The following is a 57,671-nucleotide window of genomic DNA, read 5'->3' on the forward strand; positions in this document are numbered from 1 at the left end:
CGTGCTGTTCCAAAAGATCTTCAAGAAGCTTCGTACGGAATGGGAGCGACGAAATGGCAAACGATTCGCCGCGTCATTTTACCGGCAGCGATTCCTGGGATTTTGACAGGCGGGATTCTTGCTTTATCAAGGGCGGTAGGGGAAACAGCCCCACTCATTATGATTGGTGCCTTAACTTTTGTTGCCTTCATTCCAGAAAGCATTTGGTCCGGATTTACCGTCATGCCGATTCAAATATTCAACTGGACGAGTCGTCCGCAAGTCGCGTTCCATGATGTAGCAGCCGCTGGAATCATCGTTTTATTAGTGATGCTCGTTCTCATGAACTCGATCGCAATCATCATTCGAAATAAATTTTCTAAACGATATTAATGGAGGGATCAATTTGAGCATAACAATGGTAAAAGAACAACAAAACGAATCGACGAGAACTCCAAAGGACTTCGTATTCCAAGCGAAAGACTTTAATCTTTGGTACGGTGAGGACCATGCATTAAAAAATATTAATTTTGATATTGCAGAAAATCATGTTACCGCAATTATTGGACCGTCGGGCTGTGGAAAATCGACTTTCGTTAAGTCACTTAATCGGATGGTCGAGTTAATTCCGACTGTAAGGATGTCAGGTGAATTGCTTTATAGAGGAAGAAATATTTTAGATAATAAGTACGGTGTAGAAGAATTAAGAACAAAGGTGGGAATGGTTTTTCAAAAGCCGAATCCTTTTCCAAAATCAATCTATGAAAACGTCGTTTATGGTCCGCGCATTCATGGTATTCGCGATAAAAAGCTGCTTGATCAAATTGTGGAAACGAGCTTAAAAGGGGCAGCAATTTGGGACGAAGTAAAGGATCGATTACATGAAAATGCATACGGGTTATCAGGTGGGCAGCAGCAGCGTCTTTGCATTGCAAGATGTCTTGCGATTGAGCCGGATGTCATTTTAATGGATGAGCCTACTTCCGCTCTAGACCCAATTTCTACATTAAAAGTGGAAGAGCTTGTTCAAGAGTTAAAAGAAAAATATAGTATCGTTATTGTGACGCATAATATGCAGCAAGCTGCGCGTATTTCCGATAAAACAGCCTTTTTCCTTAGTGGTGAGTTAATTGAATATGATGAAACGTCTACAATGTTTTCCAATCCGACGGATAAAAGAACGGAAGATTATATTACTGGTCGATTTGGTTAAGGAGGAAGTTCGATGATTGTAAGAGGGCAATTTGAAGAACAATTGAAAGAGTTACATCAGCATCTCCTTACAATGGGAATGTTGGTTGAAGAAGCTGTGCACCATGCGGTGAAATCGCTCGTTGATAAAGATGAGGAGCTAGCCAATACGGTCGTAGCGAAGGATAAAGCGATCAATGATGTGGAGTTGGAAATCGAAAAAAGATGTTTGACTTTGATTGCCTTGCAGCAACCTGTTGGCAGTGATCTACGTAGAATTGCCACAACATTAAAGGTTTCCACTGATCTGGAAAGAATGGCCGATCATGCTGTCAGTATTGGTAAAACAACACTAAAATTAAAAAATGAAACATATGCAAAACCGCTTATTGACATTCCAAAAATGGGCGAACTTGTTAAGAAGATGGTGCACGATGTTCTTAGTGCGTATATCGATATGGATAAGGAAGCGGCAATCATGGTGGCGAAACAAGACGATGTGATCGATGCCTATTATAAAAGTATTTTCACTGAATTAATCGATCTCATGAAAAATGATCAAGCATCGATTAATCAGGCGACACATCTGCTGCTTGTCGCCCAGTTTTTAGAACGAATCGGCGATTATGTCACGAATATTTGTGAAAGCATCGTCTATATGTCGACAGGTAAAATGATTGAGCTAAATGATTAATTCGATATCGACTTTCGCCTTTTAGGAGGCGGAAGTCGATTTATTTTTCTCAGCGTGATACAATCGCGTAAATAACAAACGGTAGGTGAAAAAAATGGGCGTTCATCATTATTTTAAGAGCTTATCTGATTTGGAGAAAATTTATCGTTGTCCAGGCAAGTTTAAATTTCAGGAACATTCCGTTGCGAGCCATTCATTTAAGGTGACGAAAATCGCCCAGTTTCTTGGAACAGTCGAAGAGCAGGCAGGAAGTACAGTCGATTGGCGACTCCTATATGAAAAAGCATTAAATCACGATTATGCAGAGCTTTTCACCGGAGATATTAAAACGCCAGTGAAATACGCTTCAAAAGAATTAAAACGTCTATTTAATGAAGTAGAAGAAGAAATGACAAAGAAATTTATTGAAAAAGAATTCCCAAAGGAATTTCAGGCGGTTTATTTAGAGCGATTTAAAGAAGGAAAAGACGAAACGCTTGAAGGAATGATTTTATCGGTCGCAGATAAAATTGATTTGCTTTACGAATCATTTGGGGAAATTCAAAAGGAAAATCCGGAGCCGCTTTTCCAAGAAATATATGAAGAAGCATTAAGCACGATTTTGCTATTTAAAGAAATGAACTGTGTAACATATTTTCTTGAGCAGATTTTACCAGATATGCTGCGCGAACGATTCATTGAACAAAGTGAATTGGTCGCCATTACTGAAAAAATGGTTGAGGAAAGTCGCAAGGGCGAGTAAAGTAGATAGTAACGGAGCAATTTTGAGGAGTGTACCGATGTGATCGATAAAGTACTATCTGCGATATTTATGCCTGCGCTTATCATGCTATTTTTTACGAGAATCACATATAGTAAAGTGGTCGGTTTCCTTTTGACCGTATCATTAATTATCGTTTCAGCTTATAAAGGGTATATTCATCTTTGGTGGATGGTCGTCATAGAGGCGGCATCGCTTACGATTGGGCTTTATATTGTCAATCAGATAGAAAGAAAAAAGAAGAAAAAAAGCGTCGAATGAGCGGGAATCCGTGGACATGAGGCGTTTTTTTCGTTCCAATTGAACCTTTTACCTTCCCCAATAGTATAAACATGTAATGAAGTGTAAAGGAAGGTGGCATGAATGCCGATAACAGGTTGGGTGATTAGTAGCATTGTAGCAGCTGTGATTGGTTCGATATTTGTTTTAATTATCGTTCCAATGAATAAAAAAGTCGTACGTGATCGGTGGGGGAAAATCGATTTTGCGAATACGGATCTGTATTTCAAATGGACACGCTGGGACACGATTATTATTCTTTCAGCTGTTTATACAATTCTTAACATAACGGGCTTACTCGTTTTCCTTTTGCGTGGTGATACGATTCAAAGCCCGATCATTCAATATTTTATCCATCAAACATTCGTGTTTAGTTTGATTACCTTTATCTGGCTTATCTCAAAGCTTGTTTACGTATTTAAAGGGATCAAAGTGCGGTGGCCACATGAATTCAAAGAATAATCATGCATACATTACGGTAGATATGGATGGGAGCAAGGAGTCGATTGATGAGCTATATGATTTATACAAGGAGCAATTGTATCGATTCGTATACCGCTACTCAAATGATCGCCAATTCAGCATTGATATTGTTCAAGATACGTTTGAGAAGCTCATAAAGAAGAAGCATCAATACATTCCGGAAAAAGGCAGCTTTAAGACGTATCTTTTTCAAATTGCCTATAACACGATGATGACAAAAATGAAGAGACGACAAACGCTTCAAGCGCTTTTTCCCTTTTTAATTTCTTCGTCCGTTCCCACGATTGACTTGGAAGAAAAAATGGTTGTTCGTCAAGCGCTTCAATCTTTGCCAGAAGAACAAAGAGCCGTTGTACTACTCATTTATTATCATGATGTCACACAAAAAGAGGCAGCTGCGATACTGCGTATTCCACTTGGTACGGTAAAGTCACGATTGCATCACGCTTTAAAAAAATTAAAGCACGATTTAGAGGTGGATTTTAATGAAGGATGAAAACCTTAATAAAAAATTGCAGGAATTCGATGTTGATGTCCCGAACTTTCCTATGAGCAAATCGAAGGTCGATCGAATGGCTAATTGGTTATTTGCGGAGGCACCATTACCGAAAATAAATACGAGTGACAAGGGATTAATCGTCGTACAATTAACACCCATCATTCTAATCATTTGTACGATTTTGCCAATACTATTATGATAGAATGTGATGCAAATAGATCGTACCGACAAAAAATTGATAAGCAATAAAAAAATTAACAATGTAAGATGAAGAATCCTATCCACTCGGTATTTGATTGAATTGCAATTGAGCGGTAAGAGGAATAGGGAAAGAAAAAAATTTAGCCTTAATAAAAGGAGATCTCGAAATGTTAATGCCAAATTTGTCAGTTGAGAAAAAACGTGAAATGATCAGGGAAATACAAACGTTTTTCCTTGAAGAGAGAGGAGAAGAAATCGGTGAAATCGCCGCCGAAATTTGTTTTGAGTTTATAAAAGATCGACTCGGACCCGTCTTCTATAATATGGCGATTCATGATGCTAGAGACATAGTTGAACAAAGAATGCAAACACTTGAGGAAGATTTATATGCATTGGAGAAACAATGACGAATTAAATCTTTTTTATGGATGATAGCTTGGAAATTTTGTTTTTGCTTAGAAATCCCGTTAATGGCTTACAAATCTTCGCTATGGCTTAGAAATCCCGTTAACGGCTTACAAATCTTCGCAACGGCTTAGAAATCCCGTTAACGGCTTACAAATCTTCGCGACAGCTTAGAAATCCCATTAATAGCTTGCAAAATCCAGGCAATAGGCTAGAAATTTCATCAACGCCACACTAATCGTTTAGTTGGTAATAAAAACCACCGAAAATACGTTCGTTTTTCGGTGGTTTTTTACAATGGCATTGTGGTAAAATACGAGTATAGTTTGTTTGAGTTCGGGAATAAAGGTGAAGACTTACCTATATCGATGATAGAGCGAAATTATTAATAGGAGGCAATCGGCCTTGATAAATCAATTTGAAATTGTATCTAAATATAAACCTGCGGGTGATCAGCCAAAAGCGATCGAGCGTTTAGTACAAGGCGTGAAGGCCGGGGAAAAGTACCAAACACTTTTGGGGGCTACCGGTACGGGGAAGACGTTTACGGTTTCCAATGTAATCCAGGAAGTAAACAAACCAACCCTTGTTATTGCTCATAATAAAACATTGGCTGGTCAATTATATAGCGAATTTAAAGATTTCTTTCCAAATAACGCGGTTGAATATTTTGTTAGTTTCTATGATTATTATCAACCAGAGGCGTACGTCCCATCGACGGATACATTTATCGAAAAAGATTCGAGCGTTAATGATGAAATTAATCGACTACGGCATTCGGCCACATCCGCTTTGTTTGAGCGAAAAGATGTTGTCATCATTGCCAGTGTGTCGTGTATTTATGGGCTCGGTTCCCCGGAGGAATACCGAGAGCATGTTTTTTCGCTTAGAACAGGAATGGAGATTGAAAGAAATCAGCTTTTGCGTCGGCTCGTTGATCTTCAATATGCCCGCAATGATATTGAATTTACGAATGGTACGTTTCGCGTTCGCGGCGATGTTGTCGAAATCTTCCCGGTTGCACGCGAGGAACAATGCATTCGTATTGAATTTTTTGGTGATGAAATTGATAGAATCCGGGTGGTTGATGCGCTTACGGGAGAGATCATTGGTGAAAGGGAGCATGCGGCCATTTTCCCAGCCTCCCACTTCGTAACCCGCGAGGAGAAGTTAAAGGTTGCGATTGAAAATATCGAAAAAGAGCTGGAAGAACAATTACAATTTTTGAACGAGAATAATAAACTTCTTGAAGCACAGCGGCTTGAACAGAGAACACGTTATGATTTAGAAATGATGCGTGAGATGGGCTTTTGTTCAGGGATTGAAAACTATTCGCGTCATTTAACATTGCGGCCAGCGGGTGCGACTCCATACACATTGCTTGATTATTTTCCTGATGACTTCCAAATTGTGATCGATGAGTCGCATGTCACATTGCCGCAAATTCGCGGCATGTATAATGGGGACCAAGCGAGAAAACAAGTGCTCGTTGATCATGGCTTCCGATTGCCGTCAGCACTTGACAATCGACCATTACAGTTTGAGGAATTCCAGCAGCATATGAAGCAGGCAATCTTCGTTTCGGCGACGCCGGGGCCGTTCGAGCTTGAACATACACCAAAAATGGTCGAGCAAATTATCCGCCCAACCGGACTGCTTGATCCAACGATCGATGTTCGTCCAATCGAAGGACAGATCGATGATTTGCTCGCAGAAATTCGCGACAGAATGAGTAAAAATGAACGGGTCCTTATTACAACATTAACGAAAAAAATGTCTGAGGATTTAACGGATTATTTAAAAGACATCGGAATAAAAGTGCAGTATTTACATTCGGAAATAAAGACATTGGAACGAATTGAAATTATTCGGGAATTGCGTTTAGGGACATACGATGTATTAGTTGGAATAAACCTGCTTAGAGAAGGGCTCGATATTCCGGAAGTATCGCTTGTGACGATCTTGGATGCGGACAAGGAAGGCTTTCTTCGCTCAGAGCGCTCTTTAATCCAAACGATTGGAAGGGCAGCGCGGAACTCAAACGGTCATGTCATTATGTATGCTGATAAAATGACCGATTCAATGGAGAAGGCAATTAGTGAAACGCAGCGACGACGTACGATCCAAGAAGAATATAATCGTAAGCATGGCATTACGCCAACGACGATTCAAAAAGAGGTGCGCGATGTTATTCGTGCAACCGTTGCAGCCGAAGATCCAGCACCATATATGGAAAAAGCGAAAACATATACGAAGAAAGAAAAAGAAAAGCTGATAGCTTCAATGGAGATAGAAATGAAAGAGGCGGCAATAGCGCTTGATTTTGAACGTGCCGCAGAGCTTCGCGATGCAATTTTGGAGTTAAAAGCGGAAGGATGAACGAAACATGGCACTAGATAAAATTATTGTCCAAGGGGCAAGAGCCCATAATTTAAAAAACGTTGATGTGACGATTCCAAGAGATAAACTTGTCGTAATTACAGGGCTATCAGGGTCAGGGAAGTCGTCACTAGCATTCGATACGATTTATGCGGAAGGACAGCGCAGATATGTGGAATCATTGTCGGCGTATGCCCGCCAATTTCTCGGACAAATGGATAAGCCTGATGTGGATGCGATTGAAGGCTTATCACCAGCGATTTCTATCGATCAAAAAACGACGAGTAGAAACCCGCGCTCAACTGTTGGAACTGTAACCGAAATTTATGATTATTTACGCTTACTATACGCCCGAGTTGGAAAACCGATTTGCCCGATTCATGGCATTGAAATCACATCACAAACAATTGAACAAATGGTCGATCGGATTATGGTTTACCCGGAAAGAACGAGGCTTCAAGTTCTAGCGCCAATCGTTTCTGGAAGAAAGGGCGCACATGTAAAAGTATTGGAAGAAATTAAGAAACAAGGCTTTGTTCGGGTTCGTGTCGATGGTGAAACACTTGATCTTAGTGAAGACATTGAACTCGAAAAAAATAAAAAACATTCGATCGAAGTGATTGTTGACCGAATTGTTGTAAAGGCAGGCGGGGAAGCAAGGCTGGCAGATTCATTAGAAACAGCGCTTAAGCTTGGCGAAGGTAAGGTCATTATCGATGTCATCGGCGAAGAAGAATTATTGTTTAGTCAAAATCATGCTTGTCCTGAATGTGGCTTTTCAATTGAAAAATTAGAACCGCGCATGTTTTCCTTTAATAGTCCATTTGGTGCTTGTCCGGATTGTGATGGACTCGGTTCCAAGTTGGAAGTCGATGTTGAGCTTGTCATTCCTGATCGATCACTTACACTAGCGGAAGATGCGATCGTGCCGTGGATTCCTGTTAGTTCGCAATATTATCCGGAGCTTTTAAAAACGGTTTGCAAGCATTTTTGTATTCCGATGGACGTCCCAGTGGAAAAACTATCAAAAGAACAATTACAAACAATTTTATATGGAAAGAGCGGCGAAATCATTCGCTTCCGTTATACGAATGATTTTGGGCAAGTACGGGAGACGAAAATTCAATTTGAAGGAGTCGTTCGCAATGTCGAGCGCCGCTATCATGAAACGAGCTCAGATTATATTCGTGAGCAAATGGAAAAATATATGGCTGAGCAACCTTGTCCACGTTGTAAAGGTCATCGATTAAAAGAAGAAAGTTTAGCAGTTAAAATAGAAAACCGACATATTAGCCAGATTACCGAACTATCCATTAAGGAAGCGGCACAATTTTTCACAGCTCTTCATTTATCCGAAAAAGACATGCAAATTGCAAAATTGATTTTACGTGAGATTGATGAGCGACTTGGCTTTCTTGTCAATGTCGGACTTGATTATTTAACGTTAAGCCGTGCGGCGGGAACATTGTCTGGCGGTGAAGCACAGCGTATCCGATTGGCAACACAAATCGGCTCGCGTTTGACAGGAGTGCTTTACATTTTGGATGAACCTTCAATCGGTCTGCATCAGCGTGATAATGATCGTCTGATCGGAACATTGAAAAATATGCGCGATATCGGTAATACACTGATTGTTGTTGAGCATGACGAAGATACAATGCTTGCCGCCGATCACTTAATTGATATCGGGCCGGGTGCAGGAGTGCACGGTGGGGAAATCATTGCTGATGGAACACCAGAAGAAGTAGCTAATAATCCCCATTCACTTACAGGGCAATATTTATCAGGGAAAAAGTTCATTCCGCTTCCATTGGAACGACGTAAGCCTGATGGGCGTTATCTTGAAATTAAAGGGGCGAAAGAAAATAATTTAAAAAACATTAATGTGAAAATTCCACTCGGTGTCTTTATTGCCGTGACGGGTGTTTCTGGTTCTGGAAAAAGTACGTTAATCAATGAAATTTTACACAAAACGCTTGCACAGAAGCTTCATAAAGCAAAGGCAAAGCCTGGGGCACATAAAGAAATTAAAGGGATCGAGCATTTGGAGAAAGTGATCGACATTGATCAATCGCCGATCGGCCGAACACCTAGATCGAATCCGGCTACGTATACAGGAGTTTTTGATGATATTCGTGATGTTTATGCGGCTACGAATGAGGCTAAAGTAAGAGGGTATAAGAAAGGGCGCTTTAGTTTTAACGTCAAAGGCGGTCGCTGTGAAGCTTGCCGCGGCGATGGGATCATTAAAATTGAAATGCATTTTTTACCTGATGTGTACGTACCTTGTGAAGTATGTCACGGGAAAAGGTATAACCGGGAAACACTTGAAGTAAAATATAAAGGAAAAAATATTGCTGATGTTCTTGAAATGACAATTGAAGATGGATTGGAGTTTTTTGAAAACATCCCAAAAATTAAGCGTAAGCTCCAAACGATTGCAGATGTCGGACTCGGATATATGAAACTCGGCCAGCCGGCAACAACCTTGTCCGGCGGTGAAGCACAGCGTGTCAAGCTTGCATCAGAATTACATCGCAGATCAAATGGCCGTTCACTTTATATTTTGGATGAGCCGACAACGGGTCTGCATGTTGACGATATCGCGAGACTGCTTACTGTTTTGCAAAGGCTCGTAGACAATGGCGATACGGTTCTCATTATCGAACATAATCTCGATGTCATTAAAACTGCCGATTATTTAATCGATATCGGACCAGAAGGAGGCGATAAAGGTGGAACAATTGTTGCAAAAGGTACACCAGAAAAAATCGCCGAAAGCCCGGACTCATTTACTGGGAAATATTTAAAGCCAATTATGGAAAGAGATCGAATGCGGATGAAAGAACGAACGTCCGAACTTGAACGGTTGGAAGAAGTGGAACTTGTAAAGCGTTAAGCTCCGCTTTTTTTCCACAGTTGATTGGAATGGTAGGCTTGCGGAAGGCAAGCCTATAAGTGCAATGTAATAATTATGTTTAACATAGCGATTGTTAAAAAAATGAAACGTATGGCAGCTCTCATCCGTATACGTAGATAGATACGAAAAGGAGGATGCGAAAATGAGTGAAGAGAGAAAGAAAATTTTAAATTTGGTTCAAGAAGGAAAATTATCTGCACAAGAAGCGATTATCTTGCTTGAGGCATTGGATGAAAAGCCACAGAAAGAAAGTAAAGGTCATTTTGAGCAATCTGCAAGTGATCAAGGCGAACAAACGGATAAAAAAACAACGACATCCACAGGGCAAACGGAAGATACGAAAAATGATGACTCCTTTTATTCGCAGCTCGAAAATGCAGGTGAACGAATTTTTGATTTTGTAAACAATGCGCTTAATAAAATTAAGCATATTGATTGGCAGTTTAATCAATCGGTCGATATTCCCCATACGTTTGAACAAATCGGTTCTGATATTGAACAAATCGATATTGACATCGCAAATGGGCCTGTTCGAATCGCAACATGGGATCAAGAGGAAGTTCGAGTTGAATGCCAGGCAAAAGTATATCGCTCAGAAGATCGTGAAGACGCGCGCAAATATTTTCTAGAGAATACGATTTTCTCAAGTAATAATGGACTTCTTTGCTTCGCAACTCAATCGAAGTGGATGCGTGTAGAGACAGTAATATACGTTCCTAAAAAGCAATATAATAAGATTTCTATAAAAATATTTAATGGGGGACTTACAGGTGAAAAGATCGATTGTGACTTTTTAACTGTAAAAACGACGAATGGGAAAGTGGAGCTGACTCATTTTATCGGTGACAAATTCCACTTAGAGACGGTGAATGGGCAAATTACATTGAAGGAATCGAAGGCAGATCAACTTGAAGCGGAAACGGTAAACGGATCACTTGATGTGATTGGGGCTTATCAAAATGTAGAGCTGCAATCGTTCAATGGAAATATTCAATGTTCACTTCCGAAAATGGGAACGAAGACCGTTCACGCCAAAGCAGTGACAGGCAATATCCAGTTATATTTACCAGAGGTTGCAACCATAGATGGCGATGTCCGTTCTAATCTTGGTAATTATAAATTAGAGCTTGATGGGATTAATGTGCTTCATGAAAAGAAAGAGATGATTCAAAAACAAGTACAGTTTAAGCGAGCTGGCAGTGATGAACGTGTCATTCATGTACTTGCTGACACGAAAACTGGCTCTATTCATGTGAAGCAAGCCCCATCATCTGGAGAGTAAGCGATGAAGTGGTTGTTAGGAATTTTAATTAATGCCCTATTATTTATCGCTTTTGCGGGTTATTTCGAAGGTGTTCACGTTTCGAGCTTTGGAGCTGCGTTAGCAGCAAGCCTTGTTTTATCGATCTTAAATATGCTTGTAAGGCCGATTCTCATTATTTTAACTTTGCCTGCCACGCTTTTGACACTTGGGTTCTTCCTCTTTGTCATTAATGCGATCACTTTATTAATGACCGATTCAATTATGGGAAGTATGTTTGAAATCGATGGATTCGGTCTTGCGTTATTATTAGCGATCATTATGTCAATTGTCAATGTCATTATTCAAAAGGTTGTAATGGAGAAGAAAAATTAATGACCCGAACAGTGAAAAATACTGTCCGGGTTTTTTCAAGTGCAAAAAGAATTAATTCGAAAGGTAGGTTTCTATTCCGTTAAGTGCTAAAATAGAAAAATGAGAGTTTGCCGAGCGTAAACTGGTACAATACTGTTTGACGAGGAGTGGAAATGATGGCGAAAGTCCGTACTGAAGATATGATTAAACAATTCGATTTAGAGTTGATAAGTGGAGAAGAAGGAATACATAGACCGATAACGACAAGTGATATTTCACGGCCAGGATTAGAAATCTCTGGTTTCTTTAATTATTATCCAGCAGAGCGGGTTCAACTGCTAGGCAGATCAGAAACGAGTTTTATTGAGCAACTTACAACTGAAGAAAGAGCGGAGCGGATGGAGCTTTTATGTAATGCGGCGACGCCTGGCATCGTCATTACAAGAGGCCTTGATGTTCCAAATGAATTAATAGAGGCATCTGAGCGTCATTCTGTACCGGTCATGCGTACGAATATGAAATCAACCCGTTTTTCAAGTCGATTAACGAATTATTTAGAAGGTGAACTCGCTCCAACGACGGCTGTCCACGGTGTTCTCGTTGACATATACGGAATCGGTGTGTTAATTACAGGACAAAGCGGTGTTGGAAAAAGTGAAACCGCACTTGCACTTATTAAACGTGGTCATCAACTTGTTGCCGATGATTGCGTAGAAATTAGTCAAGTAGATGATGACTTGCTTATTGGAACAGCACCTGAATTGCTCGAACATTTATTAGAAATTCGCGGATTAGGCATTATCAATGTGATGACCTTATTTGGTGCAGGTGCAGTAAGACCGAGTAAAAAAATTACATTGACCATTAATCTAGAGTTATGGGACCAAAATAAACATTATGATCGCGTCGGACTTGACGAGGAAAAAATGAAGATTATCGATACAGAGATTACGAGGTTAACGGTTCCTGTTCGTCCAGGTAGAAACCTTGCCGTTATCATCGAAGTTGCTGCAATGAATTACCGCTTGAAAAAAATGGGAGTCAATGCAGCCGAGCAATTTACAGAAAGATTGAATCAGGTGATCCTAGACGGAAGTCTGAACGATATGTAATAAGAAGGAGTTGTTAAGACGATGAAATCCGAATTCGATCCGATTAACCCCGTAGCCATTTGGTTAGGGCCGATTCCCGTCCATTGGTATGGGATTATTATCGGTGTTGGCATTGCATTATCGCTTTATATCGCGATTCGTGAAAGCGATCGACTTGGCTTGGAAAAGGATTTATTTGCTGACTTAATGATTTGGGCCATTCCGATCGCCATCATTTCGGCACGTATTTACTATGTCATTTTTCAATGGGATTATTACTCACAAAATCCCGGGCAAATTATCCAAATTTGGGAAGGCGGCATTGCCATTCATGGGGCATTAATCGGTGCTGTATTGACGGCGATTGTTTTTGCAAGAAAAAAAGGAGTCTCTTTTTGGAAGTTAGCAGATATTGCTGCTCCAAGCATCATTCTTGGCCAGGCGATCGGACGTTGGGGGAATTTCATTAACCAGGAAGCGCATGGCGGAGAGGTATCAAGGGCATTTCTAGAAAATTTGCATCTTCCAACCTTTATTATCGATCAAATGTACATAGAGGGTGCATATTATCATCCGACCTTTTTATACGAATCGATTTGGAATCTGCTTGGCTTTATATTATTAATTTTCTTAAGAAAAGTGAACTTGCGACGCGGAGAGTTATTTTTAAGCTATGTCATCTGGTATTCGATTGGTCGTTTCTTTATCGAAGGATTACGAACCGATAGTTTAATGTTGACGAGCAGCTTGCGAATAGCTCAGGTTATTTCCCTCATTCTCATCTTCGGCGCTTTAGCTCTTTGGTTCTACCGCAAGAAGACGGGACTCGCATCAAAGAAATATGACGAATAATTTGTTTTAGAGGAGTTAGGCATTATGTGGAAAGCATCATTGAAAAACGGGGCGATTACAGGATTAAAAACAACATGGACGTTGGGCAAAATTATTTTCCCTGTTACTTTGATTGTTGTCATGCTTCAGCATACCCCGATATTACCTTGGATCATCGCGCGAATTGAACCGTATATGGGCTTCATTGGGCTGTCAGGAGATGCGGCAATTCCATTAGTTCTTGGCATGTTCCTTAATCTATATGCAGCGATTGCTGGGGTATTATCAGTTGAATTAACGGTAAAAGAAGTATTTATCATTGCGATGATGCTGTCATTTTCCCATGCCTTGCTTATCGAATCGGCTGTGGCGATGAAAGTAGGCGTTAAAATCTGGATTGTGTTAACCATACGCCTAAGCCTAGCGCTCATTTCAGCACTCATTATCCATCTAGTTTGGAATGGTGGGCAAGAAATGGCCCAATATGGCATGCTGACGATGGAAACGAAACAAGCGACTGATATTTTATCGATCGCAACTATCGGGTTACAAAAAGCGTCGCTTGGGGTTTTTCAGCTTGCGATGATCGTTATTCCGCTTATGGTCGGCATTCAATTATTAAAGGATTATCAATGGCTAGGGGCTTTTTCACGAATGATGGCTCCTTTTACAAAACTGCTTGGTATGAAAGAAAATACATCGACAACAATGGCCGCCGGCTTAATATTCGGTTTATCGTACGGGGCTGGGGTAATGCTCCAAGCAGTTAAAGAGGATGGCGTAAGTAAAAAGGACATTACACTCGCATTTGTCTTTCTTGTTACATGCCATGCTGTTATTGAAGATACACTTATTTTTCTACCTCTAGGAATACCGGTACTGCCACTCCTTATCATTCGCCTGATTACCGCGATCGCGTTGACGATAGGAGTTGCAACTGTCTGGAAAAAGCTTGAAGCAAAAGAAGAAGGGAAGGCAGCATAATGGAAAAGAAGATTACTACTTTATTATTTGATCTGGATGGCACAATTGTGGACACGAATGAGTTGATTATTTCATCTTACTTACACACATTGGAAAAATATTATCCCGGTAAATATTTGCGTGAGGACGTATTACCATTTATGGGGCCACCACTTGTAGAGGTGTTCGCAAATATGGACGTGAACAAAGCAGAAGAGATGGTTGGGGTATATCGAAAATACAATCTTGAACAACATGATTTACTTGTCACAGAATTTGAAGGTGCGTATGAAACGATCCGCACACTACATGAGCAGGGGTATAAACTTGCAATCGTATCAACGAAAATGAGGGATTCAGTACTAAAGGGGCTTGCGTTAACAAAGCTTGATCAATTTTTCGACGTTGTTATTAGCATCGATGAGGTAGAAAATGCAAAGCCGGATCCGGAACCATTGGAAAAAGCATTGAAAGCACTAGGATCAACACCAGAAGAAGCAATCATGATTGGTGATAATCATCATGATATTGTTGGTGGTAAAAATGCTGGTACATATACATGTGGTGTTTCTTGGTCATTGAAAGGTCGAGAATATTTAAAAAAGTATGAGCCCGATTTTATTATCGATCATATGACTGATCTCCTTGATATCGTTGGAGTTCACGTAAAATGAGAAAAACAGAGCGCTTTCCTGTACAAGGGGCGAACTCCCTTTGGCACGTGTATAAAACGGTTCCGTTTTGGAAAGTTGTTCGTAATTTTATCGTTATCCAAGCGGCGCGCTACACACCCTTTTTAGGTTTGAAAAATTGGATGTATCGCACCTTTTTGAGAATGAACATTGGTGAGCAAACATCTTTTGCCTTAATGGTTATGCTTGATATTATGTATCCGGAAAAAATTTCAGTCGGGCGCAATTCCGTCATTGGTTATAATACAACGATCCTCGCCCATGAGTATCTAATTAAAGAATATCGGCTTGGTCCCGTTGAAATTGGCGATGAAGTGATGATCGGAGCAAACTCAACCATTCTTCCAGGTATAACGATCGGCAATCATGCGATTGTTTCTGCTGGAACACTTGTACATAAGGACGTGCCTGAAGGAGCATTCGTCGGCGGCAACCCGATGAAAATCATCTACACGAAAGAAGAATTAGCGGAACGATGGAAAGACGATCCGATATATGGAAGATAACCTGATCGAAAAATGATCGGGTTATTTTTTTAGCGATCATTAACCACTTGTGGGTTTAGGAGTAAATATTAATTTCATGCGTACAAATGTAGGTAATCATAGAAGAAGAAAAGAAGTAAAGCAATGGGAAGCATACCCCATTTTAATCAATATCAATGTCATATTCTTTATGATGAGATTCAATCACTTTGTTTTTTTCTAATAAATGGCCCATGGCGGTAGTAAATAATGATACTAGTATTGCGCATATTACTATTGCATAAAATCCTGCTCCAATTCCAATTCCTACACCACCTGCGAAAAGGATCATTGCAGCCGATGTTAGACCCTTCACCTTTAGACCGTCCTTTAAAATCATTCCAGCGCCAAGAAATCCCAAACCTGAAACGATTTGGGCTGCTAATCGCATTGGATCCATCATTTTCCCGCTATCATTAGCGCTTAAAGTTTCAGCACTATGTATTGAAATTAATGTTATCAGTGTACAAGCAACACAAACATATGTATATGTTTTTATACCAGCAGGCTTGCTTTTAAAAGCCCTATCTAATCCAATCAAAAATCCTAAAATCGCGCTTACACAAATACGAATATACATTTCTCCAAAATTCAGAATGTAATTTTCATAGATAAAGGTTAACCAAAGCATGTATAATCCTCCTGATCAAAATAAAGTGTTCCCAAATCCTTGTAAGCGATTGAATTCCACTGGTTGAGCTATCTAATCTTTGGTCATTATATTATCACTTAAAATTGGAACGTGTCAAATATAATTTAAAAGAACATTAAAATTATGGTAATTCATCATGAATCATATAGAGTATCAAGACAATATTAAAAAAGGTTATGGTATTTATCTTTTTTTTTATTAAAATAAGGTTATACATATTTGTCTATATGAGTTGAAATAAACAACATACATAAAATGCCGAAAGTAAGTCTAGGAACAAAATGAATTTTTCGAACGATCGAAATGAAAAATTTGAGGAGGGTTGGTATGAGTAAACCAACATTTAAAGATATAGCTAGGGAAGCTGGTGTATCTCATGGTACTGTTTCAAATGTTTTAAATGGTAAAGGAAATGTTAGTGTAAAAAGAATTCAAATGGTAGAGGAGGCGGCAAAGAGATTAGGCTATAAGATAAATTATACAGCGAAGACTTTGCGCTCTGGTTCAACAAACTCTGTTGCGATTATACTTCCAAGTATAAAAATTGAGGAATACGCCCTTATCTATGAAGGTTTGGATCAAACATTAACAAAACTAGGTTATCGCACCCACTTATATTCGACATACGATTTGGCGCATAATGAAAATCTTATTTTAAAAGAAATTGCTGCCGAACGAGTTACGGGTGTTGTCACTATTTCTTGTTTGGATAATGCCAATCGTTATTATCAAGAATTAAATATCCCGAAAGAACATATTTTATTTGTTAATAGAAAAGTCGAAAATGCAGCAAAGTTTATATCATTCGATTATTCAGCAGCAGGTGCTGAAGTGAATCAATATTTGCGCACAAAAGATTATCAATCAATTGGAGTATTTACAGATGAAATTCGATTTTCAAATATAAAGCAATTTATGGATCGTCTATTGAAGGGATTCGATCAGAAGGATGTAAAGCATGTTCATGCCAATTTAAATCAATCGTATAGTAAAGCTTTTGAATTTTTTGATGAAGAATCATTTGATATCATTATTGCAACAAGCCTTAGTAAAGCGAATATGTTAAAAAAGGCAAATTTATGGGGTTCTACGAAGCAAATGCCGAAAATTCTTTGCATTGGTCCAACGCAATCCGATGCTAACGATCGTATGACGTATTACCAATTAAACTATCATTTAATGGGGAGTGAAATAGCAGATCTATTAATTAATCAAGTTAAAAATAAAGATGCAATAGATGATGTGACTGTTTTTAAGAATAATGGAATAAGTAACTTAAATCATGATATTAAGCAAAAGGCAAAAAGTTATTTGCAAATCTTAACAATCCCTAGTCCAACGACAGATGCAATAAGTAGAATATTACCATACTTTGAAAAAAAGACAGGAATCAAGGTAAACCTAACGATAAAACCTTATGAGGAAATTTACCACATATTATCTGAGACTAAAAAATATAATCAGTACGACATCATTCGAATGGATATGGCATGGTTATCTTGGTTTGGAAAAGATGTATACCAGCCACTTAACAAACTAGATAATAAACTCGATCAGATTTTAGATAATTATCCGAGTTATATTAAGAATAGTTATTCTGATATTGATGGAATAACTTTTGCTATGCCATTTGATCCGAGTGTTCAAATGTTATTTTATCGTAAAGATCTATTCGAGGATCAAAAAGTTAAACGAATATACTTTGAGAAATACAAAAAGGAATTGTCTCCACCTAAAGACTTTGAAGATTATAGTGAATTATTAAAGTTTTTTTCAAGTGCCTATCTTGAATACGACTCCATTAAGTATGGTACAAGCGCTATTCTCGGAAGGTCGGAAATAATCGCTTCAGAATTTTTAACTCGTTATTATGCGGAAAAAGGTAAGTTAATAGATAAAAATGGGGAAATTCAACTAGATTCTAAAAAGGCAGCAAAAGCACTTATCAACTATTTAGAAATGGTGGAGATCTCCCAAAAGTTAGACGCTACCTGGTGGGGAGAGGCTGTAAATAGTTTTGCGAGGGGAGAAACAGCCATGGTTATCGGCTTTGCAAACCATGTTTCAAAAATTGCCCATAGTGATATTGGCACATTGATTGGTTTCTCGACAGTACCAGGAAATAAACCACTTTTAGGCGGTGGAGTTGTCGGAATAACAAAGGAAAGTAACAAAAAAGAAGAGGCAGTCAGCTTCATCAATTGGTTCAATGACACAGTAACAGCAGAACAAATTACATTGTTAGGCGGTACTTCTCCGAATCAAATGGTCTATCAAAATCAAACGATACGTATGCTTTATCCGTGGCTTGAAGGTTTGAACAAAGCAAATATTGATGGGATAAGGGATACGAAAAATAAAAACGGTAAAAGATTAAATACAAGAAGTATTGAACAAATCATTGGGAAATCAATTAAAGAAATATTGATTAATCAGGTGGAGATTGAAAAGGGAATTGAGCAACTTAATAAACGCTTAGCATTTTCAAAAGGATCATTAATGAAAAATTAATAAAAATCCGTAGCCAAAAAAATAAAGCTACGGATTTTTTGATTTTTTAAAAGATGTTGACAGCTAAATTAACTCTGAATATAATGAAGAAGAAAAATGACACGTTCCAAAAATCGAAAAAGAGGTGAATAATAGATCATAATTTAAGCAGAAAAATAGTCCAAATGCACAGTGAATTGGATAGATATTTAAAAATTACAATAAACGGGGAGTGAATGATATGAATCTAAAAAGACTGTTATTAATTGTTATTGGCATAATCGTATCGAGTGTAATAATGGGGTGTGGTAAAGAATCAAATGGGGATTCAGATTCGAAGAAGCAAAAATCATTAATTGTATATTCAAATTCTGTAACTGATGGTAGAGGAGATTGGCTAAAGGAACAGGCGAAAGAGGCTGGCTTTAATATAGAAATTGTAGATATTGGTGGATCGGATTTATACAACCGCCTACTAGCCGAGAAAAATAATCCAATTGCCCATGTTTCATTCGGATTGTCGCAAATGGATTGGAATTCTCTCAAAAAGGAAAACGCTTTAAAGGAGTATGAGCCAGAGTGGTTAAATGAACTGCCAGATAATTTAGTTGACCCAGAACATTTTTATCATCCAATTGTAGAACAAAGAATTGTCATGCTTTATAACAAAGACACGTATACCGAAGCAACGGCCCCTAAAGATTGGCCGGATTTATGGGAAAAGGAAGAATTCTATGGTAAATATCATGTTCCTAGTTCCTTAGGTGGAGGGACAAACCGTGCAGTTATTTATAATATTTTAACTCGCTATTTGGATGAAAATGGAGAATTAGGTGTGTCTGATGAAGGATGGGAAGCTGTAAAAAAATATGTTCAAAATGGATATATGACACCTGATAGTGAAGATCGTAATGCGAACTTAGCTGATGGGACAGTTCCGATTTCATTTTACTTTTCTTCTGGGATCCCTGGCATAGAGGAGGAGTTTTCTTTTGAAGCTGGAATTGTTTCACCAAGTATTGGTGTCCCTTCTACAATTGAACAAGTTGGTATTATGAATCATGGGGATGATTTTGATTATACTTTAGCTCAGGACTTCGTTGATTGGTTCGGGTCAGCTGAGGTGCAAGGTAAATGGGCTCAGGAGTTTGGTTCTATACCTGTTAATAAAAGTGCAATTGACCAGGCAACAGATCGTATGAAAGAAATTGTAGAATTTACAACTGTTCAAGAAATTGATTACGAAATTGTTAGTAAATATATTGATGGGTGGATGGAAAAAATCGAGTTGGAAATTTTCTAATTCGGTAGATTCCTTCGTAATCGCCACTTTATAAAATGAAGTGGCGATTACAGTCTGTTTTTTTATTAGGAGGCATTATGATGATTCATTTTAACAATATACAAATAAAATATAATGATTTTATCGCCATTCATGATTTAAACCTTGAGATTCGCAAAGGAGAATTTTTTACTTTATTAGGGCCGTCTGGTTGCGGAAAAACGACCACTTTAAGATCGTTGGTTGGATTTGCTCAACCTTCAAAAGGAAGCATTGTTGTAGATGACCAGGATATTACACATGTCCCCATAGAAAAGCGCCAAATTGGGATGGTATTTCAAAGCTATGCATTGTTCCCAACTATGTCTGTTTATGAAAATATTGCATTTGGATTAAAAGTGAAGAAAGAAAGTAAAGAAAATATAGAGAAGAGAGTACAGGAATTAGCTGAAATTGTCGATTTAACTCAAGAACAATTGCATAAGAATGTATCGGAGTTATCGGGTGGACAGCAACAAAGGGTAGCGATTGCAAGGGCGTTAGCATTAAAACCAAAAATATTAGTTTTAGATGAGCCGCTATCTAATCTGGATGCAAAATTGCGTAAACAATTAAGAAAGGAGTTAAAGAAATTACAAAAAGAATTTGGAATTACGTCCATTTATGTCACTCATGACCAAGAAGAAGCGTTAACATTATCTGATCGAATTGCTGTTTTTAATCATGGGTATGTAGAGCAAGTAGGAACACCGGAGGAGATTTATAATCAGTCCAAAACAGAATTTGTTTGTAATTTCATCGGGGATTCCAATCATTTGTCAAAAACAATTATTGAGGAGGTAATTCGTCAAACGGGAGCTGAATTAGATTCAAATTTAAAATCCTATATTCGAACAGAAAAAGTAAAAACGGTTATTTCTAATGATGAAAAGCATCTGGCTAAGTTAAAAGGAAAAGTAATTGGAAAAGAATTTTATGGAACATTTATACAATATAGAGTTCGTGTAATTGACTCAGAAATTATTTATTTTGAAAAAAATGATGGAAGTATAGTTTATCAAAATGGGGATGATTTAACACTTTATATTAATCATAATAATATACTCCAGTATGAGGAGGACAAGTAGTGTTAAAGGTTAAAAATAGTTTTAAGAAAATAAAGGCTGTTAATCCTCTTTATATATTATCATTTGCCGTAGTAATATGGTTCATTATTTCATTTTTAATCATCCCAAATGTAAACATCCTTACTACCACTTTTTTCACAGATAAAGGTTTTTCCTTTGATGCAATTGAAAAAATACTGAATTCTAAAAGAGCAATGAGCAGTTTGAAAAATAGCTTTATTTTAGCTTTCTCTATCGCTATTACTTCAAATATAGTAGGTATATTTTTAGTCTTATGCACGGATTATTTTGCTATTAAAGGTGCAAAGATCTTAAGGCTTGGCTATTCTACAACCTTGGTGTTTGGCGGCATCGTCTTGGCCAATGGTTATTTATTTCTTTATGGGAAAAGCGGGTTTCTTACAAATGTATTGACAAATATTTTTCCTGATTTTAATGAAAGTTGGTTTGTCGGATATCCGGCTGTGCTTTTCATGATGACTTTTGCTTGTACCTCCTTGCATATGATTTTTCTACGAGGAGCAATAAGTAATTTAGATTATCAAACAATTGAAGCGGCAAAAAATATGGGTGCTTCCCAATTTTATATTATTCGCAAGATTATCGTCCCATCCTTACTGCCTGTCTTGTTTACATTAACGATCCTGTTATTCCAAACAGGATTAGGAGCATTATCAGCGCCATTAATGGTTGGCGGAAAGGACTTTCAAACAATTAGTCCGATGATTTTAACTTTTGCGCAGCGACCAAGTTCCAGGGATCTAGCTGCATTGTTATCGATTATTTTAGGGGCTATTCAATTGATTCTTCTCCTGATAATCATGCGTGTAGAGCGAAAAACGAATTATATTACAGGCTCAAAGGTAAAAACAAAACTTAAAAAACAAAAAATTAATAACCCGATCGGGAACGCAATTATGCACATTTTGGCGTGGGGATTATTCGCCATCTATACAATACCAGTCATTTTGATCTTAATTTTTTCATTTACAGACACGTATAGCATAAGTACAGGAACACTTTCATTAAGTAGTTTTACTTTAGATCATTACATTGCTATTTTGACTGATTCGAAGGCGTATCGCCCATTCTTAACGAGTGTTATTTACGCAGGTTTAGCATCCTTTATCGTTGTTGTATCAATGTTATTTATTGCAAGGGTGATTCAAAAATATAGAAATAAACTTACAGCAACCTTGGAATTATCTCTTTATATTCCATGGATTTTACCGGGCTTATTATTTGCGCTTGGATTAATTCTTACATACGATAAGCCGAATTGGTATATGTTCAATTATGTCCTTACAGGAACAACCATCATTATGTTGATTGCCTATATAATTGTAAATATTCCCTTTACGATGAGAGTCATAAAATCAGCATATTTTGCATTTGATGAAAGCTTGGAGGATGCAGCAAAAAACTTGGGAGCGGGTGGTTTATACACATACATTCGTGTCATCCTACCAATCGTACTTCCAGCAGCGCTTGCCGTATTTGCTTTAAACTTTAATGGGCATTTGTCTGATTATGATTTATCGGTATTTTTATATCACCCACTTTACCAACCGTTAGGGGTTGTAATTTTTAACGCAGCGGATGAAACGGCCTCGATTGATGCGAAGGCGATCAGCATGGTCTACTCCGTTATTCTAATGGGGATTAATGCCTTAGTACTTTATCTCGTATATGGAAGAGGTAATAAAATAAACACAGGACTTTAGAAGGCTTACGATAATTTATATTTAATTGATCATAAGAAATGAATAGAAGGCGAGAAGACAGAATGATGAATAAAGAGAAATATGTTGAAATAAACGAAGTATTAAATCAAAAATTAGCAAATGAACCATTTTTAATTGTATCCCATCGCGGAGCTGCGAATGGAAATATCGTTGAAAATACGATCCCATCTACAATCGCTGCCTATCAATCTGGTTCTGACATTGTTGAAATTGATGTCATTAAATCGGTAGATTCTCAATTCTATGTTTTTCACGATGGCAATGAGAAACGTTTATTGAATGAAACGAGAAATATTAAAGAGCTTAGCTCGCACGAAATAGATGCGTTAAACTATTATAATTCAAACTATAAACAGATAAATTATAAGGTAGAGAAATTAGAGGCTGTTTTAAATAAACTTGAAAAAAATCAACTAATTAATATTGACCGTTCATGGGATGACTGGGAGACATTACTTCCATACCTTGACCAATTTCAATTAGAGCAACAAATCCTTTTAAAATCACCAGTGGATAAGGAATATTTAGATGCGTTAGAAGTGCATGAAACAAAATATATGTATTTCCCAATTGTAAAAACTATGGAGGAACTAGAGATTGTGCAAACGTATTCCAACATTAATCTTGTTGGTGTTGAGCTTATTGCTGAAAATCAAAATTCTCCCCTTTTTCAAGACGATTTAATTGAGCAGTTAAGGGAGCAAAACTTATTTGTCTTTGCTAACGCTATTCGCTTAGATGACGAAACAATATTGTTTGGTGAATTAGATGATGATTTATCAATCGTAAAAGGTCCAGAATATGGATGGGGAAAGATTATTGAAAAAGGATGTAATGTTATCCAGACAGACTGGACGAGTTTATTAAATGACTATCGTATGAATCTAAAACAAAAATAAAAGAATATGGAAAAGTGCACCAATCCTACCCTCCTATAGTCCAAATGAATATAGGAGGGTGATTTCGTTTTAGCAGGATCCGTTGATTGCAGCGGAAATCAATATTAAAATAAATCCTCGCATTAAAAGGAAATTTTTATTGCCTTCAAAAGATACTGGTAGTTGTTTTCAAAGCTACAAACTAGCTATTGATTATGGTATACTACAAAAAGTGACAAAGGATGACAGCGACGGAGGAATTCGATGTATAAAAACTCTAAAACTCCATATGAGAGAGCGAAAATTTTTCCGTTTGTACCTACGGGAGAATATTATTTTCATAGAGGAATTAAAGCGTACGACCGCTTTGACATACAAAAGGCTAAAAAATATTTAACAAGGGCATGGGAATTGGAGCCATTCGAACCAATGATTGCTTGTCAATTAGCGCTTGTTTTGACGGAATCAGCTGAATACGTGGAATCGAATAAGCTGCTCTATACAGTGCTTGAAGATCTAGATAAACATATGACGGAATGTCATTATTTTTTAGCGAATAATTTTGCGCATCTTGGATTATTTTCAGAAGCGTATAAGCACGCCCGCCTATACCTTGATTTGGATAAAACAGGGGAATTTTCTGAGGATGTCGAGGATTTGCTTGAAGTGATCGGGATCGAAGAAGATGACAATATTGAAGAATTGGAAGAGCAGGAGGAAATGGCCGCACAGCAAGAAACGGCCCGCATGTTACTTGAGTCAGGAAAATTCGCGAAAGCAATCGAGTTACTTGAAAAAACAATTGAGCATTATCCAGAATTTTGGCCCGCATATAATAATCTTGCGCTGGCTTATTTTTATGAGAGCGAAGCGGAAAAAGCGGCAGATATTTTAGAAAAAATTCTTAATGAAAATCCAGGAAACTTACACGCACTTTGTAATTTAGCCGTGTTTCTTTATTATGAACGACAAGGTGAGGAGCTCGATAAGTTAATGACGGCTCTTGAAAAAGTTCACCCGCTGTTGGTTGAGCATCGTTATAAATTAGGGGCGACATTTGCTTTTACAAAAAGATACGAGCATGCTTATTACTGGCTCCGTCAATTGCAAAAAAATGGCTATGAAGGCGATGAAGGATTTTATTATTGGCTTGCAAAAGCTGCTTATTTTACCGGGCATTTGCAAGTGGCTGATCGTGCTTGGAAAGAGCTAGCATTCATTAATCCTGAAAAGGGTGAAGTGGAGCCATGGTCTGAGGGGGAGCCCAAAAATCATAATGATGGATTCATTTGGAAAATGATGCGAAGCAGTCGAATGGAAGAGAGATTATATAGTATTTTTCTCATCAGTATTTCCGATCGCAAAGAGGAGCTTCTTACGAATGAGCGTTGTAAGTCATTAGACGAATTTACATTAACGGAGAAGCTGTACATCAAACATATCCTTTTGAGCGATGAGCAAGATGTTCCACATCAGGTCGTAGGAAAAAGTCATGAAGTCGCTCTAAAGCTACATGAACGTTTTCAAATGGATGAAAGGCAAGCACGAGACGTTTTACTAACATGGTTTTCCATTTATATTAGTATGATCAAATCGGATGAAGATCTTATTAATGTATTAGCAATTGCAGCAGCAACAGAATATATTTGGTTGCGTGGGAATAATAAACGTAAAACCCAAACAGAATTAGCGAATGATTATGGGCTTTCAGCATCTACGATTAGAAAATACATTCAATTATTGCAAAACCATTCGTAAATGAGCATATATTTGGACGTCTTAGCGCTTGTTTAATACACTATATATAAATAAATGATTGATCGCGGTGTAATTTACACCGCTTTATTTTTAAAGGAGTGTAGCGAGGATGACAGAGGAAAAAATTTATGACGTCATAATCGTTGGTGCAGGGCCAGCGGGAATGACAGCAGCTGTTTATGCATCAAGGGCTAACTTATCCACATTAATGATCGAGCGTGGGATGCCAGGAGGACAAATGGCAAACACTGCAGACGTAGAAAATTATCCTGGATTTGACCATATTTTAGGCCCCGATTTATCGACGAAAATGTTCGAGCATGCGAAAAAATTTGGTGCGGAATATGCATACGGGGATATTCAAGATGTTGTTGATGGGGAACAATATAAAACGATCATCGCTGGGTCTAAGCAATATAAAGCACGCGCCCTTATTATTACAACAGGTGCGGAATATCGTAAAATCGGTATCCCTGGTGAAGATGAATTAACCGGACGGGGCGTTTCTTACTGTGCTGTTTGTGACGGAGCCTTCTTTAAACAAAAAGAACTCGTTGTCATCGGCGGCGGAGATTCAGCAGTCGAAGAAGGCGTATTCTTAACGAGATTTGCTGATAAAGTAACGATTGTTCATAGAAGAGATGAATTGCGCGCGCAAAAAATTCTTCAAGATCGTGCATTTGCAAATGAGAAAGTGAATTTCATTTGGAGCCATAATGTAAAACGAATAAACGAGAAGGACGGCAAAGTTGGTTCGGTTACACTTGTCTCTACGAAGACCGGTGAAGAACAGGAATTTGCGGCTGACGGTGTCTTCGTTTATATCGGAATGGATCCATTAACAGCGCCATTTACAAAGCTTGGCATTACAAATGAAGATGGATATATTGTGACGAATGATAATATGGAAACGACTGTACCAGGTATTTTTGCTGCTGGTGATGTTCGTGACAAATTATTAAGGCAGATTGCGACCGCAACAGGTGATGGAAGCATTGCCGCACAAAGTGCGCAAATATACATTGAGAACTTAAAGGATCAATTGCAAAAAGCATAAGTCCGATTGCTTTTTCAGGGGCACAGATTACTTGAAAATCCTGAAACTTTGCTACTCCATGCTGCCCCTGATCCATAAAGAAAAAACGTAATCATGACTTAATCTGATTGTAACAGTGTTGAAATGAAAATCAGGTACATTATATATATGAGATATTGACCCCCTTTTTTATACAATATCCCTTTCTTAGAGCACAGGCAGAGCCTGTGCTATTTTTTGTTCCCGAAAACGAAGATGATATAATCGTATTGAAGGGAAAAGAGGAGGTGATGCTGGTGAAAGAAAGATACAAAGTGCTCATTGTCGATGATGAAGCTCTAATTAGGCAAGGAATTAAACATTATGTAAACTGGGAGCAAGAAGGGTTTCAAATTGTTGGCGAAGCTGCGAATGGGCAGGAAGCAATGGAAATCATTCAACAAACAGAGCCTAATATCGTCTTGACGGACATCGTTATGCCAGTTATCGATGGGGAAGAATTAACAAAAATGATCAAAAAAGATTACCCGCATATTCAGGTTATAATACTAAGCAGTTTTAGTGATTTTGACTATGTTCGATCGACTTTTCAAAGTGGTGTTTCAGACTATATACTTAAACCGAAATTAGACGGTGAAGAGCTTTTGGCAGCATTGAAAAGGGCAACGCTCTCCCTCCCAAGTATAGATTTTACAAAGCAGATTATAGAGGAGCCTGCAACGATTGATCAGTTCATTGAGAACATTATGTCGGGCTATTTATTTGAATATGATGATTCGTTCGTAAGAGCAGCCTTTCCAGAAGAGTATTTTAGCTTGCTTCATATCGAAAGTGATAATCATAACGAGCTTAACTTTGTTCAAGTAAAAGGGACATTGGAGAGCATTCCATTTATCCATCCTGTTCCAGTTATTCAAAATTCATTTGCAGTTACGTTTCTTACGCATTTCCATCCGTATAATCATTCGGTCATTAGCCAAAAGTTAAAGGAGGCTGCGCGAGAACTAAATCAGTATCGTTGGACACTGGGTGAACCGTTTCAGGATTTGAAAGAAATAAAACAAAATTACGAAGAACGTTTATTACCATTAAAGGGATTACGTTTTTATCTGCCAGAAAAGATGGTACTCTTCTATAATGAAACGCCCAAGCGTACTTCTGAAAAGTTGTTTGATTTGAATCGTTTTATCGATGTATTTAAATCTGAACAATTTAATAAAGCCTTTAATTATTTAAAAGAGCACGTAAATGAGGTCGTTCATCATTATTGGAAAGATGAAAATGAATTTAAAGCGTTTCTAGGTAATATTGTATTTAATGTAACCGTCCTTTTAGGAAATCTCCAGTATGATAATAAACAGTTGGATGAAGAAAAGTATCAGTATTTTACCGAAATAAATGAGGCGAACACAGCGATGGAAGCAGTCGAGCTGCTTGATGTCTTTTTACATAAAGTAAATGAAGTGATCGAAAAGAAGGAAAATGATCCACTGCAGTCTAATATACAAAAGCTATTGAACTATATCGATACTCATTATGCGGAGCCTTTAACACTGACAGATTTGGCCAATCATTTTCATTTTAACCCAACGTATTTGTCTACTTATTTTAGTGCAAATTATCGGATTGGGCTAAATGAATACATCAATGAAATTCGAATAACAAAGGCAAAAGAGCTATTGGAAAAGCAGAATATATCCATTTCTAAAATCAGTGGGATGGTTGGTTATTCAGATCATAGCTATTTTTGCAAAGTCTTTAAGAAGCGGGCAGGAATGTCACCGAGCAATTATCGAAAAAGTAGCATCACATAGGGAATGAAAGACATGAAAAATCGATTGGCACAGCTTAGGAAAAACAGTTTAGTTATTAAAATATTTGTTGTTATGGTTGTAAGTATTATTACTGTTTCGCTACTCATCACAATCAATACAATCCGGATGTCAGAAAAATTATTTGTAGAAACATTTAGTATTATGAACCATAAAGTGATCGATCAAATCGAAAGAAATCTAGAAACATTTAGTCATTCCGTTGCTACTGTTTCGAATAAGGTGCAGCAAAGTAACGCAATTAAACAATTTTTAACGGAAGAAGAGTCAGATCCGCTTGCCTTAGCGAAGGCTTACTATGAGATTAATCAACAAATGGAAAACATTTCTTCAACGATCAACTTATATCCGGTGAACATTGTTATTACGGGTGAAAATAACCGCAGTTTTTCAACCCATCATCATTATTGGCCAATCTCCGCTGAGGATCTTAGGAACCATTCGATTACAGCTAGGGCGTATAAGCAGCCACAGCGATTATTATATCAATCGGTAGTTGAACCAGATCGGCCGATGATCGTGGCGACAAAGTCATTAGAAGATCAATCAAAAGCATATGGGATGTTGTATATTGCCATTCGTGAAACAGATTTTAAACAAATGTATATGAATTTTACAAATGAAGAAAACCATGTGATCGTTGTCGATCCATCGGGTACCATCGTCTCAAGCAATCAAAATCAATTAATTGGTGCGACAGATAAGAACTTAAATACTATCTTGCGGGCAACTGAAGACGACACCGCCGATTATGAAGACGTTGAATTATTTGGCAAGAAATATATGCTAATTTCTACTTATTTACCAACGTTTGATTTGTATTTTATCAATTTAATAGATAAAAAATTATTAATGAATGGCCTGATTAATAAAGAGGCGATCGTTCTTATTAGTCTCGTCATTGTACTCCTTGCCTTATTTACTATTTTTTTCATAACGAGGAAGATGACAAAATCATTAACGAGGCTTGTCCAACAAATCTCTAATTTAGCAAAGCATAATTTTGGTCAATATGTCACTGTCAGTGGTAGCTATGAAACGAGAGAATTAGCAAGTACATTTAATGGAATGCTCGATGAACTTCAGGATTATGTAGAAAAGTTGGTCGAAACGGAAAAAAAGCAAAGAAATGCCGAGTTAGCCGCACTTCAGCAGCAAATTAATCCACATTTCTTATATAATACATTAGCATCGATAAAAATATTAGTTCAGCAAGGTGAAAAGGAAAAATCAGCTGAGACGATTCACGCCCTCATCTCATTATTACAACATACGATCGGTGAAATAAGTGAAACGATTACCGTTGCAGAAGAATTGGAAAACATGAAAAGCTATGTGTATATTAACCAAGTCCGTTATGGCGAGCGAATAAAAGTGAATTATTTCATTGCACCTGATTGTTTGCATTATTATGTACCAAAATTAATGATCCAGCCATTTATCGAGAATGCATTTTTCCATGCGTTTAATAAAAAGCAGGATGGGCATATCCATATTCTTATCGCTCGAGAAGGGACAACCCTTGTATGCGAAGTTGTCGATAATGGAGATGGGATGATCGTCGAAGGCAACCGCCCGACAAAGCGAAGAACGAAGCGAAAATTATTCAGTGGTATTGGTGTTCGCAATGTCGATGAGCGGATCGGTTTATTGTACGGAGAACAATATGGTGTAGACATTTCCAGTCAGATCGGGGAAGGCACGAAAGTGAAAATCACATTGCCGCTCATCGAGGAATCTGAAAATAATACAAAAAACGAAAGAAATGACAAATGAAACAGCTTTCATTTCCTAGATCCAAAATATATTGCAAGAAAAACCTAAAGATCGTTCTAACGGTCTTTTTTTTGTCGTGATAAAATTTATTTAACGTAAACGTTTACAACGAACAGGGAGGATTTAAATGTGAAAAGGCTACTTATTTTATTATTAACGAGCATATTGCTCTTAGCAGCTTGTTCTTCGAAAAATAACGAGGAAGGGCAAGAAAATACGGATGAAATGACTGCATGGGCATGGGATCCGAAATTTAATATCGCCGCTCTCAAGCTTGCTGAGGAAATGTATGATGGTGAAGAGTTCAAATTAAACATTATTGAAAATGCGCAGACAGACATTGTTCAAAAGCTAAATACTGGCCTGAGCTCCGGAACAATGAAAGGGATGCCAAATATCGTCATGATTGAGGATTATCGCGCACAAAGCTTTTTACAAGCTTACCCAGATGCCTTTTATGAGCTGACGGATTATTTTCAAGTAGATGATTTTGCGAAATATAAAATTGCCTCAACAAGCTTTGAAGGTAAGCAATATGGTTTGCCATTTGATACAGGTGTTGCAGGCTTATACATCCGCACCGATTATTTAGAAGAAGCTGGCTATCAATTGGATGATGTAACGAATATTGATTGGGACCAATTGATTGAGGTTGGAAAGGTGCTGAAAGAAAAAACGGGGAAAGATTTGATCACGCTCGATCCCAATGATTTAGGGACGATTCGGATGATGATTCAAACAGCGGGATCTTGGTATTTAAAAGAAGATGGAGTCACACCTGATCTTGAAGGAAACGAGGCGCTAAAAGAGGCTTTCCGTATATATAAATCACTTTTAGATGCAAAAATTGTGAAAGTAACTTCGGACTGGAGCCAAATGGTTGGAGCATTAAATAGTGGAGAAGTGGCTGCACAGACACTAGGGAATTGGATTACACCAAGTATTAAGGCGGAACAGTCACAGGCTGGAAATTGGGCGGTTGTCCCTCTGCCAAAATTATCAGTAGCTGGAGCAGTCAATGCTTCAAACCTTGGTGGGAGTTCGCTTTATGTGCTTAATATACCAGGGAAGGAAAAGGCAGCTGAATTTTTAGGAAAAACCTTCGGTTCAAATATTGATTTTTATCAGAAACTTGTTACGGAAGTCGGCGCGCTTGGAACGTATATTCCAGCAATCGATAGTGAGGCTTACAAAAGTAAGGATGCGTTTTTTGGAGATCAACAAGTAATCGAGGATTTTTCTAAATGGATGGATGAAATTATCGCTGTCAATTACGGAATGCATACGTATGCGATTGAGGACATTATCGTTGCAGAGATGCAAAATTATTTGAATGGTAAAGACATTGATGAAGTAATGAAAAGTGCACAAAAACAAGCAGAGGCACAATTAAAATAAGTGTTTGTTTTGGGGCCTTGGACAAGCTTGATCACAATGTGCCAAGGCCTTGTTTTCGTAAGGAGGACAGCAAAGTGAGTCATCGAATGAGAAGCAATGTGGTTGGGTGGTCATTTGTATTATTGGCCACAATCATGATTACAATCTTTTATTTTTATCCAATGGCACAGGCATTGATTTTATCATTTCAGTCGGGGATGGGAAATAATTTAACGTTCGTCGGTCTTGATAATTATATTCGCTTATTTAGCGATCCGACGTTTATTGCCGCTATTAAAAATACATTTATTTATTTGATTATCCAGGTGCCAATGATGATCATATTGGCTCTAATTATTTCCGTCTTATTAAATGACAAAACATTGAAGTTTAAAGGTTTATTCAGGACGGCGATTTTTTTGCCGGCGGTAACGTCACTTGTAGCCTACTCGGTCATTTTTAAATATTTATTTGCAACCGACGGGATTATCAATCAGTTTTTGCTGAAATTTTCTATTATACCAGAAGCAATTCAATGGTTAACCGATCCGTTTTGGGCGAAAGTAACAATTATTTTAGCGATTACATGGAGATGGACCGGATATAATATGATCTTTTATTTATCAGCACTCCAAAATGTCGATGAATCGATTTATGAAGCGGCAAAAATAGATGGAGCAAATGCTTTTCAAGTATTTACGAAAATCACGATACCGGTCTTAAAGCCAATTATTTTATTTACCTCGATTACATCGACGATTGGGACATTACAAATATTCGATGAGATTATGAATATTACAAAAGGCGGACCTGGCAATGCGACAACGTCCATTTCCCAGTATATTTACAATCTTTCTTTTAAATATACCCCGGACTTTGGTTATGCGGCGGCTGTTTCCTTCATCATCGTTATTTTAATTGTCATTTTCACAGTCATCCAGTTTAAAGTAGCAGGTGATAAAAAATGAAAAATGTAAGAAGAACGCTCGTCTATTTATTTTTAAGTGTCATTGCGCTCATATCCATCTTCCCATTTTTATGGATGGTGACGAGTATGACGAATCAATCGATTGACGTAACGAAAGGGCGCTTACTCCCTGGTAGTCATCTGATCGAAAACATCAACAATTTATTTCAAAGCGCTGATATGGTCGGCGCATTAACGAATTCTGCTTTAATTTCGTTTTCAACGACCATTCTTTCATTATTTATTGCCTCATTAGCAGGCTATGGCTTTGAAATTTATCACAGCAAGAAGAAAGATATCGTTTTTAACATTTTATTACTATCGATGATGATTCCGTTTGCTGCACTCATGGTTCCGCTTTATCGGATGTTTGGGGGAATTTCGCAAACAATGCCATTGATTGGAATTGATACGTTAGCCGCTGTCGTTCTACCGACGATGACGACCGCATTTTTAATCTTTTTCTTTCGACAAAACACAAAGATGTTTGCAAAAGAATTAGTAGAAGCAGGAAGAATTGATGGATTAAGCGAATTAGGAATCTTCGTAAGGATTTATATGCCAACAATGAAAACAGCTTATGCGGCTGGAGCAATTATTACGTTTATGAATAGCTGGAACAATTATTTATGGCCGCTAGTCGTGCTGCAATCGCCGGAAAAGCAAACCATCCCGTTGCTCGTATCGAATTTAGGTGCTAGTTATTCACCTGACTTTGGCGTAATTATGACGGCGATCGTCATCGCAACATTGCCGACTGCACTTGTATTTTTCCTTATGCAAAGACATTTTGTTGCTGGGATGATGGGATCGGTGAAATAAGGCTGTTAAACTCGAATGTTGATTCGCAATGGAAGCCGTTGATTGCAGCGGAAAGCGTACGCTTTAAGCGGAGATCAATAGGATTCTATACTATGGCCAAATAAAAAAAGAGTAATAGGGAGAGGAATGGATGATGTTGAAACAATTGAAGAAATTTGTTTATACACCGCCAGAAAACGGCTACCCGGAGTGGAATAATAATCCTGAAATTTTCCAATTAAATCGGCATGAGGCACATGCAACATTAATGCCATACGAAACGATTGCCGAAGCAATAAAAGGAGATCGCTACGCTTCAACATATTACCAATCGTTAAACGGTCAATGGAAATTTTCATTTTCGGAAAATCCAGAAGGTCGAAATAGAGATTTCTATAAAAAGGGCTTTGACTTTAGTAACTGGGATGAGATTGAAGTCCCTTCGCATTGGCAGCTACAAGGCTATGATTACCCGCAATATACAAATAAAAGATATCCGTGGGAGGATACCGAGGAGCTTGAACCGCCTTTCGCACCAACAAAGTACAATCCAGTCGGGCAATATATACAAACGTTTACAGTGCCGCAGGAATGGGATGGTTTGCCATTATATATTAGTTTCCAAGGTGTAGAATCCGCATTTTACCTGTGGGTAAATGGTGAGCTTATTGGGTATAGTGAAGATACTTTTACACCAGCGGAATTTGATTTGACCCCTTACATCGTCGCTGGCGAAAATAAGCTTGCTGTTGAGGTGTATCGCTGGAGTGACGCAAGCTGGCTAGAGGACCAAGATTTCTGGCGGTTAAGTGGAATTTTCCGTGATGTATATTTATATGCAACACCATCGGTTCATATCGAAGACTTCTTCGTGAAAACGGCATTAGATGATGAGTATTGTGATGCCCAATTAAAAATTGATGCAAAAATTACGAACTATTATGAGCAAGAATATGGAGAAATTACATTTGAGGCAATGCTATATGATCGCAATGAGCAAACTGTTTTCGATCAGCCAATCGTGATGCCTGTCATGATTTCCAAGAAAAACAAACAGGAATTAAGCGTCGCTGGATTTGTAGAAAATCCATTGAAATGGAGTGCTGAACATCCAAATTTATATACGCTTGTCCTCGTATTAAAAGATGAAAACGGGCAATTAATCGAAACGATTAGCACAAAAGTCGGCTTTCGGAAGTTTGAATCAAAAGATGGGCTAATGAAAATCAATGGTGAGCGTATCGTTTTCAAAGGAGTCAATCGTCATGAGTTTTCAGCAGATAAAGGCCGAGCGATTGATTATGAAGATATGGTTCATGATGTGAAGCTAATGAAGCAGCATAATATGAATGCGGTCCGTACGTCCCATTATCCGAATCATCCTTTATTTTATGAATTATGTGATGAGTTTGGTCTATACGTCATTAATGAAAACAATCTTGAAACACATGGGACATGGTATTATGGGCAGAAAGAGCTTGAAGAAAGAACGGTTCCCGGCAGTAAACCTGAATGGACGGAAAATGTATTAGATCGTTGTAATTCGATGTTCCAACGTGATAAAAACCACCCATCGATTGTGATTTGGTCGCTAGGCAATGAATCATTTGGCGGCGATAACTTCCTGAAAATGTACGAATTTTTTAAAGAACATGATCCATCCCGTTTAGTTCATTATGAAGGTGTATTCCATTATCGACCTTCAGAAGCAGCATCAGATATGGAAAGCACGATGTATGTTCCACCGAAGCTTGTTGAGGAATATGCCCTTAATGCAGCAATATCGGATAAACCGGTAAAACCTTATATCATTTGTGAATTCAGTCATGCAATGGGGAATTCGTGTGGGAATTTTTATAAGTATACGGAGTTGTTCGATAAATATCCGATTTTGCAAGGTGGGTTTATTTGGGACTGGCGTGATCAGGCGATTCGGACAAAGACAGAAGATGGCCTCGAATTTTTAGCGTATGGCGGCGACTTTGGCGAGTCCCCACATGATGGAAACTTTTCAGGCGATGGGCTGATTTTTGCAGATGGTACCGTTTCACCGAAAATATACGAAGTGAAAAAATGCTATCAAAATATTGAATGGATAAATATAGACATAGAAAATGGCAAGGTAGAAGTTTTCAATAAGCATCTATTTACAAATTTGTCTGACTTTGAGTGCCGCTGGATGGTTCATGAGGATGGAAAAGAGATTCAAGCTGGCATCATGGAGATCGATGTCGAGCCCCATTCAACGGCAACATTATCATTAGATTACGATATGAATAAATTAAACACGGCCGAAGGGGAATTGATTCTTACAATCAGCCTGCATCTAAAAGATGGGACATTATGGGCTGATGCTGGGCATGAAATTGCTTTTGAACAATTTATTGTTCGTGAACGAAAGTTTTCCGAAAAGGGCAATGATCAGATGGAATCTGTTCAAGTAAGTAAAGAATCTGGAAAATTAGTCGTTAGTGGTAAAGATTTTTCAATTGGTTTTAATGAGCAAACAGGTGATTTAGATTCGTATGTTTTTGCAGGGAATGAGTTCATTAATTCGCCAATTGTTCCAAATTATTGGCGAGCGATGACAGATAATGATCGAGGCAGCGGGCTCGATGAACGCAGTGCAACATGGAGAGAGGCAGGAGCAAACAGACAGTTACAAGCTTTCGAAATGGAAACAACGGATACACATGTCTATGTTTCTGTGAAATATCTGTTACCGACAACCGAAGATTCTTACTGCGATATTCATTATGCGATCCAACTTGATGGGGAAGTCTTCGTAAACTATCAATTAAGACCAGGTGAACAATTACCGGAAATACCGGAAGTCGGGCTATTATTTACGCTCGACCAACAATATAACCGTCTCGAATGGTATGGAAAAGGACCACATGAAAATTATATTGATAAGCAAAAGGGCGCAAAAATCGGCCATTATGCTGGAACGGTAGAAGATCAATATGTTCCTTATTTAAAACCGCAAGAATGCGGAAATAAAATTGATGTTAGATGGATAAGCGTAACCAACAAAGAAGGAATCGGTGTGAAGATTTCCGGCCTGCCAACAATTGAAACGAATGTCCTTCCATACACTCCGTGGGAGCTTGAAGAAGCGAGTCATCGTTATAAACTTCCAAACAGCGCGCGCACCGTCGTTCGTATCAATCATCAACAAATGGGTGTTGGCGGTGACGATAGCTGGGGACAAAAAACACATCCAGAATATACGCTTTACGCAGACAAAACATATCAATATTCATTTACACTTACTCCATATAAAAAGTAAAATAATAATACAACTCGCTTCATGCGGGTTGTATTATTTTTGTGTTCGATTCATAAGGTGAAAAAAGGAAGCACTGTCTAAATAGATATAGAAATAGTATAATAGAAAAATGAGTATGATGAACTGAAAAATTCGTTAAAGGGGTAGACGTGATGAATACAGGGATGACAGAGGAAGTACAATTAGTAATTATTACGGGAATGTCCGGAGCAGGTAAAACGGTCGCTGTACACAGCTTCGAAGATCTGGGCTTTTTTTGTGTAGATAATTTGCCCCCAGCACTCATGCCAAAATTTCTTGAACTGATGAAGGATTCAAATAATAAAATGAATAAGGTTGCACTCGTGATGGATTTACGAGGAAGGGAATTTTTCGATACGCTTTTGCGTGTCGTTGACGAGCTTTCTGAATCGACATGGGTAACTCCACAAATTTTATTTCTTGATGCCGATGATGCGGCACTCGTTCGTAGATATAAAGAAACACGACGTTCTCATCCGCTTGCTCCTCTTGGCTTGCCACTTGAAGGCATTACCCAAGAGCGAAAATTATTGGATGAATTAAAAGGTCGCGCACAGCTTATTTATAATACGTCAAATATGAAACCGAAAGAATTGCGGGAAAAAATCCTCGTTGAATTTTCAGCGAATAAACAAGCGATCTTTACGCTTAATGTAATGTCATTCGGTTTTAAGCATGGCATTCCTATTGATGCGGATCTTGTTTTTGATGTCCGCTTCTTGCCAAACCCTCATTATATTGATCATATGAGACCAAAAACAGGGCTTGAGGATGAAGTTGCGAATTACGTAATGAAATGGAATGATACACAAAAGTTTCTGGAAAAGACAATCGACTTATTAACGTTTATGTTGCCTCATTATAAACGGGAAGGAAAAAGCCAGCTCGTCGTCGCAATTGGTTGTACAGGTGGTCAACATCGTTCCGTTGCACTTTCCGAATATCTCGGGAAGTATTATGAAAAAGATTATCCGGTGCGCGTGACACATCGAGACATACAGAAAAGAAAGGAATTGGCCAGATGAAAAATCAAACGAAGCCAAAAATCGTCGTCATTGGAGGTGGCACAGGCTTATCTGTCTTGTTGCGCGGTTTGAAAAAATTCCCCGTCGATCTAACTGCCATTGTAACGGTTGCGGATGACGGGGGAAGCTCTGGAAGATTGCGAGATGAAATGGAAATCCCACCACCTGGTGACGTTCGAAATGTATTGGCTGCCCTATCGGATGTAGAACCGCTCGTCGAAGAAATGTTTCAGCATCGCTTTAACACATCCAACGAGCTTTCTGGACATTCGCTCGGAAATTTAATTATTGCCGCATTAACATCGATTACAGGTGACTTTGTTCACGCCGTTCAGGAAATGAGCAGGGTGTTAAATGTACGGGGAAAGGTTCTACCAGCTGCGAATCAAAGTGTTGTTTTGCACGCAGAAATGGAAGATGGAACGATTGTCTCAGGCGAGTCGAAAATTCCTGAAGCAGGGAAAAAGATCAAACGGGTGTTTCTAACCCCTGAAATCATCCAACCGCTTCAAGAAACTATTAGAGCGATTCGTGAAGCCGACTTAATTGTGATTGGCCCGGGCAGTCTCTATACAAGTATTTTACCTAATTTGCTCGTCCCTAGTTTAGGGGAAGAAGTGTGCCGAGCAAAAGCGAAGAAAGTATACATCTGCAATTTAATGACGCAAGCAGGAGAAACATTAGGGTTTACGGCAAGTGATCATTTAGAAGCTTTATATCGCCATATGAAACGGCCTTTTATCGATGTGATGCTCGTAAACAACGAGGAAGTGCCGCTTGAATTTAGAAATCGTTATAAAGAAGAGTGTGCACAACCTGTCATGTTCGATGTTGATCGATTAGTAGCCCTCGGTATGAAAGTGATCTACGATCAAATCATTAGTTTTGACCAAGGCTTAATTCGTCATGATACAGAAAAAGTTGCACATATTCTTTATTCGCTATTGGGTGGAGGAAATGATCAAATTGCCCAAAGTTAAAATGAAACAGAAGTCAGGAGGTGGAAAAATGTCGTTTGCCTCTGAAACAAAAAAGGAGCTCACTTCACTTGAAGTGAAGGATTGTTGTGCAAACGCCGAACTTTCAGCTCTCATTCGCATGAATGGTTCCTTGTCTTTTTCCAATCGAATTCTTGTAGTTAATGTACAAACAGAAAATGCGGCAATTGCTCGAAGAATTTATGTGTTGCTCAAGCATTTATATGACGCCCATGTCGAGTTGCTCGTACGTAAAAAAATGCGATTGAAGAAAAACAATGTGTATATTGTGAGACTAAAAAAGGATGCTGAGAAAATTTTGCGCGATTTGTCGATTCTTGGTGAAGGAATCACATTCATTCATGATATCGCCAAGCCGCTCATTACTAAAAAATGCTGCAAACGCTCCTATTTGCGTGGCGCGTTTCTTGCCGGTGGTTCTGTTAATAACCCGGAAACTTCATCGTACCATATGGAAGTATTCTCGCTTTATAAGGAGCATAATGATTCATTATGTGAGTTGATGAATCATTTCCAATTAAATAGTAAAACATTGGAGCGAAAAAATGGCTTCATTACGTATTTAAAAGAGGCAGAGAAAATTACCGAATTTTTAAGCATCATCGGGGCTCACAATGCATTGCTTCGTTTCGAAGATGTAAGAATTGTTCGCGATATGCGAAATTCGGTGAATCGACTTGTTAACTGCGAAACAGCGAATTTAAATAAAACCATTGGAGCATCGCTGCGCCAAGTTGAAAATATACGCTTTATTGAAGCAACCGTTGGCCTTGATATACTTCCAGATAAACTGCGGGAAATTGCTAATTTGCGTGTCGAACATCAGGACGTAACGTTGAAAGAATTAGGGGAGATGCTTGCGAGCGGCCCAATTAGCAAATCGGGGATTAATCACCGTTTGCGCAAGATTGATGAAATAGCGGAAAAACTTCGATCTGGAGATGCTTCTTCGATTTCTACAAAAAAGAAAAAAGATTAGACACATATCGAAGGAGAATGGGAATGTTAAAACAATTTTTTTCATATTACCGACCACATCGACGGCTTTTTATTATTGACTTTACAAGTGCCGTGATCGTTGCGATCTTGGAACTTGCCTTTCCAGTCGCTGTTCAGTGGTTTATTGATAAACTTTTGCCGCAAGGAGATTGGAATACAATTGTGACGGTTGGTGTTTTATTGCTGCTCGTTTATTTGCTTAGCACAGTCCTCCAGTTTATCGTTAGTTATTTAGGACATAAGCTCGGTATCAATATTGAAACAGATATGCGTGAAGAGTTATTTACGCATGTTCAACGCCAATCGTTTCGCTTTTTCGATAATACGAAAACGGGGCATGTGATGAGTCGGATCACGAATGATCTATTTGATATTGGTGAGCTTGCCCATCACGGACCAGAAGATTTTTTCATTGCGATTATGACTTTTATCGGTGCGTTTACGATCATGTTTAACATTAATCCACAGCTGGCAATTATTGCAATTATTATGGTGCCATTTCTCATTTGGCTCGTTACATTTTGCAATGTGAAGATGAATGATGCGTGGAAAAACATGTACGGAAAAATTGCCGATGTCAATGCTCGTGTTGAGGATAGTGTCGCAGGTGCACGCGTTGTCCAGTCTTTTACAAATGAAGCGTTTGAAATTGCTCGCTTTAAAAAGGATAATGGCCGTTTTCGCTTAGCAAAGCTTGTCGCTTATAAAGTAATGGCTGGGACGCATTCGAGCATTTATATGATGACACGAATCGTCACGCTAATTATTCTTGTTGTCGGTGCTTGGTTTAGCTTTAATGGGAAGCTTACATATGGAGAGCTCGTTAGCTTTGTTTTATATGTAAATGTGCTAATAAAGCCGGTAGATAAAATCAGTGCGTTGCTTGAGCTGTATCCAAAAGGAATGGCTGGCTTTAAACGTTTCCGCGAATTAATCGATCAGGAACCTGAGATTCAGGATCGTGAGAATGCGGAGGATGTGAAGCATCTGTTCGGTGATATTACGTTTGATGATGTGCATTTTCAATATGATGAACATCAGTCTGTATTAAAAGGGATTGATCTAAAGATTCAAGCTGGAGAAACAGTTGCTTTCGTTGGCCCGTCAGGTGCAGGTAAAACAACGATCAGCTCATTAATCCCACGTTTTTATGATGTAAATGAAGGAGCAATAACGATCGATGGGATAGATATTCGCGATATGACGAAGCATTCTCTCCGATCACAAATTGGAATTGTTCAACAAGATGTATTTTTATTTACAGGAACCATTTGGGAAAATATTGCCTATGGTAAAAGGGATGCAACCGAAGAAGAAATTTATGAAGCGGCACGCAAAGCCCATTTGGAGCAATTTATCGCTTCATTACCAGATGGCTATGAAACTCAAATTGGTGAACGAGGACTAAAATTATCAGGGGGACAAAAACAGCGTCTTGCGATTGCGCGTATGTTTTTAAAAAATCCACCAATCTTAATTTTAGATGAAGCAACATCAGCATTGGATACTGAAACAGAGAAAATTATTCAAACTGCTTTAAATGAGCTGGCTGAAAATCGAACAACCCTTGTCATTGCGCACCGATTAGCAACAATTCGCGATGCGGATCGAGTGGTTGTCGTTACAGAAGACGGAATTGCCGAGGAAGGAACATACACCGAGCTCGTCAAGCGAAATGGAATTTTCGCCAAGCTACACAACATTCAATTTCAGGAAGTATGACTCCGGCCGGCGGCCTGTAAATTCCTGTTAGTGGCTTGTAAATCTTGCTAAGTGGCTTGTAAAACCTCATTAACAGATTACAAATCCCTTTAACAGCTTTTTAAATTAAAAAATGGGTGATGAAACATTACTTTCATCACCCATTCCTGTTTTATTTTTTCTCGATTGCTTCGTTGCGGCTAATAATATGGTCGATTAGGCCATATTCTTTTGCTTTTTCGGCAGTCATGAAATTATCACGGTCTGTATCGCGCTCAATGATTTCAAACGGCTGTCCAGTACGCTCAGATAAAATTTTATTCAGCTTTTCACGCAAGAATAAAATTCGTTTTGCTGCAATTTCGATTTCAGTTGCTTGACCTTGTGCACCACCTAGTGGTTGATGGATCATCACTTCACTATTTGGCAATGCATAACGTTTTCCTTTTGTACCAGCCGCTAGTAGGAAAGATCCCATTGATGCAGCCATTCCGATGCAAATCGTTTGGATGTCTGGCTTAATGAATTGCATCGTATCATAAATTGCCATTCCAGCTGTAATACTTCCGCCAGGGCTATTAATATAAATAGAGATATCTTTTTCTGGATTTTCTGCCTCTAGAAAAAGTAATTGGGCAACGATCGAGTTCGCTACATTATCATCGATCGCGCTTCCAAGCATAATAATCCGATCTTTAAGTAGTCTGGAATAAATATCATATGCTCGTTCCCCGCGGTTTGTTTGTTCAATAACTGTTGGAATTAAATTCATACAAATTTCTCCTCCTTTTTTCAATACCTTTATTGAAAGCTACACGTGATGTGTAACTTCATCATACAATGATGGTCAGTAAAGGTCAAACGATTGAATTTAAATCTTTATCTATACATATTGACCATCTCATTCTATTTTAAACGAAATAGTGCTTGCAATGATAAATTATTTCACTTATAATCATTAATCGTACGGTAAAAATTTGCCCTCGTGGTGTAACGGATAACACGTAAGATTCCGGTTCTTGAGATTCGGGTTCGATTCCTGACGAGGGCGTCTAGTAAAAGAGGTTTCTATGAAAATTCATAGAAACCTCTTTTTTATAAAAATTATTTTGTAAATAGATAACTTTCCTATATTAAATGAAATTAATCATTATCATGGCGCGCTTTTCCGCTCTTACTTCCAATTAACTGATAAACCTCTTTATCATGATTTTCCGTGGTGGCTTCTCCGCCTTTTCGTCCAGCTTCCTCAAGGGGCATTCTTTCGCGCTTATTATTATTGTCTGCCATTTGAATCGGTCCTTTCAGAAATACGTTTTTTAATAGCTACACTAGGCATATTACCTTTTGGCAATTGAATAAACGGAATTAAACAAGCTGTAATAAATGTGGAGGATCTAATCGTACTTAAATGTAATATGCAAGGATACTGTATTATAATGGAGGAAAGTGTAGAGTGGTTAATCTAGTGAGTTTGAAAAGGAGCAATGAAATGATTATCAATTTTTATACACGTAAACAATGTCAGTTATGTAAGGACGCGCTGCTTTTATTATCCTTAATACAGGAAGATATTCCATTTCATATCAATGAAATTGATATTGATGAAAGTGATGAACTCACCGAAAAATACGGAATGATGATACCTGTTATTGAAATGAATGGAGAGGTAGTCCAGGCGGGTGTGATAGATCCTACGATAATTGAGGAACAATTACAAAAACATCATAATTGATCTTTTTTTTAACACATGGTATGATAATGGAGGTTTCAACTTACTTTTTTTTTGCTGTGATGGGACGTAATATGTCTTGGTGGGACACTGGAGGTCCCGTTGGTTCAAAGGAGTTGTTACATGGATACCATTTTAAAAATCCAATCGAAAATCGTACCAGATATGCTTGTCATTATGCAAAAACGATATCAAATTTTGCGTTCTATTTTTCTTGCTCAGCCTGTTGGCAGACGTACGCTTGCGGAGATGCTTGGAATGACCGAAAGGACCTTACGAAGTGAGGTGGAATTTTTCAAGACACAGCAGCTGATTCACGTTAAGGCAGCCGGAATGACAATTACGAAAAAGGGAACCATATTGCTACATGATCTGGATGATATGATGAGGGAAATATTTGGCATTAAACAGCTTGAACAAAATCTTATCGAATATCTAGCGATCACAGATGTAGTTATCGTTCCAGGTGATAGTGATGAAACACCACTCGTCAAAGAAGAGCTGGGAAAAGCGTGTGCTGAACGCTTGAAAACAAGCCTTCATACGGATAATATAATTGCAGTAACGGGTGGAACGACGATGGCATGTGCGGCAGAGATGCTGACATCTGATATGAGCGCTGGCAAGCGATTATTATTTGTTCCAGCACGAGGCGGGATTGGAGAAGATGTGAAAAATCAAGCCAACGTGATTTGTGCAACAATGGCTGAAAAAAGTGGTGGATCACATCGAGTGTTATACGTTCCAGATCAAGTGGGACGTGAAGTGTACGAATCATTACTGAAAGAACCAGCCATTAAAGAAATATTACAAACGATCAAGTCAGCAAATATTGTTTTACACGGAATCGGCGATGCGCTCACGATGGCAGGTAGAAGAAGGTCTTCAGCAGCAGTTATGAAAAAAGTAATTGAAGAAAATGCAGTTGGCGAAGCCTTTGGCTATTATTTTAATGAAAATGGGGAAATAGTACATAAAGTCCCCACAATTGGGATTCAAATATCCGACCTTCATAGTGGCAGGCAAGTGATTGCGGCAGCTGGAGGAAAATCGAAAGCTAAGGCAATTAAAGCCTATATGAAAAGCGCTCCGCAGAATACGGTATTAATTACTGATGAAGGAGCGGCTAGAATGCTTTTAGAAGGCACATCTTATTAAGGTGGTACCTTTTAAATATAGATTTTATGCAAGACAATAAAGGAGGAAATTACAATGGCAGTAAAAGTTGGTATTAATGGTTTCGGAAGAATCGGGAGAAACGTATTCCGTGCAGCTCTTAACAATCCAGAGGTAGAGATTGTAGCAGTTAACGACTTAACAGACGCAAGCATGCTTGCACATTTATTAAAACACGATACAGTTCATGGCAATTTAAAAGAAACTGTATCTGTTGATGGGGACACAATTGTTATTGGTGACCACCGTGTGAAAGTACTTGCAGAGCGCGATCCTGCACAACTTGGTTGGGGAGACCTTGGTGTTGACATCGTTGTTGAGTCAACAGGACGTTTCACTAAACGTGAAGATGCAGCAAAACATCTTGAAGCTGGTGCGAAAAAAGTAATTATCTCTGCTCCTGCAAACGGTGAAGATATTACAATCGTAATGGGTGTAAACGAAGATAAGTACGAAGCTGCAAATCATCACGTACTTTCAAACGCATCATGTACGACAAACTGTCTTGCTCCATTCGCAAAAGTATTAAACGAAAAATTCGGTATCAAACGTGGAATGATGACAACTGTTCACTCTTACACGAACGATCAACAAATTTTGGATCTTCCACATAGCGATTACCGCCGTGCTCGTGCAGCAGCAGAAAACATTATCCCAACAACAACTGGAGCTGCAAAAGCAGTAGCACTTGTACTTCCTGAGTTGAAAGGTAAATTAAACGGTATGGCAATGCGTGTACCAACTCCAAACGTTTCAGTTGTTGACCTTGTTGCTGAATTAGACAAAGAAGTAACAGCTGAAGAAGTAAACGCAGCGTTAAAAGCAGCTGCTGAAGGCGATCTTAAAGGTATTTTAGGCTACTCAGATGAGCCACTTGTATCTGCTGATTACAACGGCGATACACATTCTTCAATCATTGATGGATTGTCAACAATGGTTATGGAAGGAAACATGGTAAAAGTATTGTCTTGGTACGATAACGAGACAGCATATTCTAACCGTGTTGTTGACCTTGCTGCATATATCGCAAAACAAGGAATGTAATAATATGTTTTCATCTCGAAAACAAATTAGGGGCTTCGCCTAAGAACACCACGTTCTGTGGGTCTCTTGTGGCACTGTCGAAATTACCCACATCCTGTGGCCTAATATTGGATAATTCGAGGTCCGACATCTATAATAGATGAATGAAGGGGAGCGGGGAACAATCCCCCTCCCTTTATTTTTATTAATTAAACTAAGTGGAATTTGAAGTTGGATTAGTATCTAGCTTCAGCGCCTAGCCCATCGAGGTCACAAGTCAATTCCCTGTGGTGGCTGAAAAGCTGCCTCCTCGGGAATCGCCTTGTACTTGTCGGGGCTGACCAGGCGCTTCCGCTTTTAAAAAGAGGAGGCGTGCACGATGGAGAAAAAAACGATCAAAGATTTTGATGTAAAAGGGAAACGAGTATTTTGCCGTGTCGATTTTAACGTTCCAATGAGCGAAGGAAAGGTAACAGATGACACGAGAATCCGTGCAGCATTGCCTACAATTCAGTACTTATCAGAACAAGGTGCTGTTGTCATTTTGGCGAGTCATTTAGGCAGACCAAAAGGGGAAGTAGTGGAAGAATTACGTTTAACGCCTGTTGCTGAACGATTAAGTGAATTGCTTGGTAAAGATGTAGCAAAAGCTGAAGAAGCATGCGGTGAAAATGTAAAAGAACAAATTTCACAGCTTCAAGCTGGCGATATTATTTTACTTGAGAATGTTCGCTTTTACCCTGGTGAAGAAAAGAATGATCCAGAGCTAGCACAAGCATTTGCAGAATTAGCTGATCTATATGTGAATGATGCATTTGGGGCTGCGCATCGTGCACACGCATCAACAGAAGGAATTGCTCATCATTTGCCTTCAGCAGCTGGCTTCCTAATGGAAAAAGAGCTTGAAGTGCTTGGAAAGGCATTATCAAATCCAGAGCGTCCATTTACAGCGATTGTTGGTGGGGCAAAGGTAAAAGATAAAATTGGTGTGATTGAAAACCTTCTTGATAAAGTAGATAACTTAATCATTGGTGGCGGACTTGCCTACACATTCGTAAAATCCCAAGGGCATGAAGTTGGATTGTCCTTGCTTGAAGAAGATAAAATAGAGCTTGCAAAATCATTTATTGAAAAGGCGAAAGAAAAAGGCGTGAATTTTTATATGCCTTTAGATGTTACGATTGCCGATGATTTCTCAGAACAAGCGAATACGAGAACGGTAGCGATCAATGAGATCCCATCAGATTGGGAAGCACTTGATATCGGACCAAAAACAAGAGAGCTTTATTCAAAAGTGATTGCAGAGTCGAAGCTCGTCCTTTGGAATGGCCCAATGGGGGTATTTGAGTTAGAACCATTCGCACACGGAACAAGAGCGGTAGCAGAAACACTTGCTGAAGCGAAGGATACATACTCCGTCGTTGGTGGTGGAGACTCAGCAGCGGCAGCAGAAAAATTCGGACTTGCTGATCGTATGAGCCATATTTCAACAGGCGGCGGTGCATCACTTGAATTTATGGAAGGTAAGACACTTCCAGGCGTAGCTGCATTAAACGATAAATAAGCGGGAGGATGAAGAAGCATGCGTAAACCAATTATTGCGGGAAACTGGAAAATGAATAAAACGCTTAGTGAATCATTAGCTTTTGCAACAGAAGTAAAGGGACAAGTTCCAGCAAATGATAAAGTTGATTCAGTGATTTGTGCACCTGCATTATTTCTAGGGCAGCTTGTGAACGAAGTAGCTGGTACAGATGTAGCAATTGGCGCACAAAACATGCACTTTGAGGAAAACGGAGCATTCACAGGTGAAATTAGCCCGGTAGCACTCAAAGATTTAGAAGTATCTTACGTTATTCTTGGACATTCAGAGCGCAGAGAAATGTTCGCTGAAACGGATGAAACAGTGAATCAAAAAACTCATGCAGCGTTTAAATACGGATTAACGCCAATTGTTTGTGTTGGAGAAACATTGGAGCAAAGGGAAAACAATGAAACAATGAAGCTTGTTGGCGAACAAGTTGAAAAAGGGTTGCAAGGATTAACAGAAGAGCAAGTAAAACAAACGGTGATCGCCTACGAACCAATTTGGGCAATTGGTACAGGCAAATCGTCAACAGCAGCAGATGCGAATGAAGTATGTGCGCATATTCGCCAAGTTGTTGAGCAAAGCTTCTCTAAATCAGCAGCAGATGCGATTCGTATCCAATACGGAGGCAGTGTAAAGCCGGAAAACATAAAAGAATATATGAGTGAGCCAGATATCGATGGTGCGCTTGTAGGCGGTGCGAGCTTAGAGCCACAATCATTCCTCCAATTAGTGGGGGCGGTTGTAAATGAGTAAACAAGCACCAGTTGCCTTAATCATCTTAGACGGATTCGCTTGTCGCCAGGAAACGCAAGGAAATGCAGTTGCTCAAGCGAAGAAGCCGAACTTTGATAAATATTGGAATGCTTATCCACATAACCAGCTTACTGCCTCAGGCGAAGCGGTTGGTCTTCCAGAAGGACAAATGGGGAACTCTGAAGTTGGCCATTTAAATATTGGAGCAGGCAGAATCGTTTATCAAAGTTTGACACGAGTGAATGTTGCGATCCGCAATGGCGAGTTCGAACAGAATGAAACGTTTAAACTAGCAATTGATCACGTTAAGAAAACAGGAAAAAAGCTTCACTTATTCGGACTTCTTTCTGATGGTGGGGTGCATAGCCATATTAATCATTTATATGCCTTGTTAAAGCTAGCAGCTGACGAAGGTGTAAAAGATGTGTTTGTCCATGCTTTCCTTGATGGACGTGACGTTGGTCCACAAACGGCTGAAGGCTATTTAAAAGCTGCACAAGAAAAAATGGACGAATATGGAGTAGGAAAGTTTGCGACAATCTCTGGACGATTCTATTCGATGGACCGCGATAAACGCTGGGATCGCGTCGAAAAAGCGTATCGGGCAATGGCTTTTGGAGAAGGACCGGTATATTCAAATCCATTCGATATGATTCATGACTCGTATAAGCATGGAATTTTCGACGAATTTGCTCTTCCGTCAGTGATGACGGATGAAGACGGTCATCCTGTTGCAACGATTGATGATGAAGATGCAGTGATTTTTTACAACTTCCGCCCAGACCGTGCGATCCAAATTTCGAATGTGTTTACGAACGAGGATTTCCAAGGGTTTGATCGCGGCGACAACCGTCCGAAAAACTTATATTTTGTATGTATGACACATTTTTCCGAAACGGTTAATGGCTATGTTGCATTTAAAACGGTCAATCTAAATAATACGATTGGTCAAGTGATTTCTGATCACGGCTTATCTCAATTACGAATCGCAGAAACGGAAAAGTACCCACATGTTACCTTTTTCATGAGCGGTGGAAGAGAAGAAACTTTCCCTGGGGAACAACGAATTTTAATTAATTCGCCGAAAGTTGCGACGTATGATTTGAAGCCAGAAATGAGCGCGTATGAAGTGACAGAAGCTCTCTGCGAACAAATTACTGACGATCGCTTCGATGCGATTATTTTAAACTTTGCTAACCCAGATATGGTTGGACATTCTGGAATGCTAGAACCGACGATTCAAGCAATTGAAGCTGTGGACGAATGTCTTGGCAAAGTCGTTGATTTGATTGTTGAAAAAGGCGGGACAGCGATTATTACAGCTGACCATGGTAACTCAGATGAAGTTGTAACAATCGAAGGGCAGCCGATGACAGCACATACGACAAACCCAGTTCCAGTCATCGTTACGAAAAATGGTGTATCATTAAGAGACGGTGGAATCCTTGCTGATCTTGCACCGACAATGCTAGATTTATTAGGAATTGAAAAGCCGGAAGAAATGACCGGTTCAACATTGATTGACAGCAAATAATATTGTAATGATGTTGATTGAAGGGGAAGGCGCGAGGATTTCTTTAAGGTGAGGGATTTACCACAGGCGCCGTGGATTTTCTAAGCTAATACAGGAAACTAAGCACCTCAAGCAGAAATCAACAGTTATTCTAGAAAAAATAAATGATATTTAAGGAGAGATTTTTCATGCCATTCATTACACAAGTATATGCACGTGAAGTATTAGACTCCCGTGGTAACCCAACAGTTGAAGTAGAAGTAGTAACAGAATCAGGCGCATTCGGACGCGCTTTAGTACCAAGTGGTGCATCAACTGGTGAATACGAAGCAGTTGAATTAAGAGATGGAGACAAAACTCGCTACCTTGGCAAAGGTGTTGAAAAAGCAGTTGCTAACGTTAATGACGTGATTGCAGAAGAGATCATTGGTTTGAATGTTACAGATCAAGTCGGCGTTGACAAAATGCTTATCGAACTTGATGGTACAGACAACAAAGGAAAACTAGGTGCAAACGCGATCCTTGGCGTATCAATGGCCGTTGCGCATGCAGCAGCAGACTATCTTGGACTTGACCTTTACCAATACTTAGGTGGATTCAATGCGAAACAGCTTCCAGTTCCGATGATGAACATTCTAAACGGTGGAGAGCATGCGGATAACAACGTGGATATCCAAGAATTCATGATTATGCCAGTTGGCGCACCAACGTTCAAAGAAGCATTACGTATGGGTGCAGAAATTTTCCATAACTTAAGATCTGTTCTTCAAGAAAAAGGTCTAAATACAAGTGTTGGAGACGAAGGTGGATTTGCACCAAACTTAAAATCAAACGAAGAAGCGCTTGAAACAATCATGGTTGCAATCGAAAAAGCAGGATATAAACCTGGTGAAGAAGTATTGCTAGCAATGGACGTTGCGTCTTCTGAGTTCTACAACAAAGACGATGGAAAATACCATTTAAGTGGTGAAGGAATCGTTCGTACATCTGAAGAAATGGTTGATTGGTACGAAGAGCTTGCTGGCAAATACCCGATCGTTTCAATCGAAGATGGTCTTGATGAGAACGACTGGGCTGGACATAAGCTTCTTACTGAAAGAATCGGTAAAAACGTACAACTTGTTGGGGACGACTTATTCGTAACAAACACAGAGAAACTTTCACGTGGAATCGAAGAAGGCGTTGGCAACTCAATCCTTATTAAAGTAAACCAAATCGGTACATTGACTGAAACATTTGATGCAATCGAAATGGCTAAGCGTGCAGGCTACACAGCTGTTATTTCACACCGTTCTGGTGAAACAGAAGATAACACAATCGCTGATATTGCAGTTGCAACAAATGCAGGCCAAATTAAAACAGGTGCACCATCACGTACAGACCGTGTAGCGAAATACAATCAATTACTACGCATTGAAGATACACTTGCTGATACAGCACAATATCTAGGTGCAAAAACATTCTACAACATTAACCGATAATTGATAAATAAAAGAGAGGCTCATGCTTGAGTCTCTCTATTTTAATCTTGTCTACTTATGGACTTTATGGTACAGTAAACGTATCGTTTTATGTCGTTTCAGGAGGTGTACGCAATGCATGCATTAGTTATTACGTTACTAATCATCGTTTCGATCGGACTTATTATTGTCGTTTTATTACAATCAGGAAAAAGTGCAGGATTATCTGGCGCAATTTCAGGTGGAGCGGAACAATTATTTGGGAAGCAAAAGGCGCGTGGGCTAGACCTCGTCCTCCATCGAATTACCGTTGTGCTGTCAATCTTATTTTTCATATTAACAATCCTTGTAACCGTATTCGAGGTATAAGTATGAACCTGGTCTAAAAATGGCCAGGTTTTTTTCGTGTTTGCTATTTCTAGCAAGAAGATAAATTACTTGGGGCGCGTGCTGTCAGATTACAGATCCAGCAATAGTGAAGTGGCTTGTATCTTGGGAAGTGGCTTGTAAATCTGGAGAAGTGGCTTGTAAACCTGTTGAAGTGGCTTGTAAATCCAGTGGAGTGGCTTGTAAATCCAGTGAAGTGGCCTGTAACCTGTCAAAGTGCCTTGAAAATCCAATATAATAGTTTGGATCGAGCGTGTATCCAAGAGATATTAGCTCATCCAATCGTATTTCTGGATTGTTTCATCATACTTTGATAAAAATAACGGTAGGACTATATACAAAGGGAGTTATATGAAATGAAAATGAGACCACCTCAGCCATTTACATTTAAAGCGGGAAAAAGAGCGGTCTTGCTCTTACACGGCTTTACAGGTAACAGTGCTGATGTACGTATGTTAGGAAGATTTTTAGAAAAAAAGGGGTACACTTGTCATGCCCCTCAATATAAAGGTCATGGGGTTCCACCTGAGGAGCTCGTTCATACAGGGCCAGACGATTGGTGGCAGGATGTGATGGAGGCCTACCAATTTTTAAAAGAAAACGGTCACGATGAAATTGCGGTTGCCGGCTTATCACTTGGTGGGGTATTTTCCTTAAAACTAGGTTACAATGTACCTGTAAAGGGAATTATTCCAATGTGTGCACCAATGTATATTAAAAGTGAAGAAGTGATGTATCAAGGCATTCTTGATTATGCCCGCGAATATAAGAAGTTTGAAGGTAAATCCGAAGACGAAATAAACAAGGAAATGAATGAGTTTGGAAAAACGCCGATGAAGACGCTCAAAGCGTTACAAAAGCTCATTGCTAACGTACGTGATGATGTTGATATGACATATGCTCCACTATTTGTCGTACAAGCTCGTCACGATCAAATGATTAACGCCAATAGCGCGAATATTATTTATGAGCAAGCGGAATCACCGCATAAAAATATAAAATGGTATGAAAATAGTAGCCATGTGATCACACTTGGCCCTGAAAAAGAACAGCTGCATGAAGATATTTATCAGTTTCTTGAAGGGCTTGACTGGTCTGAATAAGGAGGGAATAGCATGGATGAACAGATAAAGGGTTTAATCGATGATGTATTAGCGTATATGAAAGAGGAAGTTTATAAACCATTAACGGTGAAGGAGCTTGAAGAAGCATTCGAGGTTACAGATGCAGAGGATTTTAAAAACTTTGTAAAGGCGCTTGTTCAGATGGAGGAGCAGGGCCTTGTTGTTCGCACAAGAAGCAACCGTTATGGACTTCCGGAAAAAATGAATCTCGTACGCGGAACCTTATCGGGACATGCAAAAGGGTTTGCCTTCTTAATACCTGAAGAACCAGGTCTTGATGATGTTTTCATTCCACCGCATGAAAAAAATGGTGCAATGCATGGTGATACGGTGCTTGTCCGTGTAGCGGCGAACCGATCAGGCTCACGGCAGGAAGGTGCGGTTGTGCGCATTATTCAGCGTGGAGCCGAAAAAATCGTTGGTACATATACGGAAAGTAAACACTTTGGCTTCGTCATTCCAGACGATAAAAAAATAGCCGATGATATTTTTATTCCAAAGAGTGTAGATATGGGAGCGGTCGAAGGTCATAAAGTCGTTGTAAAAATTACCTCGTTTCCAGAAGATCGAAAGAATGCCGAAGGGGAAATTATCCAAATTCTTGGTCATAAAAATGATCCGGGCGTTGATATTTTATCGATCATTTATAAACATGATCTGCCACTCGCATTTCCAGATGAAGTGATGGAGGCGGCAAATCAAATTCCTGATACGGTGGATGAGTCAGAAATTCCGAAGCGAAGAGATTTACGTGGAGAAACAATTGTCACAATTGATGGTGCGGATGCTAAGGATCTCGATGATGCCGTAACGGTTTCAAAGCTGGAAAATGGAAACTTTAAACTTGGCGTCCATATTGCCGATGTGAGCCATTATGTAAAGGAAGGATCTTCACTCGATCAAGAAGCATACGATCGGGGAACGAGTGTTTATTTAGTTGATCGAGTCATCCCGATGATTCCACATCGGTTATCGAATGGCATTTGCTCGCTCAATCCGCAGGTGGACCGATTTACATTATCTTGTGAAATGGAATTGAATCATCAAGGTGAAGTTGTTAAACACGAAATTTTCCAAAGTGTTATTAAAACAACGGAGCGGATGACGTATTCTGATGTAAATAAAATTTTGCAAGACAAGGACGAGGAATTACGGAAGAAATATGAAGCGCTCGTTCCGATGTTTGAATTGATGGAAGAACTACAAGGAATTTTGCAAAAGAAACGAATGAAACGTGGTGCGATTGACTTCGATTTCAAAGAGGCAAAAGTACTCGTTGATGAAGAAGGAAAGCCGACGGATGTTGTTTTAAGAGAGCGGTCAATCGGTGAGAGAATCATTGAGGAATTCATGCTATGTGCCAATGAAACTGTCGCAGAACATTTTCACTGGCTGGACGTCCCATTCATTTATCGAATTCACGATGATCCAAAAGAGGAAAAATTACAACGTTTCTTTGAATTCATTACGAATTTTGGCTTGATTGTACGTGGAACGGCTAATTCTGTTCATCCGCGTGCACTTCAGGAAATCATAGAAGCCGTTGATGGTTTACCGGAGGAAATGGTCATTTCAACAGTCATGCTGCGCTCGATGCAACAGGCGAAATATGATCCGGATAGTTTAGGACATTTTGGTTTGGCAACAAAATACTATACTCATTTCACTTCACCAATCCGAAGATATCCAGATTTGATCGTTCATCGATTGATTCGGACGTATTTAATTGAAGGAAAGCTTGACGAAGCAACTCGTGAAAAGTGGAATGCGCGCCTGCCGGAAATTGCTGACCATACGTCGAAGCGGGAACGCCGTGCTGTCGATGCAGAGCGTGATACAGATGAAATGAAAAAAGCTGAGTTTATGGAAGATAAGATTGGTGAAGAATTCGATGGCATCATTAGTTCGGTTACAAACTTTGGGATGTTCGTTGAGCTTCCAAACACGATTGAGGGACTTGTGCACGTCAGCTATATGACCGATGATTATTATCGCTATGATGAACGCCACTTCGCGATGATCGGAGAGCGTACAGGCAATGTGTTCCGTATTGGCGATGAAATTACCGTTCGTGTCATTAAAGTAAATAAAGATGAGCATGATATTGACTTTGAAATTGTTGGCATGAAGAACAATCGCAGACGGAAGGAAGAAGATGAAAAACCGCGCATCGTCAATCTGAAGAAAAATAGCAAAAAAGGTCCACAGGGCCCGTCCGATGACGAAGAATGGTCGACGAGACCACCTCGAAAGAAGAAGAAGAAAAAATCATTTGATAATAAACCGGCTGCTGCCCGTAAAAAGAAAAGCGGCAAAAGACGATAGGCCCGCCACGTGCGGGTCTCACCCTTTTTATGTATAATATAGAGAGGAATATATGCTGACGGGAGTGAAACAAATGCCTAAAGGGGAAGGAAAACTGATTGCGCAAAACCGAAAAGCGAATCATGATTATTTTATTGAAGAGACATATGAAGCTGGGATTGTCCTTCAAGGAACAGAAATAAAATCAATTCGAGCAGGACGAATTAACTTAAAAGATTCATTTGCAAGAATTCATCAAGGTGAAGTGTTCTTGCACAATGCACATATAAGTCCATATGAACAAGGAAATCGATACAATCACGAGCCATTAAGAACGAGAAAGCTGCTTTTGCATAAAAAGCAAATCAATAAGTTAATTGGTGAAACAAAAGAACAAGGATACACGCTCGTTCCAATAAAAGTCTATTTGAAAAATGGATTTGCCAAAGTATTAATCGGTCTTGGTAAAGGGAAAAAGCAATACGATAAACGTGATGATTTGAAACGTAAAGAAGCAAAACGAGATATTGAACGAGCATTCCGCGAGCGCCAAAAAATGTAAAATAATGGACGGCCATTGATTTTTTAGCGATTTATGTTATACTAATCAATGTAAGACATGAAGTGCTCAAGTTCTCCGAGCGCCCATTTTGATTAGCGCGAATAGATTTTCTGCTTACCTTTTAGGAGAAGATCAAGGAAGCGTAGCGAGTGAGCTGACGCAGAGATTCGCAGCTTATCATTATCCTATGGGGACGTTACGGATTCGACAGGGATAGTTTGAGCTTGAGTTGCGAGTCGAGGGGATCGTCCTCGTAAAAACGTCAAAGCCAATAATAACTGGCAAAGAAAACAACAACTTCGCTTTCGCTGCTTAATAACAGTCGATAGCGGTTCCTCCCTCCATCGCCCATGTGGTAGGGTAAGGGACTCACTTTAAGTGGGCTACGCCGGAAGTCCTCCGCCTGGGGACCATGGAAGAGACCAATCAGGCTAGCGCTTCGGATGCCCGTCGATAGGCGGAAGAAGACGCGAAATAACAATATATCGACTACACTCGTAGACGCTTAAGTGGCGATATCTTTGGACGTGGGTTCGATTCCCACCGTCTCCACCAAATACATATTTGGTGGTTTTTTATTTGGTTAAAAATCACAAATTGAAAAATACTTCCTCAAATAATAACTTTTTTAGCATATCGGATTATGATTTTCGTTACGTCGCGTTACTTTATCATCATCCACCAAAACTAATTTGCGCGCTTTCTTTTTTTGCTTTAGGAATTTTGTGTCTGTTGGGTTGATCATCCTTCTTATTAATGATACTTCCACAATTTTTTGATGCGATGAAAGAGTTATTTAATAGATATGATAACTTATTATCATTAGTAGCCGTAGACCGAGCGGAATTAATGTCATACTGTAATATAATTTTACACATAAAAATTAGTAAAACCTTTTAAGGTCAATAAGTATGTTTTATTGACTTAGCTATTTTTAGCAAAATTTTCAAGTTGCACGCAGGCAAAAAAAGTTCACGAACGCAATAAACAATGTTAAAATATTTTCATAAAATAATTACGCAAACTTTTTACTAATAAAGTTGTGCGAGTGAAAGTAATTTAACCTTACGCATGTTTTGGAGGAATGGATGATGAGCACTGAATCAGAACACGGAGCAGATGAGCGTGGCTGGTTAAAACAAAGCTCAAATGTAAGCATGGAAGAAGTAAATAGCTCAGTTAGAGTCCCACATAAAGCTGGATTTTGGCGCAAGCTTTTGGCATTTGCTGGTCCGGGATCCTTAGTCGCGGTTGGATACGTCGATCCAGGAAATTGGGCGACATCTATCGCAGGAGGGGCACGTTTCGGTTATACGCTGTTAAGTGTCATCTTATTATCTAATTTAGTTGCTATCCTTTTACAGTCTTTATCTTCTAAGCTTGGGATTGTAACAGGCAGGGATCTTGCGCAGGCAACACGGGATGCAACTGGGAAGAAAACGGCTTTTTGCCTTTGGATATTAACAGAGCTAGCCATTATTGCAACAGATTTAGCAGAGGTGATCGGTTCAGCGATCGCTTTACATTTATTATTTGGTATCCCGTTATTACTAGGTATCACTATTACGACACTTGATGTGTTACTTTTATTATATTTACAAAAGAAAAGCTTTCGTCTTATTGAATCAATTGTCATCGTTTTAATGTTTACCATTTTTGTTATCTTTGTATTTGAAGTAATTGTATCTAAACCAGAAATCACTGCGCTATTTGGCGGCTATGTCCCGCAAAAGGAAATTGTGACAAATCCGCAAATGCTGTTTATTTCTCTTGGGATATTGGGGGCAACAGTTATGCCTCATAATTTATATTTGCATTCTTCCATTGTTCAAACAAGGCAGTATCAACGAACAAGGGACGGAAAAAAAGAAGCCATTAAATTTTCACTGATTGATTCCACGTTTTCGTTAACGGTCGCTTTTCTCATTAATTCTGCTATACTTATTCTTGGAGCTGCGGCCTTTTATGGAACGAATTTACATGTATCGGAAATTGAAGCTGCATACGAATTATTAAGCCCAACACTTGGAGTCGGGATTGCTAGTACTTTATTTGCGGTGGCTCTACTTGCTTCGGGGCAAAATGCGACGATCACTGGAACGATGAGTGGGCAAATTGTAATGGAAGGATTTATTCATTTGCGCATATCTCCATGGCTTCGTCGTTTGATTACGCGTTTATTAGCAGTTGTTCCCGCCTTTATTGTCACATGGCTGGCAGGATCTAAAGGAACAGGAGAATTATTGCTTTGGAGTCAAGTTGTATTAAGTCTAGCATTACCATTTGCTGTCATACCATTAGTCTTATTTACTAGTGATAAGAAGAAAATGGGGGAATTTGCCAATCGTTTGCCGGTGAAAATCGTTGCATGGCTTTGTACCGTTGTTATTGTAATACTAAACATATTCTTAATCGGATATATCATAGTGACCGGGCAAGATTTAGGATAAAAAAAATAAATGTAAGCAGCGTATTTCATATATGAAATACGGCTGCTTTTTACATTAGCTAAAGATCGTTGACTTGACATTTCAGCAAAAAGGCGTAAAATATTTATTTTCTCATCCATTTTGCTTACTTCAACGAAGAAATTATAGATTAATTGCTACTAATAATCTATTTAAAATTGAATAGTATTATGTAATAATGTGCTAGGAGGTAGATGAACCAATGAATCATATATTTCAAAATCCCAAAAGTATGCTCAATAAATATATGGCTTTTTTCATTTTGGCTGTTTTTTTTCTTTGGATGAAAACATATATTGTACAATTGACACAGTT

Annotated in this window: 51 protein-coding genes, 1 tRNA gene and 1 other RNA gene (2 of these 53 running past the window's edge); 50 read left to right on the forward strand and 3 right to left on the reverse strand. The window is 38.9% G+C overall.

Translation table 11 applies throughout. The features are described from left to right. The 18 genes from pstA to KHA95_RS10010 all read left to right on the forward strand — a co-directional run. On the forward strand, positions 1–372 hold the 3' portion of the coding sequence (pstA, locus tag KHA95_RS09925; RefSeq protein ID WP_213137335.1) for a phosphate ABC transporter permease PstA. Its footprint begins 507 nt before the window's first position; the window shows 372 of its 879 coding nt (coding positions 508–879); its start codon lies beyond the left edge, outside the window; its stop codon occupies positions 370–372. Between the two features lie 25 nt (positions 373–397). Next, positions 398–1,192, forward strand: coding sequence for a phosphate ABC transporter ATP-binding protein PstB (gene pstB / locus KHA95_RS09930; RefSeq protein ID WP_213137538.1), 795 nt, complete (start codon positions 398–400; stop codon positions 1,190–1,192). Positions 1,193–1,204: 12 nt separating this feature from the next. Then, entirely contained in the window at positions 1,205–1,864 is a 660-nt protein-coding gene (gene phoU / locus KHA95_RS09935; protein ID WP_213137336.1) for a phosphate signaling complex protein PhoU, read from the forward strand. A 94-nt stretch (positions 1,865–1,958) separates the two neighbouring features. Next, entirely contained in the window at positions 1,959–2,606 is a 648-nt protein-coding gene (locus tag KHA95_RS09940; RefSeq protein ID WP_213137337.1) for a YfbR-like 5'-deoxynucleotidase, read from the forward strand. A gap of 39 nt (positions 2,607–2,645) precedes the next feature. Further along, positions 2,646–2,885 (forward strand): DUF2198 family protein, encoded by a 240-nt coding sequence (locus tag KHA95_RS09945; RefSeq protein WP_213137338.1) that lies wholly within the window; start codon positions 2,646–2,648, stop codon positions 2,883–2,885. A gap of 102 nt (positions 2,886–2,987) precedes the next feature. Then, entirely contained in the window at positions 2,988–3,365 is a 378-nt protein-coding gene (locus tag KHA95_RS09950) for a hypothetical protein (protein WP_213137339.1), read from the forward strand. Then, positions 3,349–3,882 (forward strand): RNA polymerase sigma factor, encoded by a 534-nt coding sequence (locus KHA95_RS09955; protein WP_213137340.1) that lies wholly within the window; start codon positions 3,349–3,351, stop codon positions 3,880–3,882. The genes KHA95_RS09950 and KHA95_RS09955 overlap by 17 nt, the downstream gene beginning before the upstream one ends. Continuing rightward, positions 3,872–4,084: a hypothetical protein gene (locus tag KHA95_RS09960; RefSeq protein WP_213137341.1), complete on the forward strand. Its 213-nt coding sequence runs from the start codon at positions 3,872–3,874 to the stop codon at positions 4,082–4,084. The genes KHA95_RS09955 and KHA95_RS09960 overlap by 11 nt, the downstream gene beginning before the upstream one ends. 169 nt (positions 4,085–4,253) lie before the next feature. Then, a complete protein-coding gene (locus tag KHA95_RS09965; RefSeq protein WP_481748426.1) occupies positions 4,254–4,493 on the forward strand; it encodes a DUF2164 family protein in 240 nt (79 codons plus the stop codon). A gap of 403 nt (positions 4,494–4,896) precedes the next feature. After that, positions 4,897–6,870, forward strand: coding sequence for an excinuclease ABC subunit UvrB (gene uvrB / locus KHA95_RS09970; protein WP_213137342.1), 1,974 nt, complete (start codon positions 4,897–4,899; stop codon positions 6,868–6,870). A gap of 7 nt (positions 6,871–6,877) precedes the next feature. Continuing rightward, positions 6,878–9,769 carry an excinuclease ABC subunit UvrA gene (gene uvrA / locus KHA95_RS09975; RefSeq protein WP_213137343.1) on the forward strand — a complete coding sequence of 964 codons (2,892 nt, stop codon included), beginning with the start codon at positions 6,878–6,880 and terminating at the stop codon, positions 9,767–9,769. 163 nt (positions 9,770–9,932) lie between these two features. Continuing rightward, entirely contained in the window at positions 9,933–11,072 is a 1,140-nt protein-coding gene (locus KHA95_RS09980; RefSeq protein ID WP_213137344.1) for a DUF4097 family beta strand repeat-containing protein, read from the forward strand. Between the two features lie 3 nt (positions 11,073–11,075). After that, positions 11,076–11,426: a phage holin family protein gene (locus tag KHA95_RS09985; RefSeq protein WP_213137345.1), complete on the forward strand. Its 351-nt coding sequence runs from the start codon at positions 11,076–11,078 to the stop codon at positions 11,424–11,426. A gap of 155 nt (positions 11,427–11,581) precedes the next feature. Continuing rightward, complete coding sequence (hprK, locus tag KHA95_RS09990) at positions 11,582–12,517, forward strand: HPr(Ser) kinase/phosphatase (RefSeq protein WP_213137346.1); 936 nt, start codon at positions 11,582–11,584, stop codon at positions 12,515–12,517. Positions 12,518–12,538: 21 nt separating this feature from the next. Further along, a complete protein-coding gene (lgt, locus tag KHA95_RS09995; protein WP_213137347.1) occupies positions 12,539–13,348 on the forward strand; it encodes a prolipoprotein diacylglyceryl transferase in 810 nt (269 codons plus the stop codon). A 24-nt stretch (positions 13,349–13,372) separates the two neighbouring features. Next, complete coding sequence (locus tag KHA95_RS10000) at positions 13,373–14,311, forward strand: nucleoside recognition domain-containing protein (protein ID WP_213137348.1); 939 nt, start codon at positions 13,373–13,375, stop codon at positions 14,309–14,311. Further along, a complete protein-coding gene (gene ppaX, locus KHA95_RS10005; RefSeq protein ID WP_213137349.1) occupies positions 14,311–14,964 on the forward strand; it encodes a pyrophosphatase PpaX in 654 nt (217 codons plus the stop codon). Before KHA95_RS10000 ends, ppaX begins: the two co-directional genes overlap by 1 nt. Then, positions 14,961–15,488: an acyltransferase gene (locus KHA95_RS10010; protein WP_213137350.1), complete on the forward strand. Its 528-nt coding sequence runs from the start codon at positions 14,961–14,963 to the stop codon at positions 15,486–15,488. Before ppaX ends, KHA95_RS10010 begins: the two co-directional genes overlap by 4 nt. A gap of 142 nt (positions 15,489–15,630) precedes the next feature. Here KHA95_RS10010 and KHA95_RS10015 read toward each other — a convergent pair whose 3' ends face one another. Next, positions 15,631–16,137, reverse strand: coding sequence for an MgtC/SapB family protein (locus KHA95_RS10015; protein ID WP_213137351.1), 507 nt, complete (start codon positions 16,135–16,137; stop codon positions 15,631–15,633). A gap of 348 nt (positions 16,138–16,485) precedes the next feature. On the opposite strand from KHA95_RS10015, the gene KHA95_RS10020 reads away from it, so the two are divergent. The 17 genes from KHA95_RS10020 (at position 16,486) to KHA95_RS10100 (ending at position 41,284) form a co-directional block, all read left to right on the forward strand. After that, entirely contained in the window at positions 16,486–18,669 is a 2,184-nt protein-coding gene (locus KHA95_RS10020) for an extracellular solute-binding protein (RefSeq protein WP_213137352.1), read from the forward strand. A 220-nt stretch (positions 18,670–18,889) separates the two neighbouring features. Beyond that, a complete protein-coding gene (locus tag KHA95_RS10025) occupies positions 18,890–19,951 on the forward strand; it encodes an extracellular solute-binding protein (protein ID WP_213137353.1) in 1,062 nt (353 codons plus the stop codon). 80 nt (positions 19,952–20,031) lie between these two features. Continuing rightward, positions 20,032–21,057, forward strand: coding sequence for an ABC transporter ATP-binding protein (locus KHA95_RS10030; protein ID WP_213137354.1), 1,026 nt, complete (start codon positions 20,032–20,034; stop codon positions 21,055–21,057). Further along, positions 21,057–22,781 (forward strand): ABC transporter permease, encoded by a 1,725-nt coding sequence (locus tag KHA95_RS10035; protein ID WP_213137355.1) that lies wholly within the window; start codon positions 21,057–21,059, stop codon positions 22,779–22,781. Before KHA95_RS10030 ends, KHA95_RS10035 begins: the two co-directional genes overlap by 1 nt. Positions 22,782–22,846: 65 nt before the next feature. Continuing rightward, positions 22,847–23,701 (forward strand): glycerophosphodiester phosphodiesterase family protein, encoded by an 855-nt coding sequence (locus KHA95_RS10040; RefSeq protein ID WP_213137356.1) that lies wholly within the window; start codon positions 22,847–22,849, stop codon positions 23,699–23,701. Between the two features lie 243 nt (positions 23,702–23,944). Continuing rightward, positions 23,945–25,438, forward strand: coding sequence for a tetratricopeptide repeat protein (locus tag KHA95_RS10045; RefSeq protein ID WP_213137357.1), 1,494 nt, complete (start codon positions 23,945–23,947; stop codon positions 25,436–25,438). A gap of 109 nt (positions 25,439–25,547) precedes the next feature. Then, entirely contained in the window at positions 25,548–26,495 is a 948-nt protein-coding gene (trxB, locus tag KHA95_RS10050) for a thioredoxin-disulfide reductase (RefSeq protein ID WP_213137358.1), read from the forward strand. 275 nt (positions 26,496–26,770) lie between these two features. Beyond that, a complete protein-coding gene (locus tag KHA95_RS10055; protein WP_213137359.1) occupies positions 26,771–28,288 on the forward strand; it encodes a response regulator transcription factor in 1,518 nt (505 codons plus the stop codon). A gap of 12 nt (positions 28,289–28,300) precedes the next feature. After that, positions 28,301–30,082, forward strand: a complete 1,782-nt coding sequence (locus tag KHA95_RS10060) for a cache domain-containing sensor histidine kinase (RefSeq protein ID WP_213137360.1) — start codon at positions 28,301–28,303, stop codon at positions 30,080–30,082. 129 nt (positions 30,083–30,211) lie between these two features. Next, entirely contained in the window at positions 30,212–31,480 is a 1,269-nt protein-coding gene (locus KHA95_RS10065; RefSeq protein WP_213137361.1) for an ABC transporter substrate-binding protein, read from the forward strand. A gap of 86 nt (positions 31,481–31,566) precedes the next feature. Beyond that, on the forward strand, positions 31,567–32,427 hold the full coding sequence (locus tag KHA95_RS10070) for a carbohydrate ABC transporter permease (RefSeq protein ID WP_213137540.1): 861 nt from the start codon (positions 31,567–31,569) through the stop codon (positions 32,425–32,427). Beyond that, positions 32,424–33,248, forward strand: a complete 825-nt coding sequence (locus tag KHA95_RS10075; protein WP_213137362.1) for a carbohydrate ABC transporter permease — start codon at positions 32,424–32,426, stop codon at positions 33,246–33,248. Before KHA95_RS10070 ends, KHA95_RS10075 begins: the two co-directional genes overlap by 4 nt. Positions 33,249–33,381: 133 nt before the next feature. Next, a complete protein-coding gene (gene lacZ / locus KHA95_RS10080; protein ID WP_213137541.1) occupies positions 33,382–36,519 on the forward strand; it encodes a beta-galactosidase, LacZ type in 3,138 nt (1,045 codons plus the stop codon). A gap of 152 nt (positions 36,520–36,671) precedes the next feature. Then, positions 36,672–37,565 carry an RNase adapter RapZ gene (rapZ, locus tag KHA95_RS10085; protein ID WP_213137363.1) on the forward strand — a complete coding sequence of 298 codons (894 nt, stop codon included), beginning with the start codon at positions 36,672–36,674 and terminating at the stop codon, positions 37,563–37,565. After that, positions 37,562–38,545, forward strand: coding sequence for a gluconeogenesis factor YvcK family protein (locus KHA95_RS10090; RefSeq protein WP_213137364.1), 984 nt, complete (start codon positions 37,562–37,564; stop codon positions 38,543–38,545). Before rapZ ends, KHA95_RS10090 begins: the two co-directional genes overlap by 4 nt. A 28-nt stretch (positions 38,546–38,573) precedes the next feature. After that, on the forward strand, positions 38,574–39,542 hold the full coding sequence (whiA, locus tag KHA95_RS10095; RefSeq protein WP_213137542.1) for a DNA-binding protein WhiA: 969 nt from the start codon (positions 38,574–38,576) through the stop codon (positions 39,540–39,542). Positions 39,543–39,565: 23 nt separating this feature from the next. Further along, entirely contained in the window at positions 39,566–41,284 is a 1,719-nt protein-coding gene (locus KHA95_RS10100; protein ID WP_213137365.1) for an ABC transporter ATP-binding protein, read from the forward strand. A 151-nt stretch (positions 41,285–41,435) separates the two neighbouring features. Here the strand turns inward: KHA95_RS10100 and clpP are convergent, their stop codons facing one another. Then, positions 41,436–42,035, reverse strand: a complete 600-nt coding sequence (gene clpP, locus KHA95_RS10105) for an ATP-dependent Clp endopeptidase proteolytic subunit ClpP (protein ID WP_213137366.1) — start codon at positions 42,033–42,035, stop codon at positions 41,436–41,438. Between the two features lie 207 nt (positions 42,036–42,242). On the opposite strand from clpP, the gene KHA95_RS10110 reads away from it, so the two are divergent. After that, positions 42,243–42,314: transfer RNA gene (locus KHA95_RS10110), tRNA-Arg, on the forward strand. 92 nt (positions 42,315–42,406) lie between these two features. Here KHA95_RS10110 and KHA95_RS10115 read toward each other — a convergent pair. Beyond that, entirely contained in the window at positions 42,407–42,553 is a 147-nt protein-coding gene (locus KHA95_RS10115) for a hypothetical protein (protein ID WP_213137559.1), read from the reverse strand. A gap of 202 nt (positions 42,554–42,755) precedes the next feature. On the opposite strand from KHA95_RS10115, the gene KHA95_RS10120 reads away from it, so the two are divergent. The 14 genes from KHA95_RS10120 to ltaS all read left to right on the forward strand — a co-directional run. Continuing rightward, entirely contained in the window at positions 42,756–42,998 is a 243-nt protein-coding gene (locus tag KHA95_RS10120; protein WP_213137367.1) for a glutaredoxin family protein, read from the forward strand. A gap of 120 nt (positions 42,999–43,118) precedes the next feature. Next, positions 43,119–44,153: a sugar-binding transcriptional regulator gene (locus KHA95_RS10125; RefSeq protein WP_213137368.1), complete on the forward strand. Its 1,035-nt coding sequence runs from the start codon at positions 43,119–43,121 to the stop codon at positions 44,151–44,153. 54 nt (positions 44,154–44,207) lie between these two features. After that, the gene (gap, locus tag KHA95_RS10130; RefSeq protein WP_213137369.1) at positions 44,208–45,215 is read left to right on the forward strand and encodes a type I glyceraldehyde-3-phosphate dehydrogenase; all 1,008 of its coding nucleotides are present in this window, start codon (positions 44,208–44,210) and stop codon (positions 45,213–45,215) included. Between the two features lie 358 nt (positions 45,216–45,573). Next, positions 45,574–46,758, forward strand: coding sequence for a phosphoglycerate kinase (locus KHA95_RS10135; RefSeq protein ID WP_213137370.1), 1,185 nt, complete (start codon positions 45,574–45,576; stop codon positions 46,756–46,758). An 18-nt stretch (positions 46,759–46,776) separates the two neighbouring features. Further along, on the forward strand, positions 46,777–47,538 hold the full coding sequence (gene tpiA, locus KHA95_RS10140; protein ID WP_213137371.1) for a triose-phosphate isomerase: 762 nt from the start codon (positions 46,777–46,779) through the stop codon (positions 47,536–47,538). Continuing rightward, complete coding sequence (gpmI, locus tag KHA95_RS10145) at positions 47,531–49,072, forward strand: 2,3-bisphosphoglycerate-independent phosphoglycerate mutase (protein WP_213137372.1); 1,542 nt, start codon at positions 47,531–47,533, stop codon at positions 49,070–49,072. Before tpiA ends, gpmI begins: the two co-directional genes overlap by 8 nt. A gap of 167 nt (positions 49,073–49,239) precedes the next feature. Continuing rightward, on the forward strand, positions 49,240–50,532 hold the full coding sequence (eno, locus tag KHA95_RS10150) for a phosphopyruvate hydratase (RefSeq protein ID WP_213137373.1): 1,293 nt from the start codon (positions 49,240–49,242) through the stop codon (positions 50,530–50,532). A 114-nt stretch (positions 50,533–50,646) separates the two neighbouring features. Beyond that, a complete protein-coding gene (secG, locus tag KHA95_RS10155) occupies positions 50,647–50,880 on the forward strand; it encodes a preprotein translocase subunit SecG (protein ID WP_213137374.1) in 234 nt (77 codons plus the stop codon). Between the two features lie 374 nt (positions 50,881–51,254). Beyond that, positions 51,255–52,001 carry an alpha/beta hydrolase gene (locus KHA95_RS10160; RefSeq protein WP_213137375.1) on the forward strand — a complete coding sequence of 249 codons (747 nt, stop codon included), beginning with the start codon at positions 51,255–51,257 and terminating at the stop codon, positions 51,999–52,001. 12 nt (positions 52,002–52,013) lie between these two features. Beyond that, on the forward strand, positions 52,014–54,347 hold the full coding sequence (rnr, locus tag KHA95_RS10165) for a ribonuclease R (protein ID WP_213137376.1): 2,334 nt from the start codon (positions 52,014–52,016) through the stop codon (positions 54,345–54,347). Positions 54,348–54,420: 73 nt separating this feature from the next. Next, entirely contained in the window at positions 54,421–54,888 is a 468-nt protein-coding gene (gene smpB, locus KHA95_RS10170; RefSeq protein ID WP_213137377.1) for an SsrA-binding protein SmpB, read from the forward strand. 189 nt (positions 54,889–55,077) lie between these two features. Continuing rightward, positions 55,078–55,443: a transfer-messenger RNA gene (gene ssrA / locus KHA95_RS10175) on the forward strand. 536 nt (positions 55,444–55,979) lie between these two features. Continuing rightward, positions 55,980–57,338 carry an Nramp family divalent metal transporter gene (locus KHA95_RS10180; protein ID WP_481748427.1) on the forward strand — a complete coding sequence of 453 codons (1,359 nt, stop codon included), beginning with the start codon at positions 55,980–55,982 and terminating at the stop codon, positions 57,336–57,338. 220 nt (positions 57,339–57,558) lie between these two features. Continuing rightward, positions 57,559–57,671, forward strand: partial view of a lipoteichoic acid synthase gene (ltaS, locus tag KHA95_RS10185; protein WP_213137379.1) — the 5' end (the start) only. It continues 1,843 nt past the right edge of the window; 113 of the gene's 1,956 nt are visible here — the first part of the coding sequence; the start codon lies at positions 57,559–57,561; its stop codon lies beyond the right edge, outside the window.

This window comes from Bacillus sp. FJAT-50079, from assembly GCF_018343515.1.
In the GTDB taxonomy this organism is placed as follows: Bacteria; Bacillota; Bacilli; order Bacillales; family Bacillaceae_C; genus Lederbergia.

Bases quoted from the DNA above. Each gene is read 5' to 3' on its own strand.
- KHA95_RS10015 (WP_213137351.1), bottom strand. From the start codon at position 16,137: ATGCTTTGGTTAACCTTTATCTATGAAAATTACATTCTGAATTTTGGA.
- KHA95_RS09955 (WP_213137340.1), top strand. From the start codon at position 3,349: ATGAATTCAAAGAATAATCATGCATACATTACGGTAGATATGGATGGG.
- KHA95_RS10045 (WP_213137357.1), top strand. From the start codon at position 23,945: ATGTATAAAAACTCTAAAACTCCATATGAGAGAGCGAAAATTTTTCCG.
- gap (WP_213137369.1), top strand. From the start codon at position 44,208: ATGGCAGTAAAAGTTGGTATTAATGGTTTCGGAAGAATCGGGAGAAAC.
- KHA95_RS10125 (WP_213137368.1), top strand. From the start codon at position 43,119: ATGGATACCATTTTAAAAATCCAATCGAAAATCGTACCAGATATGCTT.
- uvrA (WP_213137343.1), top strand. From the start codon at position 6,878: ATGGCACTAGATAAAATTATTGTCCAAGGGGCAAGAGCCCATAATTTA.
- KHA95_RS10115 (WP_213137559.1), bottom strand. From the start codon at position 42,553: ATGGCAGACAATAATAATAAGCGCGAAAGAATGCCCCTTGAGGAAGCT.
- KHA95_RS10160 (WP_213137375.1), top strand. From the start codon at position 51,255: ATGAAAATGAGACCACCTCAGCCATTTACATTTAAAGCGGGAAAAAGA.
- KHA95_RS10075 (WP_213137362.1), top strand. From the start codon at position 32,424: ATGAAAAATGTAAGAAGAACGCTCGTCTATTTATTTTTAAGTGTCATT.
- clpP (WP_213137366.1), bottom strand. From the start codon at position 42,035: ATGAATTTAATTCCAACAGTTATTGAACAAACAAACCGCGGGGAACGA.
- secG (WP_213137374.1), top strand. From the start codon at position 50,647: ATGCATGCATTAGTTATTACGTTACTAATCATCGTTTCGATCGGACTT.
- KHA95_RS09965 (WP_481748426.1), top strand. From the start codon at position 4,254: ATGTTAATGCCAAATTTGTCAGTTGAGAAAAAACGTGAAATGATCAGG.
- lacZ (WP_213137541.1), top strand. From the start codon at position 33,382: ATGTTGAAACAATTGAAGAAATTTGTTTATACACCGCCAGAAAACGGC.
- KHA95_RS10060 (WP_213137360.1), top strand. From the start codon at position 28,301: ATGAAAAATCGATTGGCACAGCTTAGGAAAAACAGTTTAGTTATTAAA.
- KHA95_RS10020 (WP_213137352.1), top strand. From the start codon at position 16,486: ATGAGTAAACCAACATTTAAAGATATAGCTAGGGAAGCTGGTGTATCT.
- rnr (WP_213137376.1), top strand. From the start codon at position 52,014: ATGGATGAACAGATAAAGGGTTTAATCGATGATGTATTAGCGTATATG.
- phoU (WP_213137336.1), top strand. From the start codon at position 1,205: ATGATTGTAAGAGGGCAATTTGAAGAACAATTGAAAGAGTTACATCAG.
- KHA95_RS09985 (WP_213137345.1), top strand. From the start codon at position 11,076: ATGAAGTGGTTGTTAGGAATTTTAATTAATGCCCTATTATTTATCGCT.
- KHA95_RS10010 (WP_213137350.1), top strand. From the start codon at position 14,961: ATGAGAAAAACAGAGCGCTTTCCTGTACAAGGGGCGAACTCCCTTTGG.
- gpmI (WP_213137372.1), top strand. From the start codon at position 47,531: ATGAGTAAACAAGCACCAGTTGCCTTAATCATCTTAGACGGATTCGCT.
- KHA95_RS10090 (WP_213137364.1), top strand. From the start codon at position 37,562: ATGAAAAATCAAACGAAGCCAAAAATCGTCGTCATTGGAGGTGGCACA.
- rapZ (WP_213137363.1), top strand. From the start codon at position 36,672: ATGAATACAGGGATGACAGAGGAAGTACAATTAGTAATTATTACGGGA.
- KHA95_RS10030 (WP_213137354.1), top strand. From the start codon at position 20,032: ATGATTCATTTTAACAATATACAAATAAAATATAATGATTTTATCGCC.
- hprK (WP_213137346.1), top strand. From the start codon at position 11,582: ATGGCGAAAGTCCGTACTGAAGATATGATTAAACAATTCGATTTAGAG.
- eno (WP_213137373.1), top strand. From the start codon at position 49,240: ATGCCATTCATTACACAAGTATATGCACGTGAAGTATTAGACTCCCGT.
- KHA95_RS09950 (WP_213137339.1), top strand. From the start codon at position 2,988: ATGCCGATAACAGGTTGGGTGATTAGTAGCATTGTAGCAGCTGTGATT.
- KHA95_RS09940 (WP_213137337.1), top strand. From the start codon at position 1,959: ATGGGCGTTCATCATTATTTTAAGAGCTTATCTGATTTGGAGAAAATT.
- pstB (WP_213137538.1), top strand. From the start codon at position 398: ATGGTAAAAGAACAACAAAACGAATCGACGAGAACTCCAAAGGACTTC.
- KHA95_RS10070 (WP_213137540.1), top strand. From the start codon at position 31,567: ATGAGAAGCAATGTGGTTGGGTGGTCATTTGTATTATTGGCCACAATC.
- lgt (WP_213137347.1), top strand. From the start codon at position 12,539: ATGAAATCCGAATTCGATCCGATTAACCCCGTAGCCATTTGGTTAGGG.
- ppaX (WP_213137349.1), top strand. From the start codon at position 14,311: ATGGAAAAGAAGATTACTACTTTATTATTTGATCTGGATGGCACAATT.
- tpiA (WP_213137371.1), top strand. From the start codon at position 46,777: ATGCGTAAACCAATTATTGCGGGAAACTGGAAAATGAATAAAACGCTT.
- KHA95_RS10000 (WP_213137348.1), top strand. From the start codon at position 13,373: ATGTGGAAAGCATCATTGAAAAACGGGGCGATTACAGGATTAAAAACA.
- KHA95_RS10040 (WP_213137356.1), top strand. From the start codon at position 22,847: ATGAATAAAGAGAAATATGTTGAAATAAACGAAGTATTAAATCAAAAA.
- KHA95_RS10135 (WP_213137370.1), top strand. From the start codon at position 45,574: ATGGAGAAAAAAACGATCAAAGATTTTGATGTAAAAGGGAAACGAGTA.
- KHA95_RS09980 (WP_213137344.1), top strand. From the start codon at position 9,933: ATGAGTGAAGAGAGAAAGAAAATTTTAAATTTGGTTCAAGAAGGAAAA.
- smpB (WP_213137377.1), top strand. From the start codon at position 54,421: ATGCCTAAAGGGGAAGGAAAACTGATTGCGCAAAACCGAAAAGCGAAT.
- KHA95_RS09960 (WP_213137341.1), top strand. From the start codon at position 3,872: ATGAAGGATGAAAACCTTAATAAAAAATTGCAGGAATTCGATGTTGAT.
- KHA95_RS10025 (WP_213137353.1), top strand. From the start codon at position 18,890: ATGAATCTAAAAAGACTGTTATTAATTGTTATTGGCATAATCGTATCG.
- trxB (WP_213137358.1), top strand. From the start codon at position 25,548: ATGACAGAGGAAAAAATTTATGACGTCATAATCGTTGGTGCAGGGCCA.
- whiA (WP_213137542.1), top strand. From the start codon at position 38,574: ATGTCGTTTGCCTCTGAAACAAAAAAGGAGCTCACTTCACTTGAAGTG.
- KHA95_RS10100 (WP_213137365.1), top strand. From the start codon at position 39,566: ATGTTAAAACAATTTTTTTCATATTACCGACCACATCGACGGCTTTTT.
- KHA95_RS10120 (WP_213137367.1), top strand. From the start codon at position 42,756: ATGATTATCAATTTTTATACACGTAAACAATGTCAGTTATGTAAGGAC.
- KHA95_RS10180 (WP_481748427.1), top strand. From the start codon at position 55,980: ATGAGCACTGAATCAGAACACGGAGCAGATGAGCGTGGCTGGTTAAAA.